The organism is Streptomyces sp. B6B3, assembly GCF_039871525.1.
In the GTDB taxonomy this organism is placed as follows: Bacteria; Actinomycetota; Actinomycetes; order Streptomycetales; family Streptomycetaceae; genus Streptomyces.
Genome location: NZ_JBDPLU010000001.1, coordinates 1 through 57,671, shown reverse-complemented (window position 1 = coordinate 57,671; position 57,671 = coordinate 1). Strand labels below are relative to the sequence as shown.

Below are 57,671 nucleotides of genomic sequence, written 5' to 3'. Positions count from 1 at the left end.
CAGCAGCTCGTCCGCGACCCCCCGGTCCGTGGCGCGCCGCAGCAGCGAGGCCACGGCGGGGGCGCTGGTGAAGGTGACGGCGTCCAGGCCGTTGCCCAGCACGGCCTCGATCAGCCGGTCCACGGGGGCGAGGTCGCGGGGCGGCATCCAGCGGTACACGGGCACGTCGACGACCTCGGCGCCGGCCGCGCGCAGCGCCTCGATGAATCCCGGCAGCGGCTCGCCGTGGAGCTGGAGGGCGATCCGGCGGCCCTCGACGCCCTGGTCGAGCAGGCGCTGCAGCACCTCGGCCATCGACTCGGAGGCCGGCGACCACTCCTCGGTCAGCCCGGCGGCCCGGATGGCGCCCCGCACCTTGGGGCCGCGGGCCAGCACCTCGGCCTTGCCGAGCACCCGCAGCAGCGCCTCGCCCAGGCCCCAGCCGTCGGCGGCGGCCACCCAGCCGCGGAAGCCGATCGCGGTCGTGGCGACGACCACCTGCGGCGGGACGTCGATGAGCTGCCGGGTGGCGGCCATCAGCTGGTCGTCGTCGGCGAGCGGCACGATGCGCAGGGTGGGCGCGTGCTGCACCGCCGCGCCGCGGCGCCGCAGCAGCGCGCCGAGCTCCTCGGCGCGCCGGTCCGCGGTGACGCCCACGGTGAAGCCGTCCAGCGGCCTGACTTGCGGCGGCGCGTCGTCCGACGTTCCGCCGCCGGACTCGGTCACCGGCTCCGTTCCAGGTGCCGTTCCCGGCTCCGTTCCCGGCTCGGCCGTCGGCCCGACGCCGCCCCGCGCGTGGCGGGGCGCGCCGGTGAGCGCGTCGACCGGCGGCCCGGTCTCGGGGGCCGGCTGGGCCCCCGGCATGATGTCGTGCTCGTGGTGCTCGTGCTGCATTCTCGTAATCCGCTCCGCCCAGAGTCTTCGAGACGCGGATACCGAGCCTGTCAACTGCCAATGTCAAGCTCGGTTCCACGCGGTTTCCCGAGCGTTACACCCGGAGCCCCGACGTACAGCTCACACCCCCGCGTACGCGGTCTGGCGTCCCCCGACCGCCGCATCGCCCGGCTCGGACCCGGTCGGCGCTGAGCGCCGCAGGTAGACGGCCCAGGTGACCAGGAAGCAGACCGCGTAGTAGCCGAGGAACGCCACGAAGGCGCCGGTCCCGGAGCCGGTGGTGAGGAACGACTGGCGCAGCGCCAGGTTGATGCCGACGCCGCCGAGCGCACCGACGGCGCCGATGATCGCCATGGACGCGCCGGACAGGCGGCGGGCGTAGACCCGGCCGGCCTCCCGGCTCAGCTCGCCGGACGCCATCAGCGCCTGCGCCTTGGCCTGGTAGATCGCGGGGATCATCTTGTACGTCGAGCCGTTGCCGAGGCCGCTGAGCACGAACAGCACCACGAAGCCGCCGGTGAACAGCGCCAGCGACTCCCGCATCGAGGCGGTGACGATCACCCCGGTGGCGCCGCTCATCAGGGCGAAGTTCACCAGCGTGATCCGGGCGCCGCCGTAGCGGTCGGCGAGCTGACCGCCGATCGGGCGGACCAGGGAGCCCAGCAGCGGTCCGACGAAGGTCACCGCGGCGGCTTCCAGCGGCGTCCGGTCGAACTGGTTCTGCAGCACCAGACCGAAGGCGAAGCTGTAGCCGATGAACGAGCCGAAGGTGCCGATGTAGAGGAAGGACATGATCCAGGTGTGGCCGTCCGCCGCGGCCTGCCGGGCGGCCCCCGCGTCGTTGCGCACCGGGCCGAGGTTGTCCATCCGGCGGGCGCTGAGCAGCACGGCGAGCAGGATCAGCGGCAGGTAGATCATCAGCATCACCCGGGGCCGGCCCTCGCCGGCCGCGGCGATGACGAGCAGGCCGACCAGCTGGACCACGGCGACGCCGATGTTGCCGCCGCCCGCGTTGACGCCCAGCGCCCAGCCCTTCAGGCGGAGCGGGTAGAAGCTGTTGATGTTGGTCATCGAGGAGGCGAAGTTCGCTCCGCCCACGCCGGTCAGCACGGCGACCAGCATGAAGGTGCCGTACGAGGTGCCCGGCTCCATCACGACCAGCAGCGCGGTGGCGGGCAGCAGCAGCATGGCGGCGCTGATGATCGTCCAGTTCCGCCCGCCGAACCGCGCCACGGCGAAGCCGTACGGGATCCGCAGGCAGGCCCCGACCAGGGAGGCCACGGAGACCAGGAAGAACTTGCCGGCCGGGTCGATGCCGTACTCGTCCCCCATGAAGAGGGTCAGCACCGAGAACATGCTCCATATGGAGAAGCCGATGTGCTCGGAGGTGACGGAGAACACAAGGTTGCGCCGGGCGACGTGTCGGCCCTCGCGCTCCCAGAACTCCCGGTCCTCGGGGTCCCACTCGTCGATCCAGCGCCCGCCCCGGCGGGCGGTGGTGGTCTTGGGGGCGGGCATGCGGACCTCCAGGGGATTTCGGGCGAGGTTGTCCTGCTGCCGAAGGTAGGGAGACCGCGTTTCCGCCCTGTGCCAGGAGGTGACACGGACGCAACCTTGCCCTCACCCGTCGCATGCCCCGCGGGTGAGCGGGGAGGTCGGAGCCGGGGATCCCAGGGCATCGGGCCCGCGCCACCCGGCCGGGAGGCCGGCCTAGAAGCCGGCCTAGAAGCCGGCCGAGAACCGACCGGGAGGAGCCTGGGAGGTGCGGCCACACGGGTGCCCGACGCGGCGCGGGGGCCGGTTCGGGACGGGATCAGCAGGGCAGGCGGCTGACCAGCCCCGGGATGGGGGCCGGGCCCAGGCAGGTGCTCTTGGGCGGCATGCCGGTGCCGTTGGCGGCGCCCGACCAGATCTGGTCCCAGGTCGGCGCCGGCAGGATCAGGCCGACCTCGGCGGGCTCCGGGTACTGGCTGGTGAAACGGGGCGACGCCGCGATGCCCTGGTCCTCGCAGAGCATCGGGATCAGCACGTGGTCGCTGATCGCGGCGGGCAGCTCCACCCACTCCGGCGGCAGGAAGCGCAGCCGGCCGGCCATCGCCGCCGCGGAGATCTCCGAGACGCCCCAGGCCCGGCCCTGGCCGGTGAGCAGGAACGCGCCGCGCGCGGGCGGCCGGCGGGTGCCCCGCGGCTGTTCGGTGACCCGGGCGAAACGCGAGGCGGTGCTGACCGCCTTGGCGACGTCGAGTCCCGGCACCACCCGGTGCGTCGCGGAAAGCGTCAGCGGGTAGTGGGTGTGGTCCACCACCAGGGCGAGCAGCCGGTCGGCCACCGCGCCGGGGTGGGCGCGGTGCAGGCGCCGGGCCGCCTCCAGCCGGTGGTGGCCGTCGGCCAGCAGCACCGGGGGCAGCGCCGGCGGGTTCTCGGTCCAGCGGACGTCGCAGGCCCAGAGGCGTTGCACGCCGCCCTCGGGGGTGGTGAGCTCCTGGATCGCGGGGCGGTGCAGGGTGTCGTCCACGCACTCCTGGAACGAGCCCAGGTCGGGGGCGGCCAGCAGTAGCGGCTCGATGCTCCCGCCGCGCTGCTGGAGCAGGCGGGCGTGCAGGGACACGTCGGACTCCCCCACCTGCTGGTGGCGAAGCACGTGCCCGGTCTCCACGCCGTGCAGGCTCAGGGCCCCGATGACGCCACGCTGCTCCACGGCTCCGTCGGAGTCGCGGCGTTCCAGGACGTAGTAGCTGGCGCGGCCGAGCGGCTCGGCCAGCACGCCGTGGAAGGGAAGCAGGAGATCTGTCCGTGGGGCCGGCGCTCCGGGTGGAACCATGCCGGGGAACAGCTCAGGCGGCAGAATGCTCCCCCTCCTTGGGGGACCCGGAACGCGCAGCCGCGCTCGCGGTCCCCTTCCGAACCACCACCGGCCGCAGCAGGTCCTGGGCCTTGCGGAGCACCGCCTCCAGTTCCTGTGGGCTGTCCGCGACCGCGGTGAGATGGCCATGTCCGGCGACCCGGCTGGTGGTCTCCGGTACATGGCTGCCGAGGGGCACGGTGATCTTGAGTCCGGTCACCCCGCTCAAGGCGCGCACCTCGGCGGTGCCCTCCACGGTCCGAAGCTGGCCGGGAGGGAAGCGCAGGAAACGGATGCCCGCGAAGCGGCCGCCAGCGGCGAGCGGCGCCGGCACGGGCAGGCCGAGGAGCGTGGCGATGGTGCGGGCGACGAGATTCGTTCCCGTGGCCGTCAGCAGCAGTTCCTGGACGCACTCGGCGCCCGGGCGGGCATGCGATTCGATCAGCCGTGGCCCGTTGGGGGTCAGCACCACCTCGGTCTGGGACGGTCCGCTGCGGTGACCGGCGACGTTGAGGGTGGTGGTGACCAGGTCGTGAATGCGCGCCGTGGTCGGCGCGTCGAGGTCCGCGGGCAGGTCGTAGCCGGTCTCGGCGAAGTCGGGGGCCTCGGTGGTGTGCTTCCTGCTGACCGCGAGGATGGTGTGTTCCCCGGCGTGCGAGTGCGCCTCGACGCTGTACTCGGGGCCCTCCAGGAACTCCTCGATGATCAGGGCGGGCTCTGGTGCCAGCCCGGCGGCCAGGACGGCTGCGTCAGGCGCGCTGCGCAGCATGTGGACGTCCTGGCCGCCGGAACCGGTGCGTGGCTTGGCCACGCAGGGGTAGCCGACGCGGTCGGCGACGGCTACCAGATGCGCGGCGCGGTCGCAGTGCTCGTACCGCACGGGGGAACGGGTGAGCTGGTTGACCTTGCCGCGCAGGGCCGCCTTGTCCGTGAGGTACGCGACGGCCGCATGAGGGTTGCCTGGGAAGCGCAGGGCCTCGTTGGCGCGCGCCGCGATCAACGCGCTGGCCTCGGCGAAGCCGAAGACCGAGGCCCGTGCCGGATAGCTGCTGAGGTGGCCGATGGCCATCAGCAACGAGGGGTGGTCGGTCCAGTCGACGGTCAGCGCGGCGTCGGCCGCGGCGACCGCCTTGCGTATGCCGGGCGCCGACAGGTCGGGCGCCAGCACCAGGCTCCGGGCCCCCACACCGCGAGCCGCCTCGACCACGGCGTGGCTCGGACTCAGCAGAACGGCCAGAGGCGTCTGGGACGTCATCGTGCCGCCTCCTTGTCCGGTTCCGGTGGGTCGAGGCACAGGTGTGCCCAGGGTGATGGGGGTGAAGACGTGGTGTAACGCCGCCGGTGGCCGCGGTGCGCAGCGTGCGTGGGAGCTACTGCCAGCCGTTGGTCAGCGGGTGGGCGCTCTGCGACGTGCTGGACGCACCCTCCTGCTGGACGGCGAATGCGTTGGCGGTCACGACGCCCCCGGAGACCATGACGATGAGCAAAGCCGAGGCTACGCTCAGAGCAATCTTCTTCACGGGTTCCCTCTTCCGTGTCCACATCGCCGAACTTCAGTGACATGCTGGTGCAGTTGATGCTCACAAGCATGTGAAGCGAAGTCGAGAGCGTTCCTATGGCATTATCTCGCCTGTCAGGTTGACGCCAGGGGCTGGCTGACGTCGTTCAAGGAAGTAGAACGTGCAGGAAACCGGCGAAATAGACGCGGCAGCGGCCCGAGTCTACCGACTCCGCGTCATCCACCCCACCGACTCCGTGGAACAGATTGCGACACGGTCGGGGCTTACCCCCGGGGACGTGGTCGATGCGGAGTTCCGGCTGTCCGCGCTCGGACTGCTGCGCCCCTCCCCGACGGGCGGCCAGGTCGCCGTCAGCCCCGAGACCGCCGCCGACACGCTGCTGGCCCCCATGGAGCAGGACATCCTGCAACGCCGCATCGCGATGGCCGCCACCCGCGCCCGGCTGCACGCGCTGTCCGGCGACTACCTGGAGGCGCGCAGCCTGCGCTCGGCCAAGAGCAGCATCGAGATCGTCGAGGGCACCGAGAACGCCCGCGCGGTCATCGACGACCTGGCCCGCACCTGCGCCGAGTCCCTGGACGCCCTGGTGCCGGGGAGCGGGCTGGACGAGGTCGCGGTCAAGGCGGCCACCCCGCTGGACATGGAGATGCTGGAACGCGGCGTGAAGATGCGGAGCCTGTTCCAGCACAGCGCCCGTAAGAACCGCGTGCAGGTCCGGCACGCCGCGCTGCTGACCAGCGCCGGCGGGCAGGTGCGCAGCACCAGCGTGCTGCCCTCCCGGATGCTGATCTACGACGGCGGCTGCGCGGTCATCCCACTCGGCCCCGAGCGGGTCGGCGTCGGCGCGGCGCTGATCCGCGACCCCACCGTGCTCGGCTTCCTGCAGCGCCTCTTCGAGCACTACTGGGACCGGGCCCTGGACTTCGCCGAGGAGGAGCAGCGGGACGGCCCGGAGCCGACCGAGGTGGAGCGGGACGTCCTGCTGCTGATGGCGGCGGGCAAGAAGGACGAGGCGATCGCCCACCAGCTCGGGATGTCGCCGCGGTCGGTCAGCCGGATCGTGGCCCGCCTGATGGAGCGGCTGGACGCCGAGAGCCGGTTCCAGGCCGGCGCCAGGGCGGCGTTGAACGGCTGGTTGTCCGACGACTGACCGGGATCCGGCCGACTGCTACCATGACGGAATCAGCCCTAGCCTTGCACGGACAGTGACATTCTGGATGCCGGGGCCCCGCGTGGCCGGGACACTGAACGCTGGCGGAGGACAAGGGTGCGGGACATTGGGGACATAGACGAGATCGACGACGAGATCGATGGGGTAACGCTCCGTGTCTACCAGCTCCGGGTGACGCACCCCACCGACCGGGTGAGCCAGCTGGCCGTGCGCGCCGGGGTGACCCCCGCGGACGTGTCGCGGGCCGAGCAACGGCTCTCGGTGCTGGGTCTGCTGCAGCCCTCCCCCGGCGGCGGCTGGGTCGCGATCAGCCCGGAGAGCGCCGCGGAGTCGCTGCTGGCCCCGATGGAGCAGGACATCCTGCGCCGCCGGATCGCGATGGCCGCCACCCGGGAGCAGATGCACGCGCTGTCCGGCGACTACCTGGAGGCGCGCAGCCTGCGGTCGGCGACCAGCAGCATCGAGATCGTGAGCGACCTGGGCAACGTCCGCTCGGTCATCGACGACCTGGCGCGCAACTGCACCAGCTCCGTGGAGGTGCTGTCGCCCGGCGGGGCGCCGAACGAGGAGGCGATGCGGGCCGCGCTCCCGCTCGACCTGGACGTGCTCGGCCGAGGCGTGCGGCTGCGGATGCTGCTCCAGTACAGCGCGCGGGGGCACCGGGCCACGGCGCAGTACGTGGAGACCATCGTCAGGGCGGGCGCCGAGGTGCGCTGCACCAGCGTCCTGCCGTCCCGGATGCTCCTCTACGACGGCGCCTGCGCGGTGCTGCCGTTCGACCCGGGGAACACGGGGCGCGGCGTGGCGTTGATCAGGGACTCCGCGGTGCTCGGCTTCCTCGGACAGCTGTTCGCGCACTATTGGGAGGAGGCCGAGGACTACCTGGAGGAGGAGGCGGCGGCCGGCGCGGGAGAAGCGTCGGACGCCGTGCTGCGCGGGCTGGAGCGGGACGTGCTGCTGCTGATGGCGGCCGGCAAGACCAACGAGGCGATCGCCGGCCAGCTGGGCATCTCCCAGCGCTCGGTCAGCCGCCTCGTCGGGCGCCTGATGGAACGCCTGGACGCCACCAACCGCTTCCAGGCCGGAGCCCGCGCCGCCCAACGCGGCTGGCTCGCCCCGGCAGCCTGGCCCTAGCCGCGCCGTTCCGGCAGGTCGGCGACACTGCTGACTCGCCCCCCGCGGCCCGGCGCTGACGGTCAGCCGGAACGGGCGGGGCCCCGCCAGGCAGCATCAGCCGGCCGCGGCGAGCAGCCTTCGGTCGGCGTCCGGGAGCCACGCGCCGGGCGGGTGGTCGAGCCATCCCCCGGCCGCGCCCAGGTCGCGGGCGGCGTCGAGCAGCGCGGCGAGCGCGGGATGCCGCAGCCCCGACCGCCAGACCAGGGAGACCGGGGACAGCGGCACCGGGTCGGTCAGCGGGCGCAGTGCCATGCCGGGCACCCCGAGGAAGAGCTCGCTGGCCAGCACCGACCAGCCCTGCCGCCGCATCACCCGGACGAACTCCGCGTCGCCCTCGATCCGCGGGAAGGGCGGCGCCAGGGCCGCCCCCGTGCCGTCGAGCAGCTGGTGGGCGAAGTCCGTCCACTCGGCGGTGTCCGCGTTGCCCGCCGCGGCGTACAGCGTCTCGCCGGCGAGCGCCGCCAGCGGCACCTCGGGCAGCGCGGCCAGCCGGTGGTCCTCGGGCACCAGCACGGCGACCCGCTCGTACCTGACGAGCCGGTGGGCGAGGCCGGTCCGCAACGCCGGGTCGAGGCCCGCGACCCGGCCGAAGGAGACGTCCAGCCGCCCGCCCGCGATCTCGTCCGCCGCCCTGGTCAGGCCGCTGTGGAAACGGGCCACGAACTCCAGGTCGAGCTCCCGCTCGTCCACCGCCCGGCGAGCGGCTTCGAGCACCAGCCGGCCGGTGGACACCTGCGCCTGGACGTCCACGACGAGCGGCCGGTCGGCGCCCGCACCGATCGCGGCGGTCAGGTCGTCGTACGCCGCCAGCACCCGCAAGGCGACCGGCAGCAGCCGCTCGCCCTCCGGGGTGAGCGCCACCCGACGGGTGCTGCGGACGAAGAGCGGGGTGCGCCACTCCCGCTCCAGCCGGCGGATGTCGCGGCTCAACGCCTGCTGCGCAACGAAGAGGCGGGCCGCGGCCCGGGTGAAGTGCAGTTCGTCGGCCAGCACGGCGAAGGCGCGGAGCAGCCGGGGATCGGTGTCGAAGCCATGGTGCGCCATGCCGCCATTCTCGCGGTCCCCGCGGCATTCACAACGCGAGCGCGTGAATCGCGTCCGAACAGGTGTTGGACGCCGCTGTCCGGGCTCCGTCAGGGTGGCCGTCATGCCTCCTTTTCACCAGGTCACGGCCTCGCGGCCCGAACGATCCGACGGACATCCGCCGTTGATCACCCAGACCGGCGGCACGCTGGTCCTCGCGCGCCGCGACCCCCCGCCGCCGCCCGGGCGGCCGGTCCGGCGCCGGCGCCGGACCGGCCCCTACGCCAGGATCTTCGCCCTGCCGGGGGCGCTGCCGTTCGCCGTGGCCGGCATCGTCGCCCGCCTGCCGATGGGGATGTTCGGCGTCGCCGCGGTGATCATGATCACCGCGCACCACGGCTCGTACGCGCTGGCCGGGGCCGTGACCGCCACCGGACTCGCCGCCTCGGCGGTGGTCGGGCCGCTGGTCGCGCGGCTGGTGGACCGGCGCGGCCAGTCCAGGATCGCGGTGCCGGCGGCGGCGCTGTGCGTCTGCGGACATCTGGCGCTGCTGCTCTGCCTGCGGCTCGACGCGCCGGCGTGGACGTACTTCGGCTGCGCGCTGCTGACCGCGACCACGCCGAACACCGGCGGGATGTCGCGGGCCAGGTGGGCCTTCGCCTTCGGGGAGGACTCCGCCGAGCACGCGGCGGCCCGGCACGCGGCGAACTCGTTCGAGCAGGCCGCCGACGAGCTGTGCTTCATGCTGGGTCCGGTGCTCGCCGCGCTGCTGTGCACCCAGCTGTTTCCGGAGGCCGGCACCCTGGTCGGCGCGGCGCTGCTGCTCGGCGGCATGCTCGCGTTCGCCGCGCAGCGCCGCACCGAGCCTCCCCCAACCTTCGGCCGGGGGGACCCCCATCCAACCCTCGACCGGGGGGACCCCCATCCAACCCTCGGCCGGGGGGATCCCCATCCAACCCTCGGCCGGGAGGGCGGGGTCGAGCGCGGCGCCCGGCCGGGGTGGCTGCCGCGGCGGCCGGGAATGCCGGCGTTGCTGGGCACCTTCGCCTGTACCGGCGCGGTGTTCGGCGCGCTGGAGGTGGTGACGGTCGGCTTCGCCGACGAGCGCGGACAACGCGCCTGGGCCGGCGTGGTGCTGGCGGCCCAGGCCGCCGGCTCCGCGGCGGCCGGCCTGGTGTTCGGACTGATGACCGGGGGCCGCGCGGGGCACGAGCCGACGGGTGCGGGAGGCTCCGCGCGACGGCGGTTCGTGGTGTGCGTGTCGGCGATGGCGGTGCTGATGACGCTGCCGCTGCTCGCCTCGCGGGCCGGTGACCTGGCCCTGCTGGCCCCGGCGCTGCTGGTGGCCGGCATGGCGACCGCCCCGACCATGGTGACCGGGATGACCCTGGTGCAGCGGCTGGTCCCGGCGGGTCGGCTCAACGAGGGCATGACGCTGATGGTGACCGCGCTGCTCGCCGGAATCGCCCTGGGCTCGGCCGGGGGCGGCTGGGTGGTGGACCACCACGGCGCCGCCCCGGGCTACGCGCTCCCGGCGATGTCCGCGGCCCTCGCGGCGACGCTCGCCCTCACCACCCTCCGCCGGCCCGGCGTCAGCACGGCCGGTGCCATCACCCGGGACCGGCCGGCGGGGCTCGGGTCCCTGCCGGCGCGGCCCGGCTAGAGCGCGCCGAGGAAGTCGGCGGCGACCGGGCCGGCGTCCGCGCCGCCGGAGCCGCCGTCGGTGAGCACCACGGCGAACGCCAGGTCGGCGTCGCCCAGGTAGCCGACCATCCAGGCGTTGGTGGACAGGTCGCCGTTCTCGTCGGTGAACTCGGCGGTGCCGGTCTTCGCGTGCGGCGAGCCGGGGACGCCGTCCAGCGCCGAGGCCGAGCCCTCGGTCACCGTGTCCCGCATCAGGGCGCGCAGCGCGTCGAAGGTCTCCCCCGACAACTCCGCCGTGGCCTGGTACGGATCCGACACCGCGTCGGGGACGAGCACGGGCTGGTGGAAGGCGCCCGTGTCGACGGTCGCCGCCACCGAGGCCATCACCAGCGGGCTGGCCTGCACCCGGCCCTGTCCTATCAGCGAGGCGGCGAGCTCGTTCTCACCGTCCGCCGGGGGCACCGAGCCGTCGAAGGTGGTGGCGCCGACGGTCCACTCCGCACCGATACCGAAGGCCTGGGCGGTCTGGTGGAGGGTGTCCTCCTCGAACCGGTCGAGGTTGTCGATGAAGGCGGTGTTGCAGGACTCGGTGAACGCCTCCCGCAGCGTGGTGTCCGGGCCCAGCTCGAACTCGCCCTGGTTCTCGAAGGTCTGGCCGTTGACGTCCACGTACTGCGGACAGCCGACCTGGTCGGCGGGGAGCGTGCCGCCCTCCAGCAGCGCCGCCGTCGAGACGATCTTGAACGTGGAACCGGGCGCCAACTGCCCCTGCAGGGAGAGGTTGAACCCGTCGGACGGCCGGTCGGCGGCGGCCAGCACGTGGCCGGTCGACGGCTGGAGCGCGACGATCGCCGCGTCCTGGTCCAGGTCGCGCAACGCGTCCTCGGCGGCCCGCTGCACCTCCGGGTCGATGGTGGTCCGCACCGGGGTGCCCGGCTCGCGCCCCTCCTGCTCGTGCAGGGTGGAGACGGCGTCGCCCGACTCCCGGTCGGCGATCACCACGGCCCCGGCCGGCGTGCCGGCCAGCTGCTCGTCGTACCTGCTCTGGAGCCCGCTGGAACCGGCGCCGGTCTCCGGGTCCACGCCGCCCACCAGGGCCTCGGCCGCGTGCGGCAGGGACCGCGTGTCCTCCTCGAACTGCAGCCCGGCCACCGCCCGCAGGTCGCTCGCGTGCTCGTCGTACACGGAGTCCCGCAGGGTGATCACGGGGACCGCCTGGTCGGGGTCGGCCGCCTCCACCTCGTCGGCCAGCGCCTGGGTGTCGATGCCCACGTCGAGGTCGTCGAGCACCCGGTACGCCTCGTCCGGGTCGTCGAGCAGCGCCGGCCAGATGCTGATGTGCCAGACGTCCGTCGGGCCGGCCAACTCGCTGCCGTCCGCGGCGAGTATCGCGGCGCGCTCGGCCTCCTCCGTGGTGAGCACGAGGGTCTGGCCCTCCTCCAGGCGGGGATGCACCAGCGCGGACTCCCAGCGCACGGTCCAGCCCTCCGCGTCGCCGGGCAGCAGCACGGCCGTGGAGTCGTACGACCAGGCGCCGAGGCCCTCCAGGGTGAAGGTGGCGGTGAACGGAACGGCCATCGCGCCGTCCTCGCCGCGCTCCTCCCCCGCCTCGTCCGCGATCTCGAAGCTCAACTCCTCGGGATGCATGTTCTGGTCGACGGACTCCAGCAGCGAGAGCGCCGCCTCGGCGTCGTCGGTGCGGTCCGCCGCGTCCGCCAACCTCCCGGCCGCCCACGCGTCCAGGAAGCGCCCGGTCTCCGCGCGCGCCTCCTCGGACCGCTCGTCGCCGCCTCCGCCGCGCAACAGGAGCACCGCGCCGACGGCGACGAGCACCGCCACGGCCACGCCGACCGCGATGATCACCAGCCGGGTGCGGCGTGTGGAGCCTCCCCCAGCCGCCGGCCGGGGGGACCCCCATCCACCCGTAGGTCCCGAATCCCACCCCGAAGTCCCACTGTTCCCCATGCTCTGCACCCTAGCGGGACCGACTGTCACTCAGGGCGCTGCCACACCTCACGGGATGGACACGAAGCGGCCGACGCCCGAGGGCGCCGGCCGGGGGAGGCCCCCACCCGTCGGGGTGCGGCGAGAGACGCGGACGCCCGGGGGCGCTGGGGTCGGGTGCGCCCCCGGGCGAGTTCCGCGGTCGCCCCCGCTCCGGGTCAGCGACCCGAGGGGGTGACGGTGATCAGCTGGCTGCCGTGAGCGCCGATGTTGGCGCTGAAGCCGTCCTCGTGCGCGCCGAGGTCCTCGTCGGCCCACACGTCGCGGAGTTGGGCGGAGCCGGAGAGGCCGAGCTCGTCCCAGGACACGGCCACGTCCGCCGCCGCCTCGCTGAGGTTGAACAGCCCCACCACCAGGGAGCCGTCCGGCCGTTCCAGGTACCAGACCTGGATCGGGCTCGCCTCGCCCACCCGTTGGGCCGGGATGCCGAGCTGGTTGATGCCGATGACCTCGTCGTTGGTGATCAGCGAGCGCCCGAAGTCGTCCAGCCTGGTGAGGTCGTCGCCGAGGTAGAGGGGCGAGGCGGCCAGCGCCCAGAACGTGAAGACGGTGCGCCGCTCCTCCTCGGTGAGGCCGTCCATCTCGCCGACGCCGACGTTGAGCGAGTCCAGGTTGTTCCAGCCGGTCTCGGGTCCGGCGGCGCCGATCCAGTTCCCCGTGGCGCGGATGCTCTGGTTGCTGGCCCGCCAGCTGGTCATGGTCTCGCAGTAGCACTCGACGTCCCCGCCGACCCGCCAGGAGTCGGTGTACGCCTGCCAGTCGGCGAGATAGTCGCGGTCCATCGCCCAGGACACCAGCAGGTGGATGTCCTCGCCGCGGAGCGCCTCGTGCCAGGCGGCGACGTCCGGGATGTTGTTGTAGTTCTCGCCGTCCACCGCCGGGTCCCGCCGGGAACCGGGGCCGACGCCGTCCAGCTTGAGCAGGTCGACGTCCCATTCGTCGAACATGTCGACCAGCGACTCGAGGTACCGCTGCGAGCAGGGGTCGGAGAAGTCCATGGCGTAGGCGCTGCCGGTCTCGCCGAAGCCGTTGGTGGGGCGCAGGTCGTCGTAGACGATGTCGGCCGTGGTGCAGCCGGGGGCGCCGTGAATCGGGCTCTCGCCGTTGTTGTACGCGCCCATCTCCAGGCCGACGGGCAGGTAGACGCCCAGCTTCAGGCCCCGGTCGTGGACGTAGTCGGCGATGTACTCCATGCCGGAGGGGAAGCGGTCCAGGTCGGTGGTCTGCCGGGCGAACCGGTCGTACCCCGGGTTCCAGTCCCAGTCCATCCACCAGCCGGCGTCGATGTTGACGTACTCGTATCCGTGCTGGCTGAGGTCCTCGGCCAGCACGTCGATCTGGGCCAGGAGGTTCTCCTCGTTGAGCCAGCTGAACCGGCCCTGCGGGTTGACACCGGGGTACTGGGTGGCCTGCAGCGACCAGCTGCTCCAGCCCAGGTACGGCCGACTGTTGAAGTCACCCCCGGACCCGGTGTCCGCCTCCGCCGAGGTCACCGCTAACGCCGCCCCCGCGTCCGGCGCCGACGAGGACTCGCCAGCCGAGGCCCCTGGTGTGACCAGCAGGGCCGGGATCAGGAGTGCCACTCCCGCTCCCCCCACGATCCTGCTGAGGTGCGTCATCGCGTTCCCCTCTCTGCGACGGCCTGGTCACGCCGTCCGTCATGTAAGGGGACCGTAAGGCGATTCTTTTCCGTTGTCAATAAATGATGCGGACGCCGTGGCCGCCGGCCCGCTCGCCACGAAGCCGTGCCGGGCCACGGCGGCGGCGCCGGCCGCCCAGTCCTCGAACGTGCGCGGCTGGAGGCTGACTTCGCAGCGCGCGGTGGCGCCGTACGCCTGTTCCGCGAAGGCGGACTCGATGTGCTGGGCGAAGAGGTCGAAGTACGCGAGGCCCTCGCCGCTGACCACCACCCGCTCCGGGCCGACCAGGTTGACCACGGCCGCCAGCGCGCGGCCGATCGCGGCGCCCGCCGAGGCGAAGACGTCGGCCGCCGCGCCGCCGCGCCTGGCCAGCACGGCCGCCTCGGCGACGGTCATCACGGGCACCCCGGTCACCTCGGTGACCCGCCGCACGATCGCCGGGTCCGCGGCCACCGCCTCGACGCAACCCCGGCCGCCGCAGTAGCAGCGGATCGCGGGATCGCCGACCGGGACATGGCCGAGCTCGCCCGACACCCCGTGCGCGCCGGTCAGCACCTCGCCGCCGACGGCCAGGCCGCAGCCGATGCCGGCGCCCAGCGTGACCACCACCAGCGGCGAGGCGCCGGCGCCCGCGCCGGTCAGGCCCTCCGCCAGGGTCAGCGCCCTGACGTCGTTCTCCACCACCACGCCCACGCCCAGCCGCGCCTCGACCAGCCGCGCCAGGGGCACGTCCCGCCAGCCCAGGAACGGCGAGAAGCGGACCAGCCCGGTCGCCCGGTCCACGTCGCCGGAGACCGTGACGCAGGCGTACGCCGGCGGCGCGAGCTGGTCGGCGTCCGCGTAGAGCCGCTCCACCAGGCGCGCGATGTCGGCGACGGCCGGCGCCACCTCCGTGCCGGTCAGCGCGGTGTGTCCGGTGGCCAGCACGGCTCCCGAGAAGTCGGCGAGCGCGGCGTAGACGTCGGCGCCGGTCAGCTTGACCCCGACGAACGAGGCGGCCTCGGCCCGCACCCGCAGTTCCCTGACCGGCCGGCCGACGGCGCCCGTCGTCGCCTCGCCCTCGACGAGCAGGCCCGCGGCGATCAGCGGCCGCACGGCCTTGGTGACGGCGGCGGCGGACAGGCCGGTGCGGCGCGCGACGGCGCCGCGGGAGGAGGAGCCGTGGGCCAGGATCGAGGCGAACACGGCGTGCGCGGCGGGGTTCCGCAGGGGAAACACGGCGCCCTGGCCGGCACCCATCGGGCCTCCTGACATCACGGGCGGCGGGGACTTTATTCACCCTATCAAAAAAGCAGGTGAACCCCGCACACGCACGAAGGGTCCTACCGTCGTCACCGACGGTAGGACCCTTCGTGGTCGTACTGGTGGAGATGGCGGGAATCGAACCCGCGTCCAACGGAGCAGAAGGAGGGCTTCTCCGAGCGCAGTCCGCTACGATTTTCTCAGCCCCGGAGATCACGCGGACAAGTCTCCGACGGGCTCAGTCACTGTGTGATGTCCCGGTTACTCCCGTGACCGGAGCAAACGGTTAGTCCCCTAGCTGATGCCAGTGACCGGGTCGGGAACAGCCCCGGGCTGACACTTCGCAGGTCGCTACTCAGGCAGCGAGGGCGAAGGAATCGCGCTTGGTTTCGGCGATTATTTTTTTGCGACATATGGTTAGCGAGATCATTGCCGCTTCCTCGGCTCGCTTCCCCTGCTTCGACATCCGCTGTCGAAACCGATCATCCCCATGTTGAGTTAAGAAGCACCGACCCGAGGGCCAGACCACCAGTATACGTCACTGCCGCTGCCGGCGGCGGGCCGACGACATGACCCGCTCGGCCTCCCGGCGGTCCTGCTTCTCCCGCAGCGTCTGCCGCTTGTCGAACTCCCGCTTACCGCGGGCCAGCGCCACCTCGACCTTGGCCCGCCCGTCCACGAAGTACAGCGCGAGCGGCACCAGGGTCAGGCCCGCGGTCTGCGTCTTGCCGATCAGCTTGTCGATCTCGGCCCGGTGCAGCAGCAGCTTCCGCTTCCGGCGAGCGCTGTGGTTCGTCCAGGTGCCCTGTGCGTACTCCGGGATGTGCACGTTGTGCAGCCAGACCTCGCCGCCGTCGAGCTGCGCGAACCCGTCCGCCAGCGACGCCCGACCCTGACGCAGCGACTTCACCTCGGTGCCCGTGAGCACCAGCCCGCACTCGTAGGTGTCGAGGATGTGATAGTCGTACCGCGCCCGCTTGTTCTGCGCGATGAGCTTGCGCCCGGTCTCCTTAGCCATGACGCGCCCATTCTACGTGCGCGGGCGCGCGAACCCGCCACCCTTTTTGGACCGGCACCTGTCAGGACAGGCCGCCCAGCACGGTGCGCGCCTCGGCCTCCGCCTCGGCGTCCGCACCCGGGGCCACCACCAGGTCGGGCAGGATCCCCTGCTGGTCGATGGTGCGACCCGAGGGAGTGACGTAGTGGCCGACCGTCAGCTCGGCCACCGAGCCGTCCGGCTGCACGCTCGGCATCTGCACCGTGCTCTTGCCGAAGGTCCGGGACCCCACGATCACCGCGCGGTTCCGGTCCTGGAGGGCGCCGGTCACCATCTCGGCCGAGCTCATGGTGCCGCCGTCGACGAGCACCACCAGCGGCGTGTCGGTGTCGCCGCCCGGCTCGGCGTGCAGCGCGTGCTCCTCGCCGTGCACGTCGTAGGTGGCGACCAGTCCCCCGTCGAGGAAGACGGACGCGGCCTCCGCGGCCTCGGTCAGCAGGCCGCCCGCGTTCCCCCGGAGGTCGAGCACGATGCCGTCCCCCTCGGGAACGCTCGCCACCGCGGCGCGCAGCTGCTCGGCCGCGCCGCGGGTGAACGAGGACACCTCGATCCGGGACACGCCCGGGGCGTCCTGGCTGACCGTCACCGTCTCGGTGGTGAGCCGGGCCCGCTCGACCTCCACCTCCCAGCGCCGGCCGTCCCGTTCCAGGCCGAGCAGCACCGTGCTGCCGGGGCCGGCCCGCTCCGGCTCGTCGCTGCCGCGCAGCCGGCTCACGGCATCGGTGACCGGGGCGTCCTCCAGCCGGTCGCCGTCGATGGTGCGGATCACGTCGCCCGGGAGGATGCCCGCGCGTTCGGCCGGGCTGCCCTCGTGCACCTCGTTGACCTCGATCCGGCCCTCGGGCGTGCGGATCACCGTTATGCCCGTGCCGACGTACTCGCCGGACAGGCCCTGCTGCAGCGCCTCGTACTCCTCGGGCGAGTACGCCGCCGACCAGCGGTCGCCGTCGCGGCTCACCAACCGCTCGGCGTCGCCGGCCTCCTGTTGGTCCTGCTCGTCGTCGCCCGAGCCACCGCCCGCGCCGCCCGCGGCACCGTCCATCGCGGACAGCTCCGAACCGTCGGCGCCCTCCGGCCAGGAGCCGGTCGCGGCGCCGGCGACCAACACGCCCGCGAAGACACACGCGAGCGCCGCTCCGCGCCGTACCGGCCGGGAGGGGACGAGTTGAGACGTTCGCGGCATGCTGCGGAGTGTAGGACAGATGGAGACGAGGTATGGGTGATGGACGTCACGGCGGAGCAGGGATAAATCACACCTGAACTACACCTTCAGGTACTTGCGTAGGGCGAAGAAAGCTGCAAGAGCCGGCATCAACGCGCCCACCGCGAGGACGAACGGCAACACCGACACCACCGCGTCCCACCCCACGAACTGAATGAGTGGGATCTCCTGTGCCAGGAAGTTGTTGATCATGAAGTACTTGACGGAGACCAGGAGTCCGCAGGCCAGCACCGCGCCCAGGATGCCGGCGATGGACGCCTCCATGATGAACGGCATCTGGATGTAGAAGCTGGAGGCGCCCACCAGCCGCATGATCCCGGTCTCCCGGCGGCGGCTGAACGCGGACACTCGCACGGTGTTGACGATCAGCAGCAGCGCCACGATCAGCATCAGCGCGAAGAGGCCGAGCGCCGCGTAGTTGACGCCGTTCAGCAGATTGAAGAGGTTCTCCAACAGGTCGCTCTGGTCCACCACGTCCTGTACGCCCTCGCGCCCGGCGAACGCGGTGGAGACCACCTCGTACTTCGTCGGGTCGGTCAGCTTCACGCGAAAGGAGTCCTGCATCTGGTCCGACGTCACCACCGCAGCGATGGGATTGTCCTGCTGCTGCTCCTGGTAGTGCTCGTAGGCCTGCTCGGCGGTCTCGTAGTAGACGTCGTCGACGATGTCGAACTCTCGGAGCTCGGCCTCGATCTGCTGCCGCTGCTCCTCGGTGGCGGCGCCCTTGGAGCAGGCCGGGTCGGACTCGGCGTCGTTCTCGTTGCAGAGGAAGATCGAGACCTCGACCCTGTCGTACCAGTAGTCCTTCATGCTGTTCACCTGTTCCCGGGCGAGCAGCGAGCCGCCGAGCAGGGCCAGGGACAGGGCGACCGAGACGATCACCGCGAAGGTCATGGTCAGGTTGCGGCGGAGACCGACACTGATCTCCGACAGGACGAAGTGGGCGCGCATGGCGTCCTTTCCGTTCGGGGGTGGGGGATCAGTGCTGGTAGCCGTAGACGCCGCGGGACTGGTCGCGGACGAGGAGCCCCTTCTCCAGCTCGATCACGCGCTTCCGCATCTGGTCCACGATCTGCGCGTCGTGGGTCGCCATCACCACCGTGGTGCCAGTGCGGTTGATCCGGTCGAGCAGCTTCATGATGCCGACCGAGGTCTGCGGGTCCAGGTTTCCCGTCGGCTCGTCGGCGATCAGCAGCATCGGGCGGTTGACGAACGCCCGGGCGATCGCGACGCGCTGCTGCTCACCACCGGACAGCTCGCCCGGCATCCGCTCGTCCTTGCCGCCCAGCCCGACCAGGTCGAGCACCTCGGGAACGGTCTTGCGGATCTGCCCGCGGGACTTGCCGATGACCTCCAGGGCGAAGGCCACGTTCTCCGCGACCGTCTTGTTCGGCAGCAGCCGAAAATCCTGGAACACGGTGCCGAGTTGACGGCGGACCTGGGGCACCTTCCAGTTGGAGAGCCGGCCGAGGTCCTTGCCCAGCACATGCACGGAGCCGACGCTGGCCCGCTCCTCCCGCAGGATCAGCCGCAGGAAGGTGGACTTGCCAGAGCCCGAGGAGCCCACAAGGAAGACGAACTCACCGCGCTCGACCTCCAGCGTGACGTCGCGGAGGGCGGGGGCGTTCTGCCGTGGGTAGGTCTTGGAGACGTTCTCGAATCGAATCACGGTTACACCACGTCCGGACTGGGTATTTGCGGGGAGCTCCCCCTCGCTGGGGCAGACCCTACGCGAAGCCGCGATCCCCCGCAGGCAGCATCCCAGGTCATCCCGTTTCGCCCCGGTTCGGCCGACGCCGGCCCTTTGGTCTGCCCACCCGGGCCCCCATCGCCTCTGCGTTTGCGGCCGGAGCCTGGCACAGTAGAGAGCGAGGGGAGACGAGAGGAGAGGATCGCATGACCGCCGACTGGCTGGTTTGCGCGAACTGTGCGGGGCGGGTGAGTGACGCACGGTGCGCGGTCTGCCGGGCGCAGCTGGCCCGGCTGCGTGCCGAGCGCGGTCCCTGGGCGTTCCTCAGCACCCCGGCGGCGCTCGTCGCGCTGCTGCTGGCGCTGGTGACCTTCGCCCTGGTGGTCGCCCGGCCGGCCTAGAAGCCGCCGCACCCACCCCCGGAGACACGACGACGGGCCCGGAGCATCGGATGCTCCGGGCCCGTCAACGCTGTGCGCGGCCGAAAGCCGCGGCGCGCCGGATCAGGCCGGGGTCGCGCCCTTGTTGATCAGCCGGGGCAGGTAGCGGAACGCCACACCGCCGGCGATCATGGTCGCGGCGCCGACGATCAGCAGCGCGTCGTTGCCGGAGGCACCGGTCTCGGCGAGCTCGCCGCCGTCACCGCTGTCCTCCTCCGGGACCTCCTCGACCGGGACGTCGCCCTCGGTCGGCGGCTCCTGCTCGATCGGGCCGCTGCTGCCACCCTCGGTGGCCGGCTCCGGGTCGTTGCCGTTGGTGCCCTCGTTCACACCGCCGCTGGCGCTGGTGCCCTCGTCGGTGCCCTCGGAGGTGCCCTCGTCAGTGCCGTCCGTGGTGCCCTCGTCAGTGCCCTCGGAGGTGCCCTCGTCGGTACCGTCCGTGGTGCCCTCGTCAGTGCCCTCGTCGGTACCGTCCGTGGTGCCCTCGTCAGTGCCCTCGGAGGTGCCCTCGTCGGTGCCGTCGGTGGTGCCCTCGTCGGTACCTTCCGTGGTGCCCTCGTCGGTACCCTCGGTGGTGCCCTCGGACTCGCCGCCCTCGGTCTCACCGCCGTCGGAGCCCTCGACCACGCCGACGATGACACCCTCGGTGTCGCTACCGGCGACGGCACCGACGATCGCGCCGTCCTTGGTGCTGCTCTCCGGCGCCTTGGTGGTGCCGTCGGCCGAAGCCGTGCCGACCACGGCGAGGGAGGCTCCGGCGGCGAAGATCGCGGCCGCGGCGACCCGCGCCATGGTGGCGCGTGTCTTGGGACTGGCCATCTATCCACTACCCCCTGTAGCAGTTCAGTTCGCGACAGTGTCCTGTCGTCCTGTTTCAGAGGCAGCCTCGGGCAAGAGCGGCGAAGGTTGCCGGGGACTCAGTGGCTCAAACCCGTCCCTTGCACAACACGCACCCCACAACATAGGCATGCCAGACGGACAGCTTTCCCGTTAAACGCAGAAGCGTCAAGCAGGATGTCCGCTAAATACCTGCTGTCCGGTGGAAGTTGCGTGAAGGTTACTTACCCTGCTGTTTGCGCCAGCGGATGCCCGCATCGAGGAAGGCGTCGATGTCGCCGTCGAGTACGGCCTGCGGGTTCCCCACCTCGTGCTCGGTGCGGAGGTCCTTGACCATCTGGTACGGCTGCAGCACGTAGCTGCGCATCTGGTTCCCCCAGGAGTTCCCCCCGTCGCTCTTGAGGGCGTCCATCCTCGCCTGCTCCTCCTCCCGTTGACGGGCGAGCAGACGGGCCTGGAGCACGCGCATCGCGGCGGCGCGGTTCTGGATCTGGGACTTCTCGTTCTGGCAGGAGACGGTGATGCCGGTCGGCAGGTGGGTGATCCGCACCGCCGAGTCCGTGGTGTTCACCGACTGGCCGCCGGGGCCCGAGGAGCGGAAGACGTCGACCCGGATGTCGTTCTCCGGGATCTCGATGTGGTCGGTCTGCTCCACCACCGGCAGCACCTCGACCCCGGCGAACGACGTCTGCCGGCGGCCCTGGTTGTCATAGGGGGAGATCCGCACCATCCGGTGGGTGCCCTGCTCGACGGAGAGCGTGCCGTAGGCGTACGGGGCCTTCACGGTGAAGGTGGTCGACTTGATGCCCGCCTCCTCCGCGTAGGAGGTGTCGAGCACCTGCGTCGGGTACCCGCGGCGCTCGGCCCAGCGTAGATACATCCGCTGGAGCTGCTCGACGAAGTCCGCCGCGTCCACCCCGCCGGCCTCGGCGCGGATGCTGATCATGGCCTCGCGCTGGTCGTACTCGCCGGACAGCAGGGTGCGGACCTCCAGCTCGTCCACCGCCTGGCGCACCGACACCAGCTCGGCCTCGGCCTCCCTGCGGGTGTCGTCGTCGGACTCGGCCTCGGCCAGCTCGAAGAGCACCTCGAGGTCGTCGATGCGCGCCCGCAGCTCCTCGACCTTGCGCACCTGGCCCTGGAGCAGGGAGAGCCGGCTGGTCACGTGCTGGGCGTGCTCGGGGTCGTCCCACAGCGAGGGCGCCGCGGCCTGCTCCTCGAGCGCGGCGACCTCCGCCCGCATCGCGGCAAGGTCAAGGACCGCCTCGACGGACTCCATCGTGGAGCTGAGGGACTTCAGAGCTTCGGATACATCGACGACTGCCACATCACCAGCCTAACCGTTACGGAGCCACCGGATCCTCGACGTTCTCCACTCCCGGGGAATCGGCCGGCGCGTCGCCGCTGTCCGCGTCCGAGCCCCCGGACAGCAGCAGCCAGCCGCCCAGCGCGCCGGCGCCGACCGCGGCGGCCACGGTCACCGCCAGGCGGCGTCTGCGGCGGGCGCCCGCACTGTGCTTCGCCGAGCCCGCCCGGCGCTCGCCCAGGGCCCGCGGCGTCCGGGCGGTGCCGTGGGCGCCGCCGGCGAGCTCCTCGGCGTCCGGGACCCGCATCCGGGTGTGGGTGGCGCGCTCCGAGTCCGGGGCGGCGCCGCGGACCAGCGGCACGGCCGCCCGCGGGCCGCCGGGCTCGGCCCCGGAACCGGCCAGGGCCAGCTCCTCCGCGAGCGCGGCGCGCTCGAAGTCGCGCCGGTCGTCCGCGTCACCGCCGTCGCCCACCTCGCCGATGTCCAGCGGGGGCAGTCCGTCCAGCCGCGGCAGCAGCTCGCGCAGCCGGGAGGCGAGCTCCACGGCGCGCAGCCGGGAGGCGGGGGCCTTGGCCAGACACTGCTGGATCAGCTCCCACAGCTCGGGAGGCAGCCCGGGCAGCTCGGCCGCCTTCTCGGTGACCTGCCGGCGCAGCACCGCGCCGGGGTGGCCGCCGCCGAAGGGCGTGAACCCGGCCAGCAGCTCGTACAGCACGGTGACCAGGGCGTAGATGTCGACGGCCGCGCGGGGTGGCAGGCCCTCGACGATCTCGGGGGCCATGTAGTCGGGGGTGCCGACGACGCCGCCCCGTCCGCCGTGCCGCGGTTCGTCGATGAGCTTGGCCACGCCGAAGTCGGTGAGCAGCGCGGTCGGGGTGTCGCCCGCGGTGTCGAGCAGGATGTTCTCCGGCTTCACGTCGCGATGCACGATCCCGGCGGCGTGCGCCACGGCGAGCCCGCTGGCCACCCCCGCGGTGATGGCGGCGGCCTCCCGGGGGGCGAGGCGGCGCTCGCGCTGGAGGTGGGTGCGCAGGTTCGGCCCCTGGACCAGGTCCATCACCAGGGCGATGTCCGGCACGTCCCGCCCGCCCCGGCCGCCGTCGCCGATGACCAGCTCCCGGACGCCGACGATGTTCGGATGCTCCAGGCCGAGCAGGGCGTGCCGCTCGTGCGCGAAGCGCTCGGCGAGGTCGCGGTCGGCGGCGAGATCCTCGCGCAGCACCTTGATGGCCACCTGGCCGTCCGGCCCTTCGCCGAGCCACACCGTGCCGGCGCTGCCGCGGCCGAGGACGCGGTGAGCGGTGTAGCGGCTGCCGATGTTCCGTGCCATGGCGTGAGGCTACGACGCTCCACTGACGACGAGGGGACAGCACGCCAGAATTGCCCGCGTTTGATGGGGTGTCAGGGCCGAAAAACCACCCCCACAAGTCGACAAATCCCCGATGTCGCGGAGCCTAGGGCAGCTCGGTCGGCACGTCGTCCGGCACGCTGTTCTGGAGGTCCTCGCCGGTCTGCTGGGCCTCCTCGATGATCCCGAGCCACTCCTGGGCGTCCCTGAACCAGTCCTTGGTGGCCTCCCACCAGCTCTTGCCGTCCGCGATCCAGCCCTGGAGCGGCGTGAAGTTCCAGACCAGCACGGCGATCACGACGAGTATCAGGATCGTGAAGAGGCAGCCCTTGAGGCAGCCCAGGCCCGGGATGCGCATCGGGTTGGCGCCGCGGGACCGGGAGCGCGGCTCCCGCCGGGGCTCGGGGGCCTGGCGCGGCTGCGGCTGCCGGGGCTGGTGCGGCGGCGGCTGGTACGGCTCGTTGTACTGCTGCGGATACGGCTGCTGGTGCTGGTACGGCGCGCCCTGGGGGTAGCCGTAGCCCTGCTGCTGCGCCTGCCGACGCTGCGGCTGGCGCTGCGGACGGCGCTGTTGCTGACGCTGCGGCGGGCGTTGGGGCTGCCGCTGCGGCTGCCGGTAGAGCGGGTCGTTGGCCGGGTCCACGGGCTGGACCTGGGTCTGCTCGTTCCGGTCCCTGGCGGCGCGCATCTGGTCCTGCCAGGGGTGCGGACCGTCGTCCGGCGGCCCTCCGGGCGCGCCCTGCGACGGCATGGCGCGGGTCCGGTCCAGGCCGGGGTCGGCGCCACCCCCGGCGTGCGGCAGCACGCTGGTGGCCGCGGCCGGGTCGACCGAGCCGCTGCCCGAGCCGCCCGGCATGGCCCTGGTGGGCTCGGCGGATCCCGGCGGGCTGATGCCCGTGCCGGGCACCTTCACCGGGGTCGGATCGGGCGCGAGCAGCGCCGCGACGCCCGCCGCTGCGGCCCACTGCTCGCGGGTGGCGTGGTCGCCGATTCCGGAGGCCACGGTGCGCAGGGCGCGGGCGAGGTTCACGGCGCTCGGGCGCTCGTCCGGGCTCTTTCGCAGGCAGCGCTCCAGCACGGTCCACAGCGGGTCCGGCAGGCCGTCGGGCCGCGCGGGGGACTCGTTGAGGTGCCGCTGGAGCACCTCGAGCGAACTGCTGCCGGCGAACGGGGGGCGCCCGGTGAGCAGCTCGTAGAGCAGGATGCCGGCGCTGTAGACGTCCACGGCGGAGGTCTGCTCGCGGCCCTCCGCCGACTCGGGCGCCACGTAGGAGGGGGTGCCGACGAACTCGTGGGCCCGGGTCACGCCGGGCGAGTCCGCGAGCCGGGCGATGCCGAAGTCGGTGAGCATCGGGCGCATCGGCGTGCTGCCGCTCGGGTCGCCGCCGCCGGCCAGCAGCACGTTGGCCGGCTTCAGGTCGCGGTGCACCACGCCCTTGCCGTGCGCGGCGGCCAGCGCGTCGGCGATCTGCGCGGTGAGCAGCGCGGCGCCGACCGGGCTGAGCGGCCCGTTGTCCCTGAGGTAGTGGTGCAGGTCGGGTCCGTCGATCAGGTCCATCACCAGCGCGATGAGCTCGCCCTCCACGACCAGGTCGCGGGTGCGGACGATGTTCTCCGGATCGTCGCGGGTGAGGTGCAGCAGCACGGACCGCTCGCGCAGGAAGCGCATCACCACGTCCGGGTCGTGGGCGAGCTCCTCCTTGAGCACCTTGATCGCTACCAGCTCGCCGGGCTGTCCGGCCACCGCGGCCTCGGCGCCGGCCGTCTGTCGCTGACGACCGCGCCAGACGGTGCCGGTGGCGCCGCGTCCCAGCGGCTCTTCAAGCAGGTACTTGCTGCCTACCGGCCGCACGTGTGCTCCTAGGTGATTGGCTGGTGAACCGCTTGCGGCGGGTCTGGACCCGGCTCCCTACTGTAGTGCCGTGCCCCGCAAGCCCGAACGGGCGTGTGGCGCCCGTCGTGACGGCTCGGCGCTCGCCGGTCTCGGGCCGGTCGCGGGCCGGGTCAGGGGGGTGGGTCGGGCGGTGCGGCCGGGGAATACCGCTTGGGCGCGCGGGGCGCCCGTGACTACGGTGTGCGTCGTGGAGACCCGGAGACCGTTCGCGCGTCCCGTGCGCCGGGCCGTGCTCGACCTCGCGACCGCCGGATGAGGGGCCGCGGGGCGGGAGACTTACCGATCAGATCTGGTCAGAAATGGCCAATCAAGATCACTAACTGCCACTCGCGGGACGGAGTGTCGGTGGCGGGTGCGAGGATGTTTTCAGCATCACCATCCGATGCGAATCCCATGCGACCCCCTCGTATGAGGCTCGTATGAGGCCGGTGGTGGCCCGTATGCGGGCTGCACGAGAGCCTGGTGCGGGGCCTTGTCCGAGGGCGTGGCAGCCTGGGCCAGCGAGGTGACCGGGAGGGGCCGATGCCGATCCAGATCAGGTTGACCGTTTTCGGACAGCCCGGTGGCCGTGCCGCGCCCGCCGGCGCTGCCGAGGCCGGCGATCCCGGCGTCGACGTGCAGATCACCGCGCCCACCGACGCGCCGCTCGGCGACGTGCTCGGCGCCCTCGCGGCCGCGGTCACCCCGGGCGCCGGCACGCCGTCCGTGGTGTTCTGCGAGGACCGCCGGCTGGACCCCAGGCGCAGCCTGCTCGGCCATCCGCCGCTGGTGGACGGCGCGGTGCTGGCCTTCCACCACCCCGTGACCGTCGCCCCGGTGCCCGAGCCCGTGCCCGCCCGGCTGCTGGTGGTCTCCGGCCCGGACGCCGGGGGGGTGCACCTGCTGCGCGGCGGCGAGATCCGCATCGGCAGGTCGGCCCAGGCCGACGTGCCGTTGGACGACCCGGACGTCTCCCGGATGCACTGCGCGGTCTCGCTCGGCGCGGACGGCTCGGTCACCGTGACCGACCTCGGCTCGACCAACGGCACCCAGCTCGACGGCCGGCCGGTCACCGGAGGTCCGGTGCCGGTCCCGGCCGGGGCCGCGCTGCGGCTGGGCGAGTCCACGCTGCGGCTGATCACCGGTGACGCCGCGGGCGACGCGGCCGGGGACGCCGGCGGGGACGCCGCCGTGGTCGCCGGACCGGCGCACTCCTCCGTGCCCCCCGTCCCGCCGGCCGCCCCGGCGGCACCGCCGGAGGCGCCGCGCGGCGGGACCGCGCAGGGCTCCCGGCGCCCGGGCCGAGGGCTGGCCGGCTGGGCCAGGCGGCTGGGCGGCGCGGCCGCGGGCGAGACCCATATCGGCGTGCCGCCGTTCGTCCCGGGGTCTCCCCCGCCCTCGGCCGGAGAGCCGGGCGAACACCCGGCGTGGCGCGGTCAGGACGAGGGCTGGGGCGCCGCGGATCCCGGGGCCGACGTGCGATGGCCGGACCCGGCCACGCTGCTGCTGATAGCGCTCGAGCCGGCCAGGGACCAGCCGCCCCGGCTCTGGGAGCGCGGGCCCGACCACCCCGACGCGTTCGGCCTCCGGCTCGGCACCGCCCAGCGCCCCGACGGCCGCCCGGCCCCGGTCACGCTCAGCCTGGCCGACGCCGGCTCGCTCGGCCTGGCCGGCCCCCGGGCGCGGCTGACCGGTCTGGCCCGGTCGGTGCTCGCCCAGCTGACCGCGCTGCACCCGCCGAGCGCGCTGGAGCTCGTGGTGCTGGCCCCGGGCCGGGCCGAGGAGTGGTCCTGGACCGGCTGGCTGCCGCACCTCCGCCCGCGCCGGGACCAGGACTGCCGGCTGCTGGTCGGCTTCGACCGGGAGCAGGCCGCCGCGCGCATCGGGGAGCTGGCCGAGCGGCTGGGCCGCGGTCCCGAGCCGACGGGCCGCCGCACGGTGGTGCTGATCGACGGGGACGTCGGCGGCGCCGACCTGCGACAGGCCCTGACCCGGCTCGCCGTGGAGGGCCCGGCCGCCGGTATCCACCTGCTCTGCCTGGCCGAGTCGCCGGCGGCCACCCCGGCCTCACCGCTGGCCGAGACGCTCGCCCAGGCCAGATCGTCGTTCCCCGCCTTCGCGGCGTGCGGAGCGGTGAGCCTGCTCAGCGGCGCGGTCGCCTCGGGCTTGCGGCTGATCGGCCCGGGCGCGCCGGCCGGACGGGACGGCGGCGCCGGCCCCGTGGCCACCGTCGACGCGGTGTCCACGGCCTGGGCCGAGCGGTTCGCCCGCGCCGTGGCCCCGGTCGGCGAGCCGGCCGGCGGCCCGGGCGGCCCGACCGCGGGCGCGGCCACGGCGCCGCCGGCGACCTGCCGGCTGCTCGACGTGCTCGACCTGCCCCGGGTCACGCCGGGCGCGCTGCGCGAGCGCTGGGCCAGGTCCAGCGGGCTGCCGCTGGTGCTGGGCGCGGGCGCCGAGGGCCTCGCCTCCGCCCAGCTGGCCGACGTGGCGGGTCCGGTGCGAATCGAGGGCGGTCGCTCCTCGGGGCGGACGGAGCTGCTGTGCTCGCTCGCCGCCTCGCTGGCCGCGGCACACGCCCCGCGCGACCTGTCGCTGCTGCTGGTCGAGGGCTCCGGCGAAGGGCTGCGGCCGAGCGCCGAGCTGCCGCATGTGGCGTCGTACCTCGGGGCCACCGACCCGGTGCGGATGCGGGCCTTCGCCCAGGCGCTGCGGGGCGAGCTCAAGCGACGCGCCGCGCTGCTGGGGGACGCGGAGTTCGGTTCCGGCTGGCGGCGCGGGGGGCGGATCGCCGCGCCCCGCCCGGCGGGCGACGAGGCGCTGCTGGGCGCGGGCCCCACGGCGGCCGACGCCGGGGCCCCGGCGGGCGAACCGGGCCTCCCCGCGATGCTCGCCGAGGGCAGCGGCCCGCTGCCCTGGCTGGTGGTGCTGGTCGACGACATCGACGCGCTGCTCGCCCCCGCGCTCGGCGCTCCGGGGCGGCCCGCGGCCGGCTCGATGGTGCGGGCGCTGGTCGCGGCGGCCCGGGAGGGCCAGCGGCTCGGGGTCCGGCTGATCACCGTCGGCACCCCCGCCGACGTGCTGCCGGACGACGCGCCACCGGCGGCGATCCGGGTCGCGCTGACCGGTCAGCCGCCCGGCCGTGCCGAGCTGCGGGCCGGCGACGGGCGGGCCGTGCCGTTCCAGGCCGCCCGGGTCACCGGCCGGATCCCGCGCACCGCGACCCTGCGGCCGACCGTGACCCGCCTGGACTGGGCGCGCGCCGGCGACCCACCCGCCCGGCGACCGGTGCGAGAGCTGGGGAACGGCCCGACGGACGTCGCCCTGCTCGCCAGCGCGGCCGCCCGGGCAGCCCGCTCGGGCACGGCGGCCACGGCCAGCCTCGTGTGACCGCACACGGCTGCGCTGCCGCCAGGTTGTCGCCGGCCCGAGGACTCCGTGCGACGGAGAAGCCCGCTCGGGCACGGCGGCGACGGCCAGTCTCGGGTGACCACCGGGCCCGCCAGCGGCGCGCCCAGGGTTGACCCGAGGCGACCAGGGCAAACGTCCTGGGAAGGGGGCGACGGCGAGTCTGGTCTGACCGATCCGGGCCGATCCGACACCGTTCCCGACGATCTTGACCGGATGGCCCCTGGCAGGCGGTAACAGCAGCATCACAAAGACGACTTGACATAGCGGCCGGGGTTGCCTGCCCCGCGGACCCGGCGTAGGTATTGCGACCACAGGACGTGCGGTGTGGCAAGCCCTGGACGGATCGGGCGATGCCGCGCCTGATGGCCAGATGGAGAGGTATTCATGCGCGGTTCGGTCCGGGGCCCGGCGCGGGGGGCCACGCGTGCGGCGGCGGCTGCCGCCGTCGCCTGCGCGGTGACGCTGACGGCCTGCTCCGGCGACGGGGGTGAGGGCGCCAGCGAGGTCGAGATCTCCATCGAGCTCCCGGACCTCAGTGGCCAGAGCCTGGAGGTCGCGGCCGTGTGGACCGGCGCGGAGCAGGAGAACTTCATGCGCGTCATGGAGGCCTTCGAGGAGGCCACCGGCGCCTCCGTGAGCTTCGTGCCCAGCGGGGACAACGTCTCCCAGTTCGTCGGCAGCAAGATCGCCGGCGGCTCCGCCCCCGACGTCGTCATGGTCCCGCAGCCCGGCGTGGTGCGGGACTTCGTCGCCAGCGGCTGGGTCGCCCCGGTCGGCGATCTGGTGACGGAGCAGTTGGAGGCCAACTACAGCCAGGGCTGGCGTGATCTCGGCGCCGTCGACGGCGAGCAGTACGGCGTCTACGTCAAGGCCGCCAACAAGTCGCTGATCTGGTACAACAACACGGCGTTCGAGTACGCGGGCGTCGAGCCGCCGGACACCTGGGACGGCTTCATCGACACCGCGTGGACGGTGTGGGAGTCCGGCACCGCACCCGTCTCGGTGGCGGGTGCCGACGGCTGGCCGCTGACCGACTGGTTCGAGAACATCTATCTCTCCCAGGCCGGCCCCGAGATGTACGACCAGCTGGCCAACCACGAGATCCCCTGGACCGACCCCAGCGTGGCCGACGCGCTGACCACACTGGGCGAGCTGTTCACCCAGGAGCAGTTGGTGGCCAACGGCACCACCGGGTCGCTGCAGACGGACTTCCCGACCTCGGTCACCCAGACCTTCAGCGACCTGGAGACGCCGCTGGCCGGCATGGTCTTCGAGGCCGACTTCGTCGGAGCGGTGATCACCGACAACACCGACGCGGTGGTCGGCGAGGAGGCCCAGGTCTTCCCCTTCCCCGCGGTGGGCGGGGGCGACTCCCCCGTGGTGACCGCGGGCGACGCCGCGGTGGCGGTGTCCCAGAACGGTGAGGCCAGCGAGGCGCAGAACGCGCTGCTCGCGTTCCTGGCCTCCCCGGACGCGGCGCGGATCTGGGCCGAGCCCGGCGGCTACATCTCCCCGAACAAGTCCCTGGAGTTCGACGCCTACCCCAACGACGTGCAGCGGGGCATCGCCGAGGCGCTGATCGAGGCGGGCGACGACTTCCGGTTCGACCTGTCCGACCAGACACCGGCGGCGTTCGGCGGCACCACGGGTCAGGGCATGTGGCAGGGCCTGCAGAACTTCCTGCGCGACCCCGACGACGTCGAGGGTGCGCAGCGGTACCTGGAGTCGCAGGCGACCGACGCGTACGCCGAGTGACGGACCGCTGACGAACGCACGATCCACGACGATCACACGGTCGAACTCGCGGATGAATTCACGGACGGACGGAGACAGAATCCCATGGCATCCGGCAAGGCGGTGATCAGGGCCCGTCCCTGGGTGGTCGCGTGCTTCCTGGGGCCCGCGCTGCTGCTGCTCGGCGCGCTGGTCGTCTACCCGATCGGGTACACGGTGTGGCGCAGCCTGTTCGACACGTCGGGCGACAAGTTCGTCGGGCTGGACAACTTCGGCGAGATATTCACCGACGACGCGTTGCAGACCGCGCTGCGCAACAACGTGATCTGGATCGTCGTCGCGCCGACCGTCTGCACCGCGCTGGGCCTCATCTTCGCGGTGCTGACGGAGAAGATCCGCTGGGCCACCGCCTTCAAGCTCATCATCTTCATGCCGATGGCCATCTCGATGCTGGCCTCGGGCATCATCTTCCGGCTGGTGTACGAGCAGGACCCGGACCGCGGCCTGGCGAACGCGGTCATGACGACCGTGCACGACACGTTCTCGCCGGGTTCCTCCTGGCCGGACGCGGAGCCGCGGCCCGACGGCCCGCTGACCAGCCAGGACGACGGCTCGTACCTGCTCGACGAGCCGGTGGCCGCCGGCACCCCGGTGCTGCTGCCGCTGGTGGCGGTGCCGCCGCCCGAGTTGGCGGACGCGGAGCCGGCCAGGAGCGCGGCCAGCGATCCGGGCCAGGTCACCGGCACGGTCTGGATGGACTTCACCCCGGGCGGCGAGGGCGCGGAGAACGTCGTCGACTCCGGCGAGCAGGCGCTGGCCGGGATCACCGTCGAGGCGGTGCGCGACGGCGAGGTGGTGGCCTCCGCGGAGACCGGCTCCGACGGCACGTTCACGCTGCCCCAGGAGGCGGACGGCGCGCAGCTGCGGCTCGCCGCCGACAGTTTCACCGCGCCCTACAACGGGGCGGAGTGGATGGGCTCGACGCTCGTCACCCCGGCCATCATCGGCTCCTACGTGTGGATGTGGGCCGGGTTCGCGATGGTGCTGATAGCCGCGGGGCTGGCCAGCGTTCCCCGGGAGACCCTGGAGGCCGCCCGGGTGGACGGTGCCAACGAGTGGCAGGTGTTCCGCCGCGTCACCGTCCCGCTGCTGGCGCCGCTGCTCGCGGTGGTCATGGTGACGCTGATGATCAACGTGATGAAGGTCTTCGACCTCGTGTACGTGATCCCACCGCCATCGAGCCAGTCGGACGCCACCGTGCTGGCGCTCGAGCTGTACACCGAGTCCTTCACCCCCGGCGGCAATCCGGGCCTGGGCAGCGCGATCGCGGTGTTCCTGCTGTTGCTCGTGCTGCCCGTGATGTTCTTCAATATCCGACGGCTGCGACGGGAGAACCAGCGGTGACCGCTCCCACCAAGACCGCTCAGCTGCCAGACCCGGCGGACACCCCGTCCCAGCCGGCCGGCGGCCCTCCGGCGCCCTCCCTCGCCTCCCGGATCTCCTCCGCCGCCTCGGGCGGCGCGGTCCAGGTGGTGCTGACCGTGCTCGCCGTCATCTGGCTGCTGCCCACCGCCGGCCTGTTGGCCTCGTCGTTCCGGGACCGGACCGACATCGCTGCCTCCGGCTGGTGGCAGGCGCTGACCTCACCGAGCGAGTGGACCGGCGTCAACTACGACGCCCTGCTGGGCACCGAGGTGTTCACGCAGTCGATATGGACCACGATCGCCATCACGGTGCCGGCCACCTTCCTGGTCGTGATCCTGGGCGCGGCGGCGGCGTACGCCTTCGCCTGCCTCGACTTTCCGGGCCGCGACTGGTGGTTCCTGCTGGTGGTCGGGCTGCTCGTGGTGCCCGTGCAGGTGGCGCTGCTGCCGGTGGCCCGGCTCTTCGACACCCTCGGGATCTTCGAGACGACGCTCGGCGTGGTGCTCTTCCACTCCGCCTTCGGGCTGCCGTTCGGCATCTTCCTGCTGCGCAACTTCTTCGCGGAGATCCCGAGCGAACTGCTGGAGGCGGCCCGGCTGGACGGCGCCGGCGAGGTCCGGCTGTTCTTTCGGGTGGTGATGCCGCTGGGCGGGCCGGCCATCGCGGCGCTGGCCATCTTCCAGTTCATGTGGGTGTGGAACGACATGCTGGTGGCGCTGATCTTCGCGGACTCCGGCAACCCGCCGATGACCGTCGCGCTCACCCAGCAGATGCGCCAGTTCGGCAGCAACATCGACGTCCTCGGCCCGGGCGCGTTCCTGACGATGCTGATCCCGCTGGCGATCTTCTTCGCCTTCCAGCGCCAGTTCGTCTCCGGCGTGATGGCCGGCGCGGTGAAGTAGCCGCCCGGTGGCACGGCCCGACAGGGCCTTCCGACCGGAACCGACGGCCCGCCCGCGCGATGCGCGGGCGGGCCGTCGGCCTCGTTCTGGCGGCTAGCGGTTGGTCCGGAGCAGCGTGCGCATGGTGCGCATCGCCACCGAGAGGTTGGCCAGGTCGAACGAGTCGGACGACTGGATCTCCCGGAGCGTCGCCCGGGCCCGGCCGAGGATCGCCGCGTTCCGCCGCGACCAGGCGGCGTAGCTCTCCTCGGGTCCGGCGTCCTGGTCCGCCGCGGCCAGCACGTCGGCGGTGATCAGCTGGTGCGCCGCGTACAGGTCCTCGCGGATCGCGGTGCGTGCCATGGACTGCCACCGGTCGGCGCGCGGCAGCTCGCTGATTCGATCCTGCAGCTGCGAGATGCCGAGCTGGTCGCCCAGGTGGTAGTACACCTCGGCGACGTCCAGCAGCGGACGGTCCGTGCGGTCGGCGACGGCGACGATGTCCAGCGCCGGGAAGACCGCGGAGAAGCCGGCCACCTGCTGGGCCAGGTCGTCCGGGACGCCGCTCGCCACCAGCTCGTCGTGCAGCTTGCCGTGCCACTCCCGGTCCTGGCCGCGCAGCAGCTTCGGCAGCTCGGCCCAGACCTGCCCGACCCGGTCGCCGAACAGCTCGATCGTCTCGGTCAGCCGCAGCGGCTGCGGGCGGTTGTTCAGCAGCCAACGGGCGCCGCGCTCGACCAGCCGCCTGGCGTGCAGCCGGATCCTGGTCAGCACCGGGGCCGCCACGTCGTTGTCCAGCCGCTCCGCGGTGTCCCAGATCTCGGCCAGGCCGAAGATCGCCCGGGACGCGGTGTGCGCCCGCACGATCTCCTCCACCACCGCGCCCGTCTCCTCGCCCATCCGGTGGACGAACGAGCAACCGCCGACGTTGACCGTGTCGTTGACCAGCAGCGTGGTGATGATCTCGCGGCGCAGCGCGTGACTCTCCATCTGCCCGATGAAACGGTCCCGCAGATCGGTCGGGAAGTACGCCCGCAGCAGCCGCTCGACGTACGGGTCGTCGGGCAGCTCGGTGTCGACCAGCTCGGCGGTCACCGTGAGCTTGGCGTACGCCAGCAGCACCGCCAGCTCCGGCTGGGTCAGGCCCTTGCCGAGTCCGCGCCGCTCCACGATCTCGTCGTCGGAGGGCAGGAACTCCAGGTCCCGGTCGAGGCGCTCCTCCTCGGTCAGCCGCCGGATCAGCCGCTGGTGCGCCAGGATCAGCCCGGGCGCGGTGGTCTGGGCGTTGGCCAGCGCCACGTTCTGGGCGTAGTTGTTCCGCAGCACGAGGGCCGCGACCTCGTCGGTCATCCCGGCGAGCAGGGAGTTCCGCTGCTTGACGGTGAGGTCGCCGGCGGCGACCACCGCGTTCAGCAGGATCTTGATGTTCACCTCGTGGTCGGAGGTGTCCACGCCCGCGCTGTTGTCGATCGCGTCGGAGTTGCACCGGCCGCCGGCCTCGGCGTACTCGATGCGGCCGCGCTGGGTCAGGCCGAGGTTGCCGCCCTCGCCGACGACCTTGGCCCGCAGGTCCCGGCCGTTGACGCGGATGGCGTCGTTGGCCTTGTCGCCGGCCTCGGCGTGCGTCTCCGCCGCGGACTTCACGTACGTGCCGATACCGCCGTTCCACAGCAGGTCGACCGGGGCCTTCAGGATCGCCTGCATCAGCTCGGCCGGGGTCAGCATGGTGATGCCGGAGCTGATGCCGAGGGCCTGGCGGACCTGCGGGGACAGGGGGATGGACTTGGCGCTGCGTGGGTAGACGCCGCCGCCCTTGGAGATCAGGCTCTGGTCGTAGTCGGCCCAGGAGGACCGCGGCAGCTCGAACAGCCGACGCCGCTCGGCGTAGGAGGCGGCCGCGTCCGGGGTGGGGTCGAGGAAGACGTGCCGGTGGTCGAAGGCGGCGAGCAGCCGGATGTGCTCGGAGAGCAGCATGCCGTTGCCGAAGACGTCGCCGGACATGTCGCCGATGCCGGCGACCGTGAAGTCCTGGGCCTGGGTGTCGTGCCCGAGCTCGCGGAAGTGCCGTTTGACGGACTCCCAGGCGCCGCGGGCGGTGATGCCCATGCCCTTGTGGTCGTAACCGGCGGAGCCGCCCGAGGCGAACGCGTCGCCGAGCCAGAAGTCGTAGGAGGCGGCGACGTCGTTGGCGATGTCGGAGAACGAGGCGGTGCCCTTGTCCGCCGCCACCACCAGGTACGTGTCGTCGCCGTCGTGCCGGACCACGGACTCCGGCGGCACCACCCGGCCCTCCACCAGGTTGTCGGTGAGGTCGAGCAGTCCCGAGATGAACGTCCGGTAGCAGGCGACGCCCTCGGCCAGCCAGGCGTCCCGGTCGACCCCCGGATCGGGCAGCCGCTTGGCGACGAAGCCGCCCTTGGCGCCGACCGGCACGATCACGGTGTTCTTCACCTCCTGGGCCTTCACCAGGCCCAGGATCTCGGTGCGGAAGTCCTCGCTGCGGTCGGACCAGCGCAGGCCGCCACGGGCGACCTTGCCGAACCGCAGGTGCACCCCCTCGACGCGCGGCGAGTACACCCAGATCTCGTACGCCGGGCGCGGCTGGGGCAGGTCGGGGATGGCCTGCGGGTCGAGCTTCATGGACAGGTAGGTGTGCGGCTTCCCGTCGCTGGCGTGCTGGAAGTAGTTGCAGCGCAGGGTGGCCTTGATGACGGTCAGGAACGCCCGCAGGATGCGGTCCTCGTCGAGGTTGAGCACGTCCTCCAGGGCGCCGTCCAGCTCGGCCAGCAGCGCGTCGGTCACCTCGGAGCCGGCGTGCTGCCGCTGCGGCGCGAGCCGGGCCTCGAAGAGCTTCACCAGCAGCCGGGTGGTGTGCTGGTTCCGTCGGAGGGTGGCCTCCATCCGCTCCCGGTTGAACCGGGCGCCGGCCTGCCAGAGGTACTTGGCGTAGGCGCGCAGCACCATCGCCTGCCGCCAGGTGAGGTCGGCCGAGAGCACCAGGGCGTTGAAGCCATCGTTCTCCGCGGCCCCGGTCCAGGCGGCGGCGAAGGCGTCCTGGAACCGCTCGCGGGCGTCACCGCCGAGGTTCCTGGTCAGCGCCTCGGGGATGCGCAGGCCGAAGTCGTAGATCCAGGCGGAGGATCCCCCGTTGGGGCGCAGCAGGTACGGGCGCTCGTCGACGACCTCCACGCCGAGGCAGTGCAGCACCGGCAGCACGGCGGACAGCGACACCGGCTCCCCGGTCCGGTAGATCTTGAACCGCCGCTCCTCGGGACCGGCGCCGACCGGCTCGTAGAGGCTGAGCGCGAAGTCCGGGCCCTCCTCCTCGGGCGCGCCCTCGGGCCGCAGCCCGATGACGTACTGCAGGTCGGCGACGGCGGCGCGCGGCGAGAAGTCCGCCTTGTAGCCCTCGGGGAACGCCTCCAGGTACCGCCGGCTGAGCTCGGCGGCCTGCTCCTCGCCGCATTCGGCGAGCAGCGCCTCCGCGAAGCCGTCGGTCCAGGACCGCGACGCCTCGGCCAGCCGCGCCTCGATGCGGTCGGTCTCGGCCTCGGTCAGCTCGGGCAGCTCGGTGCCCGGCTCCACCCGGACCACGAAGTGCAGCCGGGACAGCACCGACTCGGTGTTCCACGCGGTGAAGTCGACGCTGGTGCCGCCCAGTTCCTCGCTGAGGATCTCGGTCAGCCGGAGCCGCACCGAGGTGGTGTACCGGTCGCGCGGCAGGTACACCAGCGCGGAGTAGTACCGCCCGTACTCGTCCTGCCGCAGGAACAGCCGCAGCCGGCGGCGCTCCTGGAGCTGGAGCACGGCGGTGGCGATGGCCCGCAGCGGCTCCGCGGGGATCTGGAACAGCTCGTCGCGCGGGTAGGTCTCCAGGATCTGCAGCAGGTCCCGGCCGCTGTGGCTGTCGGACCCGAACCCGGCCGCGGACAGCACCTGGGCGACGCGGCGCCTGACCACCGGGATCCGCCGCACCGACTCGGTGTAGGCGGCGGCGGAGAACAGCCCCAGGAAGCGCCGCTCCCCGACCACCCGGCCCGCGGCGTCGAACGTCTTGACGCCGACGTAGTCGAGGTAGGAGCGACGGTGCACGGTGGCGCGGCTGTTGGCCTTGGTGAGGATCAGCAGCTGCGGCTCGCGGGCCTTGGCCCTGGCGGACGGGGACAGCCGGCTGAACGCGGCGGAGGCGGAGGGGTGGGGCGCGCCCGGATCGTGGCTGGGGTCGGAGCGGAGGATGCCGAGCCCGGTGCCGGGCACCGGACGCAGCGCGTCGTCGGTGCCGCCGTCCTCGTCCCGCACCAGCTCGTACTCGCGGTAGCCGAGGAAGGTGAAGTGGTCGTCGGCCAGCCACTCCAGCAGCTCGGCGGCCTCCGCGATCTCCGCCTCCGCGATGGTCTCGGGGAGCGGCTCGTCGGGCAGGCCCCCGGCGATGCTGACCGCCGCGTGGCGCATCTTCTGCCAGTCCTCGACCGCCTCCCGGACGTCGCCGAGCACCCGGCGCAGGTCGGCCTCGATCTGGGCCAGATCGTCGCGGTCGGTCTCCCGGTCCGTCTCGACATGGATCCATGCCTCGACGAGGGCGTCGGGCGGCAGTTCGGCCGGGTCGCAGGAGGTGGCCGCCGGCCCGTCGGGGTCGAGTCCGGTGTCCAGTACCTCGATCAGCCGGCCGGTCACGTCGCGGCGCACGACGACCTGGGGGTGGATGACGAGGTGGATGGCGCGTCCCTGCCGGGACAGCTCGTTGGTGACCGAGTCCACCAGGAACGGCATGTCGTCGGTGACGACCTCGACGACGGTGTGGCTGCAGGTCCAGCCCATCTCGTCGACGGTCGGGGTGTAGACCCGCACGTTGGCCGTGCCCTGCGGGCGCCGGGCGGCCAGCCTGCTGTGTGAGATGGCGGCGCCGGCCAGATCCTCCGGCTGCCGCTCGGTCAGGTCCTCTGGGGCCACGTAGAGGTAGTAACGCTGGAGGTAGGTCCTGAGCGTGGCGGCGTCCATGCCGTCGGCGGAATGCCCGGCTCGCTGCGCGTGTTCCGCCACGGTGGCGGCCCGCTCAAGCTGTTTGGCCTTGGCTTCGTCCAGCTGTTTGGTGTGCATCCTCTGTCTCTAGCTCCTGTTGCCGCGCACCGTTGCGTGACGTCGAGATCGGTCACCGGGCAGGACTCGGCACCCCAGGGGTGCTCTCGCGGCCGAGCCGCTCCCGGGGGAAGTGACCAGCGAAGGGCCGGGACACGGGCAGGCGGCACCGCGCCAGGCCGGTGCGGAGACCGCAGTCGGACTGATCACCCCACCAAACTACTCCGACTCGCGGGGTTCGGGAGGGGGAGGTCAGCGTGAGGTTCCCCGCACTCCGAGGAGCTCGCCGGCCACGGCCACGGCCTCGGCCAGGGTGTCCACGACCGGCACCCCCGCGCTGAGCAGGCTGCGCCTGCTGTGCGAGCCGCCGGTGTAGAGCACGGCGCGCGCGCCCGCCTGCGCGGCGGCGCGCGCGTCGTCCGTGGCGTCCCCGATGACCACCGCGCGGTCCGGGTCCAGGCCGTCCAGCATCCGGTGCAGCGCGTCGAGGTGACGGGCCATCTGGGCCGCCTTGCCGCTGAGGCTGCCCGTGCCGGTGTTGCCGTCGACGCGCACGAAGTGCCGGTCGATGCCGAGCCGGGTGAGCCAGGGGCCGAGCCGCCCGTGCTCGGCCAGCGAGCACACCGACTGGGTCTGGCCGGCGTCCTGCCAGGCGGCCAGCAGCGCCGCGGCCCCGTCGGTGAGCCCGGCGGTCTCGGCCCGGGCGAAGTAGTGCCGGTGGAACGTCTCGTCCATCACGGCCCACTCCTCGTCGGTGGGCAGCCGCCCGATCAGCCGCTCGTAGAAGAGCGGGATGGGCACGCAGAACAACTCCCGATACCGCTCCAGGGTGATCGGGGCTATCCCGATCTCGGCGAACGAGGCGTTGGTGGCCTCGATCACCACGTCGGTGTCGTGGAGCAGTGTGCCGTTCCAGTCCCAGACCAGGTGGGCTCGGAGGGCGGAGGTCGGTGCGGCCATACCTCCAGACGGTAAGGGGCGACACTGACAACGGCGAAGCATTTTGTGGCACCGGCGGGCGAGCCGGCCGGCGGCCGCGCGGACCCGCCCAGGTCGGATCGGGTCGGGTCGGGTCGGGTCGGGAACAGGTCAGGTGGGGCAGGGCGGGCCAGGTGGGACGGATCAGGTGTGGCAGGTCAGGTCAACTGGTCGATCTCCTGGACCGCGTACCACAGCAGTTCGTGGTCGGCGGCGCCGTCCACGGTGAAGCGGGCGTCCTCGTCGCCCAGGTCGGCCGCGGCCAGGGCCTCGGCCGCCGCGGCGACGTCCGGCTCCGCCTCGGCGCCGTCGACGTGGACGGAGGCCACCGTGGCCACCTCGACCGGCTCGGTCAGCCGCACCTCGCCCTGCGCCTCGGCCGCCAGCATCCGGTCGGGATCGGCCACCGCCGAACGGTCCGGCACGTCGGCGGCCAGCACGACGCGGCGCCGCGGCGCCACGGGGTCGATCGCCAGCAGCCGCAGCGACGCCTGCGCGGCGCGGCTCAGCGCGGCGTACTCCAACTCCTCCTGGTTGCCCTCCCGATACCACTCGCGCAGCGCCGGGGTGACGGCGTAGGCGGTCAGCGGCGCCGGGCCCGAGCGGCCGTTCCGGTGCAGTTCGGCGAGGGCGGTGAGGGTGAGGGGAAGGTAGACGCGCATCGACTCGCAGCTTTCTCTCGCGGCCTCGTTGCCGGCTCCGTGGAGAGGCCAAGAATACGGGCTCCCGGCGGCCGGTCCAGTCTTGCCTTCGCGTGACCGATTGATTACCCTACGCATTGGTTACTCGCGAGTAGCCACAGTGGACAGGGACCGACGGGGGAGGTCATATGAGGACGGGCAACCGAGGACCAGGGCCGGCCGCGCCGGCCGGCAGGCGCGACGGGCGGCGCCCGGCGCGGACGGTCGGCACGGTGCGACGCCCGCTGCCGCCGCAGGAGTGGTTCGCCCAGCAGCTGCTGCTGGTGCTCAGCGGCCAGCGGCCGGTGCACGCGCTGCTCGGCCATGCCAGGGACCGGGCTTACGAGCAGCTGGGCCGCCTGGCGCCGGACACTCCGCTGCGGCCGCCGCCGGGCCGGCGCGGCGCGCCGGTGCTGCGCAGCGTGGGCGTCTGCCGGCCGAGCCCGGACGCGATCGAGGCGTTCGCCCGCATCGCGACCGGCGACCGGACCCGCGCCCTCGCGTTCCGCCTGGAGCGCGCGACCACCGGCCGTTGGCTCTGCGCGGCCGTCGAGCTCGACACGGTCCGCTGACGCGGCCCACCCGAGAACACGCCGGGGCCGGCGGCACACGTGCCACCGGCCCCGGTCACCCTCCGGTCGCGCCGGGGGTGTCACCGCTGTGTCACTTCTTGCGGCGGCGGCCCTTCTGGGCGGCCTTGCGGCGCTCCGCGCGGCTCGTGCCCGGCTGCGCCTCGCCCGAGCCGCTCGACGTGCCCGCGCTGGCGCCCTCCGCCTGGAAGTCGCCCTCCACGACGCCACCGGCGCTGTCCACCGTGGGCGCGGAGAAGTGCAGCCGGTCGGCCCGCTTCGGCGGCTCCAGGCCCTTGGCCCGGATCGCCGGCCGGGCGCCGGCCGCCGCCGGGGTCGGGCTCGGCGCCGGCTCCTTCGGCTCGCCCTTGGCCAGGTCCGGCTGCTGGGCGCCGCCCTGCACCGGCACCTGCTCGACCTGCCGCTCCACCTGGACCTCCAGGTTGAACAGGTAGCCGATGGACTCCTCCTTGATCCCCTCCATCATGGCGGTGAACATGTCGAAGCCCTCGCGCTGGAACTCCACCACGGGGTCACGCTGGGCCATCGCGCGCAGCCCGATGCCCTCCTGGAGGTAGTCCATCTCGTAGAGGTGCTCGCGCCACTTCCGGTCGAGCACCGACAGCACCACGCGCCGCTCCAGCTCCCGCATCACCTCGGCGCCGAGCTCCTTCTCGCGCTTGTCGTACTGCTTGTGCACGTCCTCCTTGATGGAATCGGCGATGAACTCGGGGGTGAGGCCCTCCCGGTCACCGACCTCCTCCTCCAGCTCCTCGACGGTCATCTGCACCGGGTAGAGCTGCTTGAACGCGCCCCACAGCCGGTCCAGGTCCCACTCCTCGGCGAAGCCCTCCACGGTCTCCGCGTGCACGTACGCGTCGATCGTGTCGTCCATGAAGTACCGGATCTGCTCGTGCAGGTCCTCGCCCTCCAGGACCCGGCGGCGCTCGCTGTAGATGACCTCGCGCTGCCGGTTGAGCACCTCGTCGTACTTGAGGACGTTCTTGCGGATCTCGAAGTTCTGCTGTTCGACCTGGCCCTGGGCGGAGGCGATGGCCCGGGTGACCATCCGGTTCTCGATCGGCACGTCGTCCGGCACGTTCGCCATGGACATCACGCGCTCGACCATGCCCGCCTTGAACAGCCGCATCAGGTCGTCGCCCAGCGACAGGTAGAACCGCGACTCGCCGGGGTCGCCCTGCCGGCCCGAACGGCCGCGCAGCTGGTTGTCGATGCGGCGCGACTCGTGCCGCTCGGTGCCCAGCACGTACAGCCCGCCGAGCTCCTTGACCTCCTCGAACTCGGCCGCGACCGCCTTCTTGGCGCGCTCCTGCGCCTGCGGGAGGGACGACGTCCACTCCTCCTGGTGCTCCACCGGGTCCAGGCCGCGGCCGCGCAGGTCGGCCTCGGCGATCTTCTCCGGGTCGCCGCCCAGCTTGATGTCGGTGCCGCGGCCGGCCATGTTCGTCGCCACGGTGACCGCGCCCCGGTGGCCGGCCTTCGCGACGATCTCGGCCTCCCTGGCGTGGTTCTTGGCGTTCAGCACCTCGTGCCGCACGCCGCGCTTGTTCAGCTGCTGGGAGAGGTACTCGGACTTCTCCACGGAGGTGGTGCCGACCAGCACCGGCTGGCCCGACTCGTGCTTCTCGACGATGTCCTCGACCACCGCGGCGAACTTGGCGACCTCGGTGCGGTAGATGAGGTCGGCCTGGTCGAGGCGGGCCAGCGGCTCGTTGGTCGGGATGGGCACGACGCCGAGCTTGTAGATCTGGTGCAGCTCGGCGGCCTCGGTCATCGCCGTACCGGTCATGCCGGCGAGCTTCGCGTAGAGGCGGAAGTAGTTCTGCAGGGTGATCTTGGCGAGCGTCTGGTTCTCGTCCTTGATCTTGACGCCCTCCTTGGCCTCGATCGCCTGGTGCATGCCCTCGTTGTACCGGCGACCGGCCAGGATGCGGCCGGTGTGCTCGTCGACGATCACGACCTCGCCGTCCAGGACGACGTAGTCCTTGTCGGCCTTGTAGAGCTCCTTGGCCTTGATGGCGTTGTTGAGGTATCCGACCAGCGGGGTGTTGACCGACTCGTAGAGGTTGTCGATGCCCAGCCAGTCCTCGACCTTGCCCACACCCGCGTCGTGGATGGCGACGGTGCGCTTCTTCTCGTCGACGTCGTAGTCGCCCGTCTCCGGCTCCTGGCGGCTGGGGACGGCCGGCTCGCCCCGCTCCAGGCGCTTCACCAGCTTGGCGAAGTCCGCGTACCACTTGGTCGCCTGGTCGGCCGGTCCGGAGATGATCAGCGGCGTCCTGGCCTCGTCGATGAGGATCGAGTCGGCCTCGTCGACGATCGCGTAGTTGTGGCCGCGCTGCACCAACTCGTCCTTCGACCACGCCATGTTGTCGCGCAGGTAGTCGAAGCCGAACTCGTTGTTCGTGCCGTAGGTGATGTCGCAGCCGTACTGCTCGCGGCGCTTGGCCGGCGACATGCCCGACTGGATACAGCCGACCGTGAGGCCGAGGAACCGGTGCACCCGGCCCATCCACTCGGAGTCACGCTGGGCCAGGTAGTCGTTGGTGGTGATGAGGTGCACGCCGTCGCCGGACAGCGCGTTCAGGTACGCCGGCAGGGTGCCGACGAGGGTCTTGCCCTCACCGGTCTTCATCTCCGACACGTAGCCCCGGTGCAGCGCCGCACCGCCCATCAGCTGGACGTCGTAGTGCCGCTGGCCCAGCACCCGCTTGGCCGCCTCGCGGACCGTGGCGAACGCCTCGGGCAGCAGGTCGTCCAGGCTCTCTCCCCCCGCGTACCGCTCCTTGTACTCGTCGGTCAGGGCCGCCAGCTCCGCGTCGGACAGACCAAGGAAGTCCTCTTCAATGGAGTTCACCTGCCTGGCGATGCGTTGCAGCTGGCGAAGGATCTTGCCTTCACCTGCGCGCATGATCTTGTCGAAGACGGACACGAGGACTGGTCTCCTTGCCGGTCGGAAGGCAGGGCCCCGGGGGCCATGAGTAGGTGCGCGGACGCGGCGGAGTGGCCCCGCCGCACCGGCCATGGTATGCGAGCGCCGGGACGACTGTCAGTGCTCGGCCGTACGATCCCTCGCATGACTGCCGCACGTGCCGCACGCTCGACCCGGGCTTCCGCCACCGCACCGTCCGCCTCACTATCCGCCGACGAGGCCCGCCGGATCATCCTGCACGCGCAGGGGCTGCTGGGCGCGCCCGATCGGCGAGCCGGCGTGCGCGGGATGCTGCGCCGACTGGGCGCGGTGCAGCTGGACACGATCGCGGTGCTGGCCCGCTCGCACGAGCTGGTGCCGTACGCGCGGCTTGGTGCGGTCGGCCGGGACGCCGTGGAGCGAGCGTACTGGACGCCGGGCGGCTCCGACGGGTCCTTCGAGTACTGGTCGCACGCCGCCTGCGTGCTGCCGGTCGAGGAGTGGCCGCTGTTCGCGTTCCGGCGCCGGGCCCGGCGGGCGCGGGGGCACCGCTGGCACCGGCTGGCCGACCGCGACCGCTCGCTGGCGCTGGTGCGCAAGCAGCTCGCCGAGGAGGGCCCGCTGACCGCCACCGAGCTGGGCGGCGCGAAGAAGGGCGGGCCCTGGTGGGACTGGTCGGAGACCAAGATCGCGGTGGAGTGGCTGCTGGACACCGGCGAGGTGGTGTGCCGGGAGCGGCGCGGCTGGAAGCGGGTGTACGACCTCGCCGAGCGGGCCATCCCCGAGCCCTTCTTCCACGACGACCTCGACGACCGGGAGTGCGTGCGGCGCCTGGTCGCCCAGGCCGGTGCGGCGCTCGGCGTGGCCACCCGGGCCGATCTCGCCGACTACCACCGGCTGCTCGGCGCCCAGGTCGCCGTCGTGCTGCCCGACACGGGTCTGGTGCCGGTGTCGGTGCAGGGCTGGCGAGAGCCGGCCTGGGCCGACCCGGCGGCCCTGGAGACGCCGCCCCGCGGCCGGCACCGCACCACGCTGCTGTCGCCGTTCGACTCGCTGGTCTGGGACCGCCCGCGCACCGAGCGTGTCTTCGGCTTCACCCACCGCCTGGAGGCGTACGTGCCGCGGCCCAAGCGGGTCTACGGATACTTCGCGATGCCCCTGCTGTCCGGCGGCCGACTCCTCGGCCGGGTGGACCCCGCCCGTGAGGGCCGCACGCTGATCGCCCGGCACGCCGCGTTCGAGGGCGAGCAGACGCGCGCCGCCAAGGCGATACCCGCGATGGCGCGGGCCCTGGTGGAGGCCGCGAGCTGGGTGGACTGCGAGGACGTCCGGATAGACCTGACCACGCCGGCCGAGCTGCGCGAGGCGCTGACGGCCGAGGTCGCGGAGGCGCTGGCGGCCCACTGAGCGGCCGGGATCAGCCGGTCTCCAGGTCCAGGATCTTCTCCCGCATCGCGTAGACCACGGCCTCCATCCGCGAGTGCAGCTGGAGCTTCTCAAGGATGTTGCGTACGTGGTTCTTCACGGTGTTCTCACTGATGAAGAGCTCCTTGGCGATGTCCCGGTTGTTCCGACCCGTGGCCACCAGCTTGAGCACCTCCATCTCCCGGTCGGTCAGCTTGGGGGCGGGCACCAGCCGGCGCTCGTCCGTGCGCTGGATCATCGACTTGAACTCGGTGAGCAGCTTCGCCGCCATCGACGGGCTGATCTGCGACTGGCCGTCCGCCACTGCCCGGATCGCCGCCGTCACCTCGTCGGTGGAGATCTCCTTCAACAGGTAGCCGGTGGCGCCCGCCTTGATCGCGTCGTAGAGGTCGGCCTCCTCGTCGCTGATCGTCAGCATGATGATCCGCGCGCTCGGCGCCACCTCCTTGATGGAGGTGCACGCCTCGATGCCGCCGCGTCGGGGCATCCGCACGTCCATCAGCACGATGTCGGGCAGCAGGTCGGCGGCCTTCTCCACCGCCTCGGCGCCGTCGCCCGCCTCGCCGACGACCTGGATGTCCTCCTCCTGGGCCAGCACGATCTCCAACCCCCGCCGGAAGAGCTCGTGGTCGTCCACCACCAGCACCCGGATCGGCTCGCGTGCGGAGCCGGCGTGTCCCTCCCCCGGCCGGGCGGGCTCGGCGGCACGCCCCAGATCACCCCGGGGCAGCGTCCGGGGCATCGTTGGCCCGAAGCCGTCCACCATCCGTCATCCCCCTACCCGCCGAAGCCTCACCAACCGAAGCGCTCACCAACAGAGAAGCGCGTGACGCGCGTTGGCACGCCTCATAATTCCATGACAACCCCTGGCCGGCGCCGAGTCCGACCAGGGGTTGACGGGCGGATGTCAGGCTCCCAGGGCTCCACCAGCGCCCTGCGGCTCGGACTCGGCGAGCGGGTCGGCCTCCAGGCGGATGACGCCGTAGTCGTACGCGTGGCGCCGGTAGACGACGCTGGGCAGCTTGGTCTCGGAGTCGACGAAGAGGAAGAAGTCGTGTCCGACCAACTCCATCTCGTACAGCGCCTGATCGAGCGACATGGGCGCCGCCGCATGGGTCTTCTCCCGGACCACCAGCGGCCCGTCGCCCTGGACCTCCAGGCTGCCGATGTGGCGCACCGGCGGTGCGGTGCGGGACTCGGTCCTCGGGAAGCTCAGGTCGTGGCCGTTGATCGGGGCGGCGTCACGAACCACGTCGCCGACCTCGCTGGCCGGGATGCGGCCGCGACCGCGGCGGCTGCGGCGCTTGTCGTGCTGCCGACGAAGCCGGGACTCCAGCTTCTCCACAGCGAGGTCCAGGGCTCCGTACGGGTCGGCAGCCGACGCCTCCGCCCGCACCACCGGACCGCGGTGCCGAAGCGTGATTTCCACCCGGTCGGAACGGTCGGCCTGGCGGGGGTTGTGCTCCTTGGACACCTCCACGTCCAGACGGGTCACCTTGCCGTCGATCCTCTGGATCTTCTCCAGCTTGAGCTTCTCGGCCACGTGCCGCCGGAACCGTTCCGGCACTTCGGTCTTGCGGCCCTTGACGACGATGTCCACGCAGAACTCCGTTCCCGGACGTGCTCCGCCGAGGCGGCGGAGCGCCTCCTTTGGTGCAGTCGTGCCGGGGAGCGTTCACCGGCGCTCACCCGGCGCTACCTCGGGTTGCGGCTTTCACCTCCTTCTCCCCCAGCGAGAAGATCGCCACCCCACCGAAATCGGCGGGAACGACGACGATGTCGTGCGCCAGCGTTGAACCTGCGGTAGGCGTCTCATATGCACTTTTGCGGCGATAGTGGTATCGCGTCTAGTTCCGAAACTACCTCGAACGGGTGAGTGTCGGCATCCTTACCGGCCCGTATACCCGCATCATTCTCATCCACCGGCCACCACGGCCGCCCCGAACAGCCGGCCGCCCGCGGCCCGCACCGCCCTGGCCGCCTCGGTGAGCGAGGCGCCGGTGGTGACCAGGTCGTCCACCAGCAGCACGGGACCCGCGCCCGCCAGGGCCCCGGGCGGAGCCGCGAGCGCGCCCGACAGGTTCGCCAGCCGCTGCGCCGCGGTGAGCCCGGACTGGTCGGTGACCCGGCGTCGTTGCCGCAGCACCGCGCGCACCCGGGCCGGCCGGCCCTCGGCGCGCAACGCACCGGCCGCCGCCAGCGCGACGCGGCGCACCGGATCGTGCCCGCGCCGGGCGACCGAGGCCCGGGCCGAGGGCACGGGCACCAGGCTCAGCTCCGCCGCGACGCCCACGGCCCCGCCGGCGGCGCACGCCGCTCGCACGCTCACCGCCAGCGCCCGGCCCAGCGGCGCGGCCAGCGCCAGCATCCCCCGCTCCTTGTGGGCCAGCAGCACGGCCCGGGCCATGTCGGCGTAGCCCGCCGCGGCGAAGACCGGAGGCAGCCCGGGCGGCTCGGGCGACGGCCGCACCCGGCGCGCCGGGCCGGCGCACAGCATCCGCCGGCAGCCCTCGCACAGCACCTCGTGCCCCGCGCCGCACCCGGCACAGGCCGTCGGCAGCACCAGTCCGCGGATCTCCCGCCACCATCCCCGCATGGCACCACCGTGGCCCACCCACGGCCGGCGGCGCGACCCCCGAACGGGTGCACTCGGAGCGCCGGCCCAGCTCAGCGCGCGAGGTCAGCCGGGCAGGTCAGCCGGGATAGAACGGCCCGGTGCCGTCCTCACTGACGAGCTTCCACTGGGAGTCGTCGCCGAGCCTCGCGATGCCGTCCGCCGTCTCCGCCAGCAGTGGCTTCCGCTCGTCCTCGGCGTCGGCGATCCCGGTGACGTCGTTGAGTCCCGGCATGGTCGGGGTGATGGCCAGCGAACCGTCCGTGGCGACGGACTGCCATCCCTCCACGCCGTCCGCCGGCCGGCCCACCACCATCAGCTGGCTGCCGCCGGCCCAGGAGGCCGCCGCGACGTTCTCCAGCTGCGGCGCCAGCCGCCGCAGGTCGTCCACGGTCACCACCCGGTCGTCGCCCGCCCCGCTGCGTTCGATCCGGCCCAGTTGCAGCGTGGTCTGCTCGCCCTCCGTGACCAGCATCGCGATCCGCACCCCGTCGGAGGCCACCCGCAGCGCCTCGATCTGCTGGTCGGGGCGCAGCCCGGTGACCGGGATCTCCTGGGGTTCGCCGGAGCCGCTGCGGAGCAGCAGCAGCTGCTGTCCCTCGACCGGGTCGCGGTCGGCGAACCACAGGTCGCCCAGGCCGTCCCAGCTCGGCGCGGTCAGGCCGGGATCGTCGGGGCCGGTCAACTCACGTTGGTACACGGGCTCGGACAGCGCGTCACCGCCGAAGAGCGGCGCGACGTAGAGCGAGGAGCCGTCCGCGGAGACCCCGGCGGCCCAGTCCTCGTTGCGGCTGACCGCGGCCGACCGCAACGCGACCTCGTCGCGGCTCAGCGGCCCGGACAGCGCCACCGGCTCGGCGTCGTCCTGCGGCTCGACCGTCACCAGATGCTGGTCCCCGTCCAGGAAGTAGGGTTGTTCGGTCTCGCCGTCCAGCAGCCCGGGCGCGTAGGCGCCCGCCTGGGTCCGGGTCAGCTCGCACAGCAGCGTGCCCGCCTCGTTGGCCAGTCGGGCCTCGACCAGCTCCACCGAGGCCAGCACCTCGACCGAATGCAGCAGCTGGGCGCCCATCCGCTCGCACTGGGCGGTCGACCAGTCGTCGCGCGGCACGCCGGCCAGGCGCACGCTCAGGTGGCCGGACTCGTCGATCTCCGGCTCCTCCCCCTGCGCCATCGTCACGCCCTCGGGGAAGGCCGTGTTGACCACCGGGTCCAACCAGCCGCTCGGCCCGTCCAGGAGCGTGTCCACCAGCTCGGATATCGGGTCTATCCAGCGGCGCACGTAGATCGGGTCGGCGACCAGCACGTCGTCACCCCTGGTGACCCGGCTGGTCTCGGGCCCGAGGTCCGCGAAGTAGTAGGCGTCGACCGGCCGGTAGATCCGGCGGAAGTCCGCCTCGGCCATCACCAGGCCGGCCGGCAGGTCGTCGATGCGCCACTGGCCGTCCACCAGCCGCAGCTCGAACGAGGCCTCGTAGGGCATGCCGTTCTGCGGCGCGTACACCCGCGACGAGTCCACAGCCGCCAGCTGGGTGCCGCTGATCTCGACCCGGAAGGTCTCCCCGCCGCCCTCCAGGCCCGGCTCGCTGACCGACTGCTCGAAGTTCGGCCCGGACGACAGCACCATCGTGCCGTGGAACGGGTCCCAGTCCCCGCGCCGCTCCGGGGTGAGGTACCGCTTCGCGGTCTCGAAGTCCGCCTCGTCGCTGGTGACCGCCTCCAGGAAGCCGCGCACGATGTCCTGCGGCGGGGCGTCGTCCTCCGGCGGCACGCCGAAGACCCGCACCTGCGACTCGCCCTCCGAGAGCTCCGCGGAGTCCGCCTGCTGCACCGGGCCGCTGCCCGGCATCGAGGCGCAGCCGGTCAGCAGCAGCCCCGCCGAGACCAGCAGCGCGGCGCCACGGCGCGGCCGCCAGGCGCGGCGGCGGCGCGGCGCGCCCCTCGTCGCGGCGCCCGACGCCGTCCCTCGTGTCCCCTCAGCCCTCATGGCCGCCCTCTCTGCTTCCGTCCAGGGCCGGCTCGCCGCCGGCGGGCGCCGAGACCGCCCCCGACTGCGCCGGGATGCTCCCGGCCAGCGCCGCCCGGCGGCCCCGGGAGTCGCTCGGCTCCAGCGGCAGCGGCGAGCCGCGCAGCACCCCGCCCGCGACCCGCGGCAGCGTCAGCCGGAACTGCGCCCCGCCACCCGGCTCGCCCCACGCCTCCAGCCGCCCGCCGTGCAGGTGGGCGTCCTCCACGGCGATGGACAGGCCGAGTCCGGTGCCGCCCGTGGTGCGGGCCCGCGCCGGGTCGGCGCGCCAGAACCGGTTGAAGACCCGCTCGGCCTCGCCGGGCCGCAGCCCGATGCCGTGGTCGCGCACCGCGATGGCCACGGAGCCGCCGTCCCGGCTGGCCGCCAGCCGCACCACGATGTCGCCGCCCTCGCCGTGCTCGATCGCGTTGACCACGAGGTTGCGCACCACCCGCTCGATGCGCCGGGGATCGACCTCGGCCATCACGGGCCGGGTGTCGCCCCTGATCAGCAGCCGGCTGCCCCGGCGCTCGGCCAACGGCTCCGCGCCCTCGACCACCCGCTGCGCCACGTCCCGCAGATCGGTCAGCTCGGCCTCCAGATGGGCCGCGCCCGCGTCGAACCGGCTGATCTCCAGCAGGTCGGCCAGCAGCGACTCGAACCGGTCGAGCTGGCTGAGCAGCAGCTCCGCCGAACGCGCCGTGGCCGGATCGAACTCGCCGCGCGACTCGTGTATGACGTCCGCGGCCATCCGCACCGTGGTCAGCGGGGTGCGGAGCTCGTGCGAGACGTCGGAGACGAAGCGCCGCTGCATCCGGGACAGCGCCTCCAGCTCCAGGATCTTCTGCTGGAGGTTGCGCGCCATCTTGTTGAACGACTCACCGAGCCGGGCGATGTCGTCCTCGCCGCTCACCTTCATCCGCTCCCGCAGATGTCCGGCAGCCAGCCGCTCGGCGATCCGGGCGGCCATCCGCACCGGGGTGACCACCTGGCGCACGACCAGCCAGGCGATGGCGCACAGCAGCACCACCACGAAGAGGCCGGCGGTGGCGATGGTCGTGGTGACCAGGCCGAGCGACTTCTCCTCCTGGGTGAACGGGAAGAGGTAGTACAGCTGGTAGTAGTTGCCCTGGTTGTCCGGCACCCGCTTGCCGATGATCAGCGCCGACTCGGTGCTGCCGTCCTGCCGGACGATCATGCCGTACTGCCAGTGCGGGTCCGCGTTGCTGCTGTCCACCGCGGCCCGCAGCTCCGCGGAGATGCTCGCCTCCGGCTGCAGGTCGGGGGACGAGCGCGGCCCGCGCGGCGCCGCCACATCGTCCCCGGGGAACGTCGTGGCATAGCTGGAGCTGAGCGCCGCCACCGAGTAGACGCCCTGCCCGCCGCTGGCGAGCCGCCCCACGACGTCGGTCACCCACTGACCCGGGTCCGTCATCTGTCCGGCCGCGGCGTCCGGGGCCTCCTCGGGGTCACGGGCCAGGTCCTCGGCGACCGCGAAGCCGCCGCCGGCCTGGCTCTGGGCCGTCTGCCGCTTGGCCTCCAGCAGCCCGTTGCGCACCTGGCCGATCACCACCACGCCGAGCACCAGCACCACCGTCATCGACAGCAGCAGGGTGCTGGCCACCACGCGCAGCTGGATGTTCCGCCGCCACAGCCGCATGACGGAGAGCAGCGGGCCACGGGCCCAGCGGCCGAAGATCCGGATGGCAGGCTGCGCCCGGCCACCCGCGGCGCCCTCGGGCAGCAGCCGGGAGCCGTGCCGCCACAGCCGGTCGGTCACCTCAGCTGGACCCTGCCTTGTACCCGACGCCGCGGACGGTGACCACGATCTCGGGGCGCTCCGGGTCCTTCTCCACCTTGGAACGCAGCCGCTGCACGTGGACGTTCACCAGTCGGGTGTCCGCCGCGTGCCGATAGCCCCACACCTGTTCGAGCAGCACCTCGCGGGTGAAGACCTGCCAGGGCTTGCGCGCCAACGCGACCAGCAGGTCGAACTCCAGCGGCGTCAGCGAGATGGCCTGGCTGCCCCGCTTGACCGAGTGCCCGGCGACGTCGATCACCAGGTCGCCGATGGCCAGCTGCTCGGGCGTCGGCTCCTCGGAGCGCCGCAGCCGCGCCCGGATCCGGGCGATGAGCTCCTTGGGCTTGAACGGCTTGACGATGTAGTCGTCGGCGCCCGACTCCAGGCCCACCACGACGTCCACCGTGTCGCTCTTCGCGGTGAGCATCACGATCGGCACCCCGGACTCGCCGCGGATGAGCCGGCACACCTCGATGCCGTCCCGCCCCGGGAGCATCAGATCCAGCAGCACCAGATCCGGCTTGATCTCGCGGAAGGCGGCCAGGGCCTTGTCCCCGTCGGCTACGAACGACGGCTCGAACCCCTCGCCCCGCAGCACGATGCCGAGCATCTCCGCCAGCGCGGTGTCGTCATCGACGACGAGTACGCGTCCCTTCATGCCTTCATCATCCCATTACCTGATCGTGACGTTGTCGAACGTGACTTGGAACACACTTCCCCGGGGTTACCCGGTCAACTGAGGGCACCGCGCGCGCCGAGCGGCGCGATTTCGGCCATTCGCACAGTGTGCCCGCCCGGTCCCGGTGGGCGAAATCCAGGGGCCCGGGCCGCACACCGCGACTTCCGCCGGCCCTGTCCTACCGCCATGGCACGATGGGCGCCACCTTTCCGTTGAACAAGCGACCAGCGAAACGCACCAAGTAGCGAACCAGGGGTAGAGGAGACACCGAGAGCGACGCGCGCGGCCCCCCGGCCGCGCGGGCGCCGACGGCCGCATCCCGACTAGGAGACCATCGTGAGCGACTCGCCGGGCTGGGCGTCGCCCGGATCGCCACCGCCGGAGGACGGCGCGAACGAGCCGCGGGGCGGCGAACGCGACGCCCCGTCCCCCCAGCAGCCGGACCAGGCGCCGGGCCAGCAGCCGGAACGGCCGCCGGGCCCCACCCTGGACAAGACGCCGGACCAGCCGTCGCAGGCGGCGTCCCCGCCCCCCGGCCAACCACCGGGACAGCCACCGGCCGCACCGGCGCCGGGCGGCTGGGGTGGCCAGCCACCCGCCGGCTGGGGCTGGCCGGGCCAGCAGCAGGGGTGGGGCGGCCAGCCGCAGGGCTGGGGCGCGTGGCAGCCGCAGTTGCTCGCCGCCAAGCCCGGCGTCATCCCGCTCCGCCCCCTGGGCGTCGGCGAGATCCTCGACGGCGCGGTCTCCATGGCCCGGGCCCACTGGCGCACGGTGCTCGCGATAGCGCTGGGCGTCGCCGTGGTCACCCAGCTGATCTCCACGATCGCGATGCGCATCTGGCTCAGCGACAGCTCGGGGCTCGCCGCGTTGGAGGACAACCCGTCGCCCACGGAGACGGAGGTGCGGTCGGCGCTCGCCGACCTCTTCGCGTTCTTCTCCGTGGCCAGCATCGTCACCCTGCTCGGCACCGCCCTGGCCACGGCCATGCTCACCATCGTCGTCAGCCGCGCGGTCCTCGGCCGCAGCGTCACGATGGCCGAGGCCTGGCAGGACTCGCGCAGCCGGCTGCCGCGGCTGCTCGGCCTGGTGCTGCTCGTGCCGCTCGTCGCCGCCCTCGCCGTCGCCGTGCCCACCCTGCTCACCGCCCTGGTGGGCGGCTTCGCCCTGGCCGTGCTCGGCGTGCTCGGCGGCATCGTGCTGGCGGTCTGGCTGTGGGTCAGGTTCTCCCTCGCGGCACCCGCCCTGATGCTGGAGCGGCAGGGCGTGAAGGAGGCGATGCGCCGGTCCTGGAGGCTGGTCGGCGGCTCCTGGTGGCGGGTCTTCGGCATCCAGCTGCTGATCCTCGTGCTGCTCACGATCGTCGCCGGCATCATCGAGTTCCCCGTCTCCGTCATCGCCGGGATCGCCGCGGGACAGGGCGCGGACAGCTTCTTCGAGGGTTCGGTCGACGAGCTGACCTGGACCTATCTCGTCATCTCCGGCATCGGCGCGGTGATCTCCTCCACCATCACCCTGCCGATCAGCGCCGGGGTCACCGCCCTGCTCTACATCGACCAACGGATCAGGCGCGAGGCACTGGACCTGGAGCTGGCCCGCGCGGCCGGGCTCGACAGCCCGACCGTCCCCGGACCCGCCGGCCCGCTCGGCTACCCGGGATATCCCGGACACCCCGGATACCCGGGCCAGCCGGGGCAACCGGGTCACCCCGGCCAGCCGGGGCATCCGGGAGGCTGACGGCATGCCGCCCCTGGCGGAGGGCGCCGCGCTGGTCGGCGCCCGGGTCGTCGACCCGGTGTCCTCCCTGGTCGCCGCCGTGCCCGCCGCCCGGGGGTCGGACGAGCCGGGGCCGCCGGTCGAGGTGGGTCGCGACGCCGCGCGGGAGGCCGCCGAGCGCGAGCTGAACAAGCCGATGTACGCCGAGCACGAGCCGGGCCCCGTGCGGCGCGTCTGGAACTGGGTCTGGGAGCACGTGTTCGGCGCCCTGGAGTCCGCCGCCTTCAACACCCCGGGCGGCTGGCTCGGGCTGCTCCTCATCCTCGTCCTGGCGGTCGGCCTGATCGTCGCGCTGCGGATGCGGCTCGGCGCCCTCCGGACCGCCGCCGGTCCGCCGCGGGCGCCGCTGTTCACCGACCGGCCGCGCAGCGCCGCCGAGCACCGCGCCGCGGCGGCCGAGCACGCCCGCGGGGCGCGCTGGGACCAGGCGGTACAGGAGCGGCTGCGGGCCGTGGTCAGAGCCCTGGAGGAACGCGTGCTGCTCGAACCGCGCCCGGGCCGCACCGCCGACGAGGCCGCCGCCGAGGCGGGCCGGGCGCTGCCAGGGCTGGCCGCCGAGCTGCGCGCCGCCGCCCACACCTTCGACGAGGTCACCTACGGCGGCCGACCGGCCGGCCAGGCCGACTACGACCGGCTGCGGGAGCTGGACGAGCGGCAGCAGCACAGCAAGCCCGATCTGACCACGACCCGCCCGGCGGCCTCATGAGCGCGCCCGCCGTCGACACCGTGCGGGACGGCCCGGTCCCGGACGGGTCGGGCCCGGGGACGGACGGGCCGCCGGCCGCGCCCACCGCCGTCTCGCCCGACGCCCGCCAGCTCTGGCGGCGCGGCCGCGGCCTGCTCGTGGCCGCCGCGATCCTGGTGTTGGCCGGCCTGATCATCGCCCTGTTCTCCGCCGGCGAGGACGGCAGCCTGCACCCCCGCTCCGCCACCCCGCACGGCAGCCGGGCCGTGGCCGAGCTGCTCGCGGAGCGCGGGGTCACCACCACCCTGGTCTCCACCGCCGCCGCGGCGGCCGCCGCTGCCGGCCCGGACACCACCCTGCTGGTGGCCCGCCCCGACGCGGTCACCGAACGACAGCTGCGGGATCTCCGGGAGGCCACCCGGGGCAGCGGCGGGGGGACACTGCTGGTCGCCGCCGACCAGTCGGTGGTCGACGTCTTCGCGCCGGGTGTCGGCGCCAGCGACCCGGTTCCGGCGAGCGAGTTGGCGCCGGCCTGCGCGGCCAACACCGCCGACGGCCGACGGCTCGGCCGGGACGTCGGCAGCGTCGAACTCGGCGGCCACGGCTATCTCGTGGGCGAGCCGCTGCCCCCCTCGACGCCCTTCGCCTGCTACCCCCTGGCCGACTCCCCGGTGCCGCTGCCGACCCTGCTCGCCCTGGACGCCGGCGCGGGCGGCGACACCGTGCTGCTCGGCTCCCCCGACATCCTGTACAACGAGAGCCTCGACGAGCACGGCAACGCCGCCCTGGCCCTCAACCTCCTGGGCTCCCGGCCCCATCTCGTCTGGTATCTCCCGGCGCCCGGCGACGTGCCGCCCGACGAGGACTCCGAGGGCCTGGTCAACCTCCTCGACCCCGGATGGCGTTGGGCCGCCCTGCAGCTCGGCGTGGCCGCCGCCCTCGCCGCGCTCTGGCGTGGCCGCCGGCTGGGCCCGGTCGTCACCGAGCGGCTCCCCGTCACGGTGCGGGCCGCGGAGACCACCGAGGGCCGGGCCCGGCTCTACCACCAGACCAGGGCCCGGGACCGCGCGGCCGAGGCACTCCGGGCCGCGGCCCGCACCCGGCTGGCGCCGCTCGTCGGCGTCCCGCCCCGCGCCGCGCACGCCCCGGAACAGCTGCCCTCGGCGGTGGCCGCCCGCGCCGGCCGGGATCCGGCCGTGGTGCACGCGCTGCTGTTCGGCCCTCCGCCGCCCGACGACGCGGCCCTGGTCCGGCTCGCCGACGACCTGGACGCGCTGGAGCGACGCGTCGCCCCCGCCGCGTCCGGACCACCGCACCCCGCCGGCCCGTAGCCTGGGGAGCCCCGGCAGCAGCCCTCCGCACCGACAGACACGCGACAGACAAGGACCGCCGACCGTGACCGCCCCAACAGATGGAAGCCCGCGCGCCGCCCTGGAGGCCCTGCGCGGCGAGATCGGCAAGGCCGTCGTCGGCCAGGACGCCGCCGTCACCGGCCTGGTCGTCGCCCTGCTCTGCCGCGGCCACGTGCTGCTCGAGGGCGTGCCGGGCATCGCCAAGACGCTGCTGGTGCGGGCCCTCGCCACGGCGCTGGAACTGGACACCAAGCGCGTGCAGTTCACGCCCGACCTGATGCCCAGCGACGTCACCGGGTCGCTCGTCTACGACGCCCGCAGCGCCGAGTTCTCCTTCCAGGCCGGGCCCGTCTTCACGAACCTGCTGCTGGCCGACGAGATCAACCGCACCCCGCCCAAGACCCAGGCGTCGCTCCTGGAGGCGATGGAGGAGCGCCAGGTCTCCGTGGAGGGTGAGCCACGGCCGCTGCCCGACCCGTTCATGGTCGCCGCGACGCAGAACCCGGTGGAGTACGAGGGCACCTACCCGCTGCCCGAGGCCCAGCTGGACCGTTTCCTGCTGAAGCTCAACCTGCCGCTGCCCAGCCGCCAGCAGGAGATCGACGTGCTCGCCCGGCACGCGGCCGGCTTCGACCCGCGCGACCTCGGGGCCGCGGGCGTGCGGCCCGTCGCGGGCGCCGCGGAGCTGGCGGGGGCCCGGGCCGCGGTCGCGAAGGTCACCGTCTCTCCGGAGGTCACCGGCTACGTGGTCGACCTCTGCCGGGCCACCCGCGACTCGCCCTCGTTGTCGCTCGGCGCCTCACCGCGCGGCGCCACGGCCCTGCTGGCCGCCTCGCGCGCCTGGGCCTGGCTGTCGGGCCGCGAGTTCGTCATCCCCGACGACGTGAAGGCGCTGGCGCTGCCCACGCTCAGGCACCGGGTGCGGCTGCGCCCCGAGGCGGAGATGGAGGGCGTCACGCCGGACGGCGTGCTGACCGGTCTGCTGGCGCACGTTCCCGTGCCGCGCTGACGGCGGGTCCTCACGATGGCACTCAGCGGACGCACCGCCCTGCTCGCGGCGCTCGGCGCGCTGGTCGTCGGCCTGCTGCCCGGCTGGCACGGCCTCATCGCGGTGGCCGTGCCGCTGCTCGCCGCCGTGCTGTGCGACCTGGCGCTGGCCGCGCCGGTCCGCGGCCTCCGGTTCGAGCGCGGCGGCGCCGAGGCCGTCCGGCTGGGTGACACGGCGCGGGTGCACCTGACCGTCACCAACCCCTCGGGGCGTCCGCTCTCCGCTGAGCTACGGGACGCCTGGCCGCCCAGCAGTTGGCGGTCCGGCACGTCCTACGCCGCCTCCCGGCACCGTCTGACGGTCCCGGCCGGCGAGCGGCGCCGGGTGACGACCGAACTGTGCCCCGGCCGGCGCGGCGACCATCGGGCGGTGCGCGTCACCGTCCGCTCGCACGGACCGCTGGGCCTCGCGGCCCGGCAGGGCAGCCATGACGTCCCGTGGACGATCCGGGTGCTGCCGCCGTTCACCAGCCGACGGCACCTGCCGGCGAAGCTGGCCAGACTGCGGGAACTCGACGGCCGCACCACGGTGCTGACGCGGGGTGAGGGCACGGAGTTCGACAGCCTGCGGGACTACGTGCCGGGCGACGACGTGCGCTCCATCGACTGGCGCGCGACGGCCCGACAGTCCACGGTCGCCGTCCGCACCTGGCGGCCGGAGCGCGACCGTCACCTGCTGCTGGTCCTGGACACCGGACGCACCTCGGCCGGCCGGGTCGGGGACGTGCCCCGGCTGGACGCGGCGATGGACGCGGCGCTGCTGTTGACCGCGCTGGCCTCCCAGGCCGGCGACCGGGTCGACCTGCTGGCGTTCGACCGCCGGGTGCGCGCGAGCGTGCGGGGCCGCACCGGGGGCGAGTTGCTGCCGGCGATGGTCCGGGCGCTGACGCCGTTGGAGCCGGAGCTGGTCGAGACGGACACACACGCCCTGGCCGCGGCGGCGATGGCCGCGGCGCCGCGCCGCAGCCTGGTGGTGCTGTTCACGGGCCTGGACGCGGCTCCGGCGGAGAGCGGACTGCTGCCGGTGCTGCCGAGGCTGACGCGCCGTCATGCGGTGCTGGTGGCCTCGGTGGGCGATCCGCGGATCGCGGAGATGGCCGGCACCCGGGGCACGGTCGCGGGCGTCTACGAGGCGGCGGCCGCGGCCCAACACGAGGCGGAACGCCGCGACACCATGGCCCGGCTGCGCCGGCACGGCTCGGTCGTGGTCGAGGCTCCGCCGCCGGAACTCCCGCCGGCGCTCGCCGACGCCTACCTCCGCCTCAAGGCGGCCGGAAAGCTCTGACGGGCGCCCGCGGGGCAGGTTCCACCGGCAGGCGACAACGAACAGCGGGAGAACTGAAAGGGCGTCGACAAGAACGCAGAAATGGGTGTGGTCCCACCAGAGTTACCTGGTGGGACCACACCCATCATCAAAAATAGTCCGGCGGTGACCTACTCTCCCACACGGTCCCCCATGCAGTACCATCGGCGCTGGGAGGCTTAGCTTCCGGGTTCGGAATGTAACCGGGCGTTTCCCTCCCGCCATGACCACCGGCACAAACCCAAAAAAGGTCATGCCACAGTCGGCGAAAAAGTCATAGTGGACGCGAGCATCTGCGGACAAGCCCTCGGCCTATTAGTACCAGTCAACTCCACCCCTCACAGGGCTTCCATCCCTGGCCTATCAACCCGGTCGTCTTCCGGGGGCCTTACCCCC

At 73.0% G+C, this 57,671-nt stretch carries 41 protein-coding genes, 2 rRNA genes and 1 other RNA gene (1 of these 44 running past the window's edge); 15 read left to right on the top strand and 29 right to left on the bottom strand.

All coding sequences use genetic code 11. The features are described 5' to 3' along the window. From ABGB06_RS00220 to ABGB06_RS00205, 4 genes are all read right to left on the bottom strand, one after another. Positions 1 to 873 carry the 5' portion of a uroporphyrinogen-III synthase gene (locus tag ABGB06_RS00220; RefSeq protein ID WP_347584462.1) on the bottom strand. 471 nt of this gene lie to the left of the window's left edge, so only the first 873 of its 1,344 coding nucleotides appear in the window; it begins with the start codon at positions 871 to 873; its stop codon lies off the left edge, out of view. Between the two features lie 120 nt (positions 874 to 993). Beyond that, complete coding sequence (locus tag ABGB06_RS00215) at positions 994 to 2,391, bottom strand: nitrate/nitrite transporter (RefSeq protein ID WP_347584460.1); 1,398 nt, start codon at positions 2,389 to 2,391, stop codon at positions 994 to 996. A gap of 295 nt (positions 2,392 to 2,686) precedes the next feature. After that, positions 2,687 to 3,637 (bottom strand): DUF1015 family protein, encoded by a 951-nt coding sequence (locus ABGB06_RS00210; protein WP_347584458.1) that lies wholly within the window; start codon positions 3,635 to 3,637, stop codon positions 2,687 to 2,689. 70 nt (positions 3,638 to 3,707) lie between these two features. Further along, positions 3,708 to 4,970, bottom strand: coding sequence for an ATP-grasp domain-containing protein (locus ABGB06_RS00205; RefSeq protein ID WP_347584456.1), 1,263 nt, complete (start codon positions 4,968 to 4,970; stop codon positions 3,708 to 3,710). Positions 4,971 to 5,512: 542 nt separating this feature from the next. Here ABGB06_RS00205 and ABGB06_RS00200 point away from each other — a divergent pair. Both ABGB06_RS00200 and ABGB06_RS00195 read left to right on the top strand, forming a co-directional pair. Continuing rightward, positions 5,513 to 6,385 carry a helix-turn-helix transcriptional regulator gene (locus ABGB06_RS00200; protein WP_347584454.1) on the top strand — a complete coding sequence of 291 codons (873 nt, stop codon included), beginning with the start codon at positions 5,513 to 5,515 and terminating at the stop codon, positions 6,383 to 6,385. A 117-nt stretch (positions 6,386 to 6,502) separates the two neighbouring features. Continuing rightward, positions 6,503 to 7,540, top strand: a complete 1,038-nt coding sequence (locus tag ABGB06_RS00195; RefSeq protein WP_347584452.1) for a LuxR C-terminal-related transcriptional regulator — start codon at positions 6,503 to 6,505, stop codon at positions 7,538 to 7,540. Positions 7,541 to 7,636: 96 nt separating this feature from the next. Here ABGB06_RS00195 and ABGB06_RS00190 read toward each other — a convergent pair whose 3' ends face one another. Beyond that, positions 7,637 to 8,626, bottom strand: a complete 990-nt coding sequence (locus ABGB06_RS00190) for a LysR family transcriptional regulator (RefSeq protein ID WP_347584450.1) — start codon at positions 8,624 to 8,626, stop codon at positions 7,637 to 7,639. A gap of 103 nt (positions 8,627 to 8,729) precedes the next feature. Here ABGB06_RS00190 and ABGB06_RS00185 point away from each other — a divergent pair, with 103 nt between their 5' ends. Continuing rightward, positions 8,730 to 10,268 carry an MFS transporter gene (locus ABGB06_RS00185; RefSeq protein ID WP_347584448.1) on the top strand — a complete coding sequence of 513 codons (1,539 nt, stop codon included), beginning with the start codon at positions 8,730 to 8,732 and terminating at the stop codon, positions 10,266 to 10,268. On the opposite strand, the gene ABGB06_RS00180 is transcribed toward ABGB06_RS00185, so the two are convergent. The 8 genes from ABGB06_RS00180 to ftsE form a co-directional block, all read right to left on the bottom strand. Continuing rightward, positions 10,265 to 12,112: a penicillin-binding transpeptidase domain-containing protein gene (locus ABGB06_RS00180; protein ID WP_347584447.1), complete on the bottom strand. Its 1,848-nt coding sequence runs from the start codon at positions 12,110 to 12,112 to the stop codon at positions 10,265 to 10,267. The genes ABGB06_RS00185 and ABGB06_RS00180 overlap by 4 nt on opposite strands. A 299-nt stretch (positions 12,113 to 12,411) precedes the next feature. Beyond that, positions 12,412 to 13,836: a glycoside hydrolase family 27 protein gene (locus ABGB06_RS00175; protein WP_347584445.1), complete on the bottom strand. Its 1,425-nt coding sequence runs from the start codon at positions 13,834 to 13,836 to the stop codon at positions 12,412 to 12,414. 75 nt (positions 13,837 to 13,911) lie between these two features. Then, a complete protein-coding gene (locus ABGB06_RS00170; protein ID WP_347584443.1) occupies positions 13,912 to 15,132 on the bottom strand; it encodes an ROK family transcriptional regulator in 1,221 nt (406 codons plus the stop codon). Between the two features lie 123 nt (positions 15,133 to 15,255). After that, positions 15,256 to 15,625, bottom strand: a transfer-messenger RNA (tmRNA) gene (gene ssrA, locus ABGB06_RS00165). A gap of 48 nt (positions 15,626 to 15,673) precedes the next feature. Continuing rightward, complete coding sequence (gene smpB, locus ABGB06_RS00160; protein ID WP_347584441.1) at positions 15,674 to 16,153, bottom strand: SsrA-binding protein SmpB; 480 nt, start codon at positions 16,151 to 16,153, stop codon at positions 15,674 to 15,676. 61 nt (positions 16,154 to 16,214) lie between these two features. After that, positions 16,215 to 17,375 carry a S41 family peptidase gene (locus tag ABGB06_RS00155; RefSeq protein ID WP_347584439.1) on the bottom strand — a complete coding sequence of 387 codons (1,161 nt, stop codon included), beginning with the start codon at positions 17,373 to 17,375 and terminating at the stop codon, positions 16,215 to 16,217. A 78-nt stretch (positions 17,376 to 17,453) separates the two neighbouring features. Beyond that, a complete protein-coding gene (ftsX, locus tag ABGB06_RS00150) occupies positions 17,454 to 18,365 on the bottom strand; it encodes a permease-like cell division protein FtsX (RefSeq protein WP_347584437.1) in 912 nt (303 codons plus the stop codon). 28 nt (positions 18,366 to 18,393) lie between these two features. Next, complete coding sequence (gene ftsE / locus ABGB06_RS00145; protein WP_347584435.1) at positions 18,394 to 19,083, bottom strand: cell division ATP-binding protein FtsE; 690 nt, start codon at positions 19,081 to 19,083, stop codon at positions 18,394 to 18,396. A 269-nt stretch (positions 19,084 to 19,352) separates the two neighbouring features. On the opposite strand from ftsE, the gene ABGB06_RS00140 reads away from it, so the two are divergent. After that, positions 19,353 to 19,505 (top strand): hypothetical protein, encoded by a 153-nt coding sequence (locus ABGB06_RS00140; protein WP_347584433.1) that lies wholly within the window; start codon positions 19,353 to 19,355, stop codon positions 19,503 to 19,505. A gap of 102 nt (positions 19,506 to 19,607) precedes the next feature. Here ABGB06_RS00140 and ABGB06_RS00135 read toward each other — a convergent pair whose 3' ends face one another. The 4 genes from ABGB06_RS00135 to ABGB06_RS00120 form a co-directional block, all read right to left on the bottom strand. Further along, complete coding sequence (locus tag ABGB06_RS00135; RefSeq protein WP_347584431.1) at positions 19,608 to 20,363, bottom strand: LPXTG cell wall anchor domain-containing protein; 756 nt, start codon at positions 20,361 to 20,363, stop codon at positions 19,608 to 19,610. Positions 20,364 to 20,601: 238 nt separating this feature from the next. Continuing rightward, positions 20,602 to 21,708, bottom strand: a complete 1,107-nt coding sequence (prfB, locus tag ABGB06_RS00130; protein WP_347584429.1) for a peptide chain release factor 2 — start codon at positions 21,706 to 21,708, stop codon at positions 20,602 to 20,604. 16 nt (positions 21,709 to 21,724) lie between these two features. Continuing rightward, positions 21,725 to 23,017, bottom strand: a complete 1,293-nt coding sequence (locus ABGB06_RS00125; RefSeq protein WP_347584427.1) for a serine/threonine-protein kinase — start codon at positions 23,015 to 23,017, stop codon at positions 21,725 to 21,727. 124 nt (positions 23,018 to 23,141) lie between these two features. Continuing rightward, entirely contained in the window at positions 23,142 to 24,887 is a 1,746-nt protein-coding gene (locus ABGB06_RS00120; RefSeq protein WP_347584425.1) for a protein kinase, read from the bottom strand. A gap of 564 nt (positions 24,888 to 25,451) precedes the next feature. Here ABGB06_RS00120 and ABGB06_RS00115 point away from each other — a divergent pair. The 4 genes from ABGB06_RS00115 to ABGB06_RS00100 all read left to right on the top strand — a co-directional run bounded on the left by ABGB06_RS00115 (position 25,452) and on the right by ABGB06_RS00100 (position 32,377). Beyond that, on the top strand, positions 25,452 to 28,295 hold the full coding sequence (locus ABGB06_RS00115; RefSeq protein WP_347584423.1) for an FHA domain-containing protein: 2,844 nt from the start codon (positions 25,452 to 25,454) through the stop codon (positions 28,293 to 28,295). 405 nt (positions 28,296 to 28,700) lie between these two features. After that, positions 28,701 to 30,071 carry an extracellular solute-binding protein gene (locus tag ABGB06_RS00110; protein WP_347584421.1) on the top strand — a complete coding sequence of 457 codons (1,371 nt, stop codon included), beginning with the start codon at positions 28,701 to 28,703 and terminating at the stop codon, positions 30,069 to 30,071. An 84-nt stretch (positions 30,072 to 30,155) separates the two neighbouring features. Then, entirely contained in the window at positions 30,156 to 31,454 is a 1,299-nt protein-coding gene (locus tag ABGB06_RS00105; RefSeq protein WP_347584419.1) for a sugar ABC transporter permease, read from the top strand. A 23-nt stretch (positions 31,455 to 31,477) separates the two neighbouring features. After that, complete coding sequence (locus ABGB06_RS00100; RefSeq protein WP_347585378.1) at positions 31,478 to 32,377, top strand: carbohydrate ABC transporter permease; 900 nt, start codon at positions 31,478 to 31,480, stop codon at positions 32,375 to 32,377. 93 nt (positions 32,378 to 32,470) lie between these two features. Here the strand turns inward: ABGB06_RS00100 and ABGB06_RS00095 are convergent, their stop codons facing one another. The 3 genes from ABGB06_RS00095 to ABGB06_RS00085 all read right to left on the bottom strand — a co-directional run bounded on the left by ABGB06_RS00095 (position 32,471) and on the right by ABGB06_RS00085 (position 39,072). Continuing rightward, positions 32,471 to 37,453, bottom strand: a complete 4,983-nt coding sequence (locus ABGB06_RS00095) for an NAD-glutamate dehydrogenase (RefSeq protein WP_347584417.1) — start codon at positions 37,451 to 37,453, stop codon at positions 32,471 to 32,473. A 231-nt stretch (positions 37,454 to 37,684) separates the two neighbouring features. Beyond that, positions 37,685 to 38,392 carry an HAD family hydrolase gene (locus tag ABGB06_RS00090; RefSeq protein ID WP_347584415.1) on the bottom strand — a complete coding sequence of 236 codons (708 nt, stop codon included), beginning with the start codon at positions 38,390 to 38,392 and terminating at the stop codon, positions 37,685 to 37,687. Positions 38,393 to 38,568: 176 nt separating this feature from the next. Further along, positions 38,569 to 39,072 (bottom strand): hypothetical protein, encoded by a 504-nt coding sequence (locus ABGB06_RS00085; protein WP_347584413.1) that lies wholly within the window; start codon positions 39,070 to 39,072, stop codon positions 38,569 to 38,571. 167 nt (positions 39,073 to 39,239) lie between these two features. Here ABGB06_RS00085 and ABGB06_RS00080 point away from each other — a divergent pair, with 167 nt between their 5' ends. Further along, positions 39,240 to 39,662, top strand: a complete 423-nt coding sequence (locus tag ABGB06_RS00080) for an Rv3235 family protein (RefSeq protein WP_347584411.1) — start codon at positions 39,240 to 39,242, stop codon at positions 39,660 to 39,662. Between the two features lie 91 nt (positions 39,663 to 39,753). Here the strand turns inward: ABGB06_RS00080 and secA are convergent, their stop codons facing one another. Beyond that, positions 39,754 to 42,612: a preprotein translocase subunit SecA gene (gene secA, locus ABGB06_RS00075; protein WP_347584409.1), complete on the bottom strand. Its 2,859-nt coding sequence runs from the start codon at positions 42,610 to 42,612 to the stop codon at positions 39,754 to 39,756. A gap of 144 nt (positions 42,613 to 42,756) precedes the next feature. Between secA and ABGB06_RS00070 the strand changes: the two genes are divergently transcribed. Further along, positions 42,757 to 43,998: a crosslink repair DNA glycosylase YcaQ family protein gene (locus ABGB06_RS00070; protein WP_347584407.1), complete on the top strand. Its 1,242-nt coding sequence runs from the start codon at positions 42,757 to 42,759 to the stop codon at positions 43,996 to 43,998. A 10-nt stretch (positions 43,999 to 44,008) separates the two neighbouring features. On the opposite strand, the gene ABGB06_RS00065 is transcribed toward ABGB06_RS00070, so the two are convergent. The 6 genes from ABGB06_RS00065 to mtrA form a co-directional block, all read right to left on the bottom strand. Further along, entirely contained in the window at positions 44,009 to 44,782 is a 774-nt protein-coding gene (locus tag ABGB06_RS00065) for a response regulator transcription factor (RefSeq protein WP_347584405.1), read from the bottom strand. Between the two features lie 141 nt (positions 44,783 to 44,923). Further along, positions 44,924 to 45,616, bottom strand: coding sequence for a ribosome-associated translation inhibitor RaiA (raiA, locus tag ABGB06_RS00060; protein WP_347584403.1), 693 nt, complete (start codon positions 45,614 to 45,616; stop codon positions 44,924 to 44,926). Positions 45,617 to 45,931: 315 nt separating this feature from the next. Continuing rightward, positions 45,932 to 46,612, bottom strand: a complete 681-nt coding sequence (locus tag ABGB06_RS00055) for a ComF family protein (RefSeq protein ID WP_347584401.1) — start codon at positions 46,610 to 46,612, stop codon at positions 45,932 to 45,934. 97 nt (positions 46,613 to 46,709) lie between these two features. Then, positions 46,710 to 48,614, bottom strand: coding sequence for an LpqB family beta-propeller domain-containing protein (locus tag ABGB06_RS00050; RefSeq protein WP_347584399.1), 1,905 nt, complete (start codon positions 48,612 to 48,614; stop codon positions 46,710 to 46,712). Continuing rightward, a complete protein-coding gene (mtrB, locus tag ABGB06_RS00045) occupies positions 48,604 to 50,415 on the bottom strand; it encodes an MtrAB system histidine kinase MtrB (RefSeq protein WP_347584397.1) in 1,812 nt (603 codons plus the stop codon). The genes ABGB06_RS00050 and mtrB overlap by 11 nt, the downstream gene beginning before the upstream one ends. Position 50,416: 1 nt before the next feature. After that, complete coding sequence (gene mtrA / locus ABGB06_RS00040) at positions 50,417 to 51,094, bottom strand: two-component system response regulator MtrA (RefSeq protein ID WP_347584395.1); 678 nt, start codon at positions 51,092 to 51,094, stop codon at positions 50,417 to 50,419. Positions 51,095 to 51,451: 357 nt separating this feature from the next. Here mtrA and ABGB06_RS00035 point away from each other — a divergent pair, with 357 nt between their 5' ends. From ABGB06_RS00035 to ABGB06_RS00015, 5 genes are all read left to right on the top strand, one after another. Beyond that, positions 51,452 to 52,849: a glycerophosphoryl diester phosphodiesterase membrane domain-containing protein gene (locus ABGB06_RS00035; RefSeq protein ID WP_347584393.1), complete on the top strand. Its 1,398-nt coding sequence runs from the start codon at positions 51,452 to 51,454 to the stop codon at positions 52,847 to 52,849. 4 nt (positions 52,850 to 52,853) lie between these two features. Then, a complete protein-coding gene (locus ABGB06_RS00030; protein WP_347584391.1) occupies positions 52,854 to 53,594 on the top strand; it encodes a DUF4129 domain-containing protein in 741 nt (246 codons plus the stop codon). Beyond that, positions 53,591 to 54,904, top strand: coding sequence for a DUF4350 domain-containing protein (locus ABGB06_RS00025; protein WP_347584390.1), 1,314 nt, complete (start codon positions 53,591 to 53,593; stop codon positions 54,902 to 54,904). Before ABGB06_RS00030 ends, ABGB06_RS00025 begins: the two co-directional genes overlap by 4 nt. Positions 54,905 to 54,968: 64 nt before the next feature. Then, entirely contained in the window at positions 54,969 to 55,934 is a 966-nt protein-coding gene (locus ABGB06_RS00020; RefSeq protein ID WP_347584388.1) for a MoxR family ATPase, read from the top strand. 15 nt (positions 55,935 to 55,949) lie between these two features. After that, on the top strand, positions 55,950 to 57,257 hold the full coding sequence (locus tag ABGB06_RS00015; RefSeq protein ID WP_347584386.1) for a DUF58 domain-containing protein: 1,308 nt from the start codon (positions 55,950 to 55,952) through the stop codon (positions 57,255 to 57,257). 136 nt (positions 57,258 to 57,393) lie between these two features. Here ABGB06_RS00015 and rrf read toward each other — a convergent pair. Both rrf and ABGB06_RS00005 read right to left on the bottom strand, forming a co-directional pair. Further along, positions 57,394 to 57,510 (bottom strand): 5S ribosomal RNA (gene rrf, locus ABGB06_RS00010). A 60-nt stretch (positions 57,511 to 57,570) separates the two neighbouring features. Then, positions 57,571 to 57,671, bottom strand: a 23S ribosomal RNA gene (locus ABGB06_RS00005); the annotation flags it as partial.

What these genes read in the sequence shown, in the direction of transcription:
- ABGB06_RS00215 (WP_347584460.1), bottom strand. Translation starts at nt 2,391, where the DNA reads ATGCCCGCCCCCAAGACCACCACCGCCCGCCGGGGCGGGCGCTGGATC.
- ABGB06_RS00205 (WP_347584456.1), bottom strand. Translation starts at nt 4,970, where the DNA reads ATGACGTCCCAGACGCCTCTGGCCGTTCTGCTGAGTCCGAGCCACGCC.
- ABGB06_RS00190 (WP_347584450.1), bottom strand. Translation starts at nt 8,626, where the DNA reads ATGGCGCACCATGGCTTCGACACCGATCCCCGGCTGCTCCGCGCCTTC.
- ABGB06_RS00185 (WP_347584448.1), top strand. Translation starts at nt 8,730, where the DNA reads ATGCCTCCTTTTCACCAGGTCACGGCCTCGCGGCCCGAACGATCCGAC.
- ABGB06_RS00170 (WP_347584443.1), bottom strand. Translation starts at nt 15,132, where the DNA reads ATGGGTGCCGGCCAGGGCGCCGTGTTTCCCCTGCGGAACCCCGCCGCG.
- smpB (WP_347584441.1), bottom strand. Translation starts at nt 16,153, where the DNA reads ATGGCTAAGGAGACCGGGCGCAAGCTCATCGCGCAGAACAAGCGGGCG.
- ABGB06_RS00155 (WP_347584439.1), bottom strand. Translation starts at nt 17,375, where the DNA reads ATGCCGCGAACGTCTCAACTCGTCCCCTCCCGGCCGGTACGGCGCGGA.
- ftsX (WP_347584437.1), bottom strand. Translation starts at nt 18,365, where the DNA reads ATGCGCGCCCACTTCGTCCTGTCGGAGATCAGTGTCGGTCTCCGCCGC.
- ABGB06_RS00135 (WP_347584431.1), bottom strand. Translation starts at nt 20,363, where the DNA reads ATGGCCAGTCCCAAGACACGCGCCACCATGGCGCGGGTCGCCGCGGCC.
- ABGB06_RS00125 (WP_347584427.1), bottom strand. Translation starts at nt 23,017, where the DNA reads ATGGCACGGAACATCGGCAGCCGCTACACCGCTCACCGCGTCCTCGGC.
- ABGB06_RS00115 (WP_347584423.1), top strand. Translation starts at nt 25,452, where the DNA reads ATGCCGATCCAGATCAGGTTGACCGTTTTCGGACAGCCCGGTGGCCGT.
- ABGB06_RS00110 (WP_347584421.1), top strand. Translation starts at nt 28,701, where the DNA reads ATGCGCGGTTCGGTCCGGGGCCCGGCGCGGGGGGCCACGCGTGCGGCG.
- ABGB06_RS00105 (WP_347584419.1), top strand. Translation starts at nt 30,156, where the DNA reads ATGGCATCCGGCAAGGCGGTGATCAGGGCCCGTCCCTGGGTGGTCGCG.
- ABGB06_RS00095 (WP_347584417.1), bottom strand. Translation starts at nt 37,453, where the DNA reads ATGCACACCAAACAGCTGGACGAAGCCAAGGCCAAACAGCTTGAGCGG.
- ABGB06_RS00090 (WP_347584415.1), bottom strand. Translation starts at nt 38,392, where the DNA reads ATGGCCGCACCGACCTCCGCCCTCCGAGCCCACCTGGTCTGGGACTGG.
- ABGB06_RS00085 (WP_347584413.1), bottom strand. Translation starts at nt 39,072, where the DNA reads ATGCGCGTCTACCTTCCCCTCACCCTCACCGCCCTCGCCGAACTGCAC.
- ABGB06_RS00080 (WP_347584411.1), top strand. Translation starts at nt 39,240, where the DNA reads ATGAGGACGGGCAACCGAGGACCAGGGCCGGCCGCGCCGGCCGGCAGG.
- ABGB06_RS00070 (WP_347584407.1), top strand. Translation starts at nt 42,757, where the DNA reads ATGACTGCCGCACGTGCCGCACGCTCGACCCGGGCTTCCGCCACCGCA.
- ABGB06_RS00065 (WP_347584405.1), bottom strand. Translation starts at nt 44,782, where the DNA reads ATGGTGGACGGCTTCGGGCCAACGATGCCCCGGACGCTGCCCCGGGGT.
- ABGB06_RS00055 (WP_347584401.1), bottom strand. Translation starts at nt 46,612, where the DNA reads ATGCGGGGATGGTGGCGGGAGATCCGCGGACTGGTGCTGCCGACGGCC.
- ABGB06_RS00050 (WP_347584399.1), bottom strand. Translation starts at nt 48,614, where the DNA reads ATGAGGGCTGAGGGGACACGAGGGACGGCGTCGGGCGCCGCGACGAGG.
- mtrA (WP_347584395.1), bottom strand. Translation starts at nt 51,094, where the DNA reads ATGAAGGGACGCGTACTCGTCGTCGATGACGACACCGCGCTGGCGGAG.
- ABGB06_RS00030 (WP_347584391.1), top strand. Translation starts at nt 52,854, where the DNA reads ATGCCGCCCCTGGCGGAGGGCGCCGCGCTGGTCGGCGCCCGGGTCGTC.
- ABGB06_RS00025 (WP_347584390.1), top strand. Translation starts at nt 53,591, where the DNA reads ATGAGCGCGCCCGCCGTCGACACCGTGCGGGACGGCCCGGTCCCGGAC.
- ABGB06_RS00015 (WP_347584386.1), top strand. Translation starts at nt 55,950, where the DNA reads ATGGCACTCAGCGGACGCACCGCCCTGCTCGCGGCGCTCGGCGCGCTG.